35 protein-coding genes (1 of these 35 running past the window's edge) are annotated in these 57,671 nt (G+C 71.5%); 14 read left to right on the top strand and 21 right to left on the bottom strand.

Going from position 1 to position 57,671, the window contains the following annotated elements:
• The 4 genes from ABZ441_RS09235 to ABZ441_RS09220 form a co-directional block, all read left to right on the top strand.
• A protein-coding gene (locus ABZ441_RS09235; RefSeq protein WP_358970040.1) for a hypothetical protein crosses the window boundary here: on the top strand, positions 1-338 show its 3' portion. It extends 562 nt beyond the left edge of the window; 338 of the gene's 900 nt are visible here — the last part of the coding sequence; its start codon lies beyond the left edge, outside the window; it ends in the stop codon at positions 336-338.
• Positions 339-402: 64 nt separating this feature from the next.
• Complete coding sequence (locus tag ABZ441_RS09230; protein ID WP_358970210.1) at positions 403-897, top strand: NUDIX domain-containing protein; 495 nt, start codon at positions 403-405, stop codon at positions 895-897.
• A gap of 56 nt (positions 898-953) precedes the next feature.
• Positions 954-1,448 (top strand): FBP domain-containing protein, encoded by a 495-nt coding sequence (locus ABZ441_RS09225; protein WP_358970038.1) that lies wholly within the window; start codon positions 954-956, stop codon positions 1,446-1,448.
• A gap of 79 nt (positions 1,449-1,527) precedes the next feature.
• Positions 1,528-1,932, top strand: coding sequence for an SHOCT domain-containing protein (locus ABZ441_RS09220; RefSeq protein WP_358970036.1), 405 nt, complete (start codon positions 1,528-1,530; stop codon positions 1,930-1,932).
• 95 nt (positions 1,933-2,027) lie between these two features.
• Here the strand turns inward: ABZ441_RS09220 and ABZ441_RS09215 are convergent, their stop codons facing one another.
• The gene (locus ABZ441_RS09215; protein WP_358970034.1) at positions 2,028-2,696 is read right to left on the bottom strand and encodes a GntR family transcriptional regulator; all 669 of its coding nucleotides are present in this window, start codon (positions 2,694-2,696) and stop codon (positions 2,028-2,030) included.
• A 222-nt stretch (positions 2,697-2,918) separates the two neighbouring features.
• Here ABZ441_RS09215 and ABZ441_RS09210 point away from each other — a divergent pair, with 222 nt between their 5' ends.
• From ABZ441_RS09210 to ABZ441_RS09195, 4 genes are all read left to right on the top strand, one after another.
• Positions 2,919-3,944 (top strand): amidohydrolase family protein, encoded by a 1,026-nt coding sequence (locus ABZ441_RS09210; protein ID WP_358970033.1) that lies wholly within the window; start codon positions 2,919-2,921, stop codon positions 3,942-3,944.
• Between the two features lie 27 nt (positions 3,945-3,971).
• Positions 3,972-4,655: a 4-carboxy-4-hydroxy-2-oxoadipate aldolase/oxaloacetate decarboxylase gene (gene ligK, locus ABZ441_RS09205; RefSeq protein WP_358970207.1), complete on the top strand. Its 684-nt coding sequence runs from the start codon at positions 3,972-3,974 to the stop codon at positions 4,653-4,655.
• A 123-nt stretch (positions 4,656-4,778) separates the two neighbouring features.
• Positions 4,779-5,699, top strand: coding sequence for an amidohydrolase family protein (locus ABZ441_RS09200; RefSeq protein ID WP_358970031.1), 921 nt, complete (start codon positions 4,779-4,781; stop codon positions 5,697-5,699).
• A gap of 43 nt (positions 5,700-5,742) precedes the next feature.
• On the top strand, positions 5,743-7,101 hold the full coding sequence (locus tag ABZ441_RS09195) for an MFS transporter (protein WP_358970029.1): 1,359 nt from the start codon (positions 5,743-5,745) through the stop codon (positions 7,099-7,101).
• A gap of 43 nt (positions 7,102-7,144) precedes the next feature.
• Here ABZ441_RS09195 and ABZ441_RS09190 read toward each other — a convergent pair whose 3' ends face one another.
• Genes ABZ441_RS09190 through ABZ441_RS09175 form a run of 4 tightly spaced genes read right to left on the bottom strand, consistent with a single transcriptional unit; the run spans position 7,145 to position 11,165 of the window.
• Positions 7,145-7,771 (bottom strand): alpha-ketoglutarate-dependent dioxygenase AlkB, encoded by a 627-nt coding sequence (locus ABZ441_RS09190; protein WP_358970027.1) that lies wholly within the window; start codon positions 7,769-7,771, stop codon positions 7,145-7,147.
• A 36-nt stretch (positions 7,772-7,807) separates the two neighbouring features.
• Complete coding sequence (locus ABZ441_RS09185) at positions 7,808-8,593, bottom strand: phosphatase PAP2 family protein (RefSeq protein ID WP_358970025.1); 786 nt, start codon at positions 8,591-8,593, stop codon at positions 7,808-7,810.
• Entirely contained in the window at positions 8,594-9,547 is a 954-nt protein-coding gene (locus ABZ441_RS09180; protein WP_358970023.1) for a YihY/virulence factor BrkB family protein, read from the bottom strand.
• A gap of 1 nt (position 9,548) precedes the next feature.
• Positions 9,549-11,165 carry a diacylglycerol kinase family protein gene (locus tag ABZ441_RS09175; protein ID WP_358970022.1) on the bottom strand — a complete coding sequence of 539 codons (1,617 nt, stop codon included), beginning with the start codon at positions 11,163-11,165 and terminating at the stop codon, positions 9,549-9,551.
• A gap of 528 nt (positions 11,166-11,693) precedes the next feature.
• Here ABZ441_RS09175 and ABZ441_RS09170 point away from each other — a divergent pair.
• Positions 11,694-12,155, top strand: a complete 462-nt coding sequence (locus ABZ441_RS09170; protein WP_358970020.1) for a DUF5709 domain-containing protein — start codon at positions 11,694-11,696, stop codon at positions 12,153-12,155.
• Between the two features lie 299 nt (positions 12,156-12,454).
• Here the strand turns inward: ABZ441_RS09170 and ABZ441_RS09165 are convergent, their stop codons facing one another.
• Together ABZ441_RS09165 and ABZ441_RS09160 are read right to left on the bottom strand one after the other, a co-directional pair.
• Positions 12,455-13,015, bottom strand: a complete 561-nt coding sequence (locus ABZ441_RS09165; RefSeq protein WP_358970018.1) for a hypothetical protein — start codon at positions 13,013-13,015, stop codon at positions 12,455-12,457.
• Positions 13,016-13,674: 659 nt separating this feature from the next.
• On the bottom strand, positions 13,675-14,328 hold the full coding sequence (locus ABZ441_RS09160) for a 4'-phosphopantetheinyl transferase superfamily protein (protein ID WP_358970016.1): 654 nt from the start codon (positions 14,326-14,328) through the stop codon (positions 13,675-13,677).
• Positions 14,329-15,247: 919 nt separating this feature from the next.
• Between ABZ441_RS09160 and ABZ441_RS09155 the strand changes: the two genes are divergently transcribed.
• Entirely contained in the window at positions 15,248-16,027 is a 780-nt protein-coding gene (locus ABZ441_RS09155) for an alpha/beta fold hydrolase (RefSeq protein WP_358970014.1), read from the top strand.
• A 12-nt stretch (positions 16,028-16,039) separates the two neighbouring features.
• Here ABZ441_RS09155 and ABZ441_RS09150 read toward each other — a convergent pair whose 3' ends face one another.
• From ABZ441_RS09150 to ABZ441_RS09120, 7 genes are all read right to left on the bottom strand, one after another.
• Positions 16,040-17,095, bottom strand: coding sequence for a phosphopantetheine-binding protein (locus ABZ441_RS09150; protein ID WP_358970012.1), 1,056 nt, complete (start codon positions 17,093-17,095; stop codon positions 16,040-16,042).
• A complete protein-coding gene (locus ABZ441_RS09145) occupies positions 17,077-17,850 on the bottom strand; it encodes a hypothetical protein (RefSeq protein WP_358970010.1) in 774 nt (257 codons plus the stop codon). The genes ABZ441_RS09150 and ABZ441_RS09145 overlap by 19 nt, the downstream gene beginning before the upstream one ends.
• A gap of 4 nt (positions 17,851-17,854) precedes the next feature.
• Positions 17,855-19,627: a non-ribosomal peptide synthetase gene (locus ABZ441_RS09140; protein ID WP_358970008.1), complete on the bottom strand. Its 1,773-nt coding sequence runs from the start codon at positions 19,625-19,627 to the stop codon at positions 17,855-17,857.
• Between the two features lie 32 nt (positions 19,628-19,659).
• Positions 19,660-22,770, bottom strand: coding sequence for an amino acid adenylation domain-containing protein (locus ABZ441_RS09135; RefSeq protein WP_358970006.1), 3,111 nt, complete (start codon positions 22,768-22,770; stop codon positions 19,660-19,662).
• On the bottom strand, positions 22,760-24,004 hold the full coding sequence (locus tag ABZ441_RS09130; RefSeq protein WP_358970004.1) for a cytochrome P450: 1,245 nt from the start codon (positions 24,002-24,004) through the stop codon (positions 22,760-22,762). The genes ABZ441_RS09135 and ABZ441_RS09130 overlap by 11 nt, the downstream gene beginning before the upstream one ends.
• Complete coding sequence (locus ABZ441_RS09125) at positions 23,997-25,325, bottom strand: condensation domain-containing protein (protein ID WP_358970205.1); 1,329 nt, start codon at positions 25,323-25,325, stop codon at positions 23,997-23,999. Before ABZ441_RS09125 ends, ABZ441_RS09130 begins: the two co-directional genes overlap by 8 nt.
• 154 nt (positions 25,326-25,479) lie before the next feature.
• Positions 25,480-26,937 carry an amino acid adenylation domain-containing protein gene (locus ABZ441_RS09120; RefSeq protein WP_358970002.1) on the bottom strand — a complete coding sequence of 486 codons (1,458 nt, stop codon included), beginning with the start codon at positions 26,935-26,937 and terminating at the stop codon, positions 25,480-25,482.
• A 175-nt stretch (positions 26,938-27,112) separates the two neighbouring features.
• Between ABZ441_RS09120 and ABZ441_RS09115 the strand changes: the two genes are divergently transcribed.
• The 4 genes from ABZ441_RS09115 to ABZ441_RS09100 all read left to right on the top strand — a co-directional run bounded on the left by ABZ441_RS09115 (position 27,113) and on the right by ABZ441_RS09100 (position 41,875).
• Positions 27,113-27,376 carry a hypothetical protein gene (locus ABZ441_RS09115; protein WP_358969999.1) on the top strand — a complete coding sequence of 88 codons (264 nt, stop codon included), beginning with the start codon at positions 27,113-27,115 and terminating at the stop codon, positions 27,374-27,376.
• Between the two features lie 1,013 nt (positions 27,377-28,389).
• Positions 28,390-29,670, top strand: a complete 1,281-nt coding sequence (locus ABZ441_RS09110; RefSeq protein ID WP_358969997.1) for an aminotransferase class I/II-fold pyridoxal phosphate-dependent enzyme — start codon at positions 28,390-28,392, stop codon at positions 29,668-29,670.
• Between the two features lie 99 nt (positions 29,671-29,769).
• Positions 29,770-31,056, top strand: coding sequence for an MFS transporter (locus tag ABZ441_RS09105; protein ID WP_358969995.1), 1,287 nt, complete (start codon positions 29,770-29,772; stop codon positions 31,054-31,056).
• Positions 31,016-41,875: an amino acid adenylation domain-containing protein gene (locus ABZ441_RS09100; protein ID WP_358969988.1), complete on the top strand. Its 10,860-nt coding sequence runs from the start codon at positions 31,016-31,018 to the stop codon at positions 41,873-41,875. Before ABZ441_RS09105 ends, ABZ441_RS09100 begins: the two co-directional genes overlap by 41 nt.
• A gap of 33 nt (positions 41,876-41,908) precedes the next feature.
• Here the strand turns inward: ABZ441_RS09100 and ABZ441_RS09095 are convergent, their stop codons facing one another.
• The 7 genes from ABZ441_RS09095 to ABZ441_RS09065 form a co-directional block, all read right to left on the bottom strand.
• Positions 41,909-42,676 (bottom strand): alpha/beta fold hydrolase, encoded by a 768-nt coding sequence (locus ABZ441_RS09095; RefSeq protein WP_358969986.1) that lies wholly within the window; start codon positions 42,674-42,676, stop codon positions 41,909-41,911.
• Between the two features lie 85 nt (positions 42,677-42,761).
• Positions 42,762-43,061 (bottom strand): hypothetical protein, encoded by a 300-nt coding sequence (locus ABZ441_RS09090; RefSeq protein WP_358969984.1) that lies wholly within the window; start codon positions 43,059-43,061, stop codon positions 42,762-42,764.
• 2 nt (positions 43,062-43,063) lie between these two features.
• Entirely contained in the window at positions 43,064-44,665 is a 1,602-nt protein-coding gene (locus tag ABZ441_RS09085; protein WP_358969982.1) for a hypothetical protein, read from the bottom strand.
• A complete protein-coding gene (locus ABZ441_RS09080) occupies positions 44,662-46,209 on the bottom strand; it encodes a hypothetical protein (RefSeq protein WP_358969980.1) in 1,548 nt (515 codons plus the stop codon). Before ABZ441_RS09080 ends, ABZ441_RS09085 begins: the two co-directional genes overlap by 4 nt.
• The gene (locus ABZ441_RS09075; protein ID WP_358969979.1) at positions 46,206-47,993 is read right to left on the bottom strand and encodes a carbamoyltransferase C-terminal domain-containing protein; all 1,788 of its coding nucleotides are present in this window, start codon (positions 47,991-47,993) and stop codon (positions 46,206-46,208) included. The genes ABZ441_RS09080 and ABZ441_RS09075 overlap by 4 nt, the downstream gene beginning before the upstream one ends.
• A gap of 56 nt (positions 47,994-48,049) precedes the next feature.
• Entirely contained in the window at positions 48,050-56,977 is an 8,928-nt protein-coding gene (locus ABZ441_RS09070) for an SDR family NAD(P)-dependent oxidoreductase (RefSeq protein WP_358969977.1), read from the bottom strand.
• A gap of 46 nt (positions 56,978-57,023) precedes the next feature.
• On the bottom strand, positions 57,024-57,608 hold the full coding sequence (locus ABZ441_RS09065; RefSeq protein ID WP_358969975.1) for an acyl carrier protein: 585 nt from the start codon (positions 57,606-57,608) through the stop codon (positions 57,024-57,026).
• Positions 57,609-57,671: the final 63 nt, after the last annotated feature.

Genomic DNA, 57,671 nt, shown 5'->3' with positions numbered 1-57,671 from the left:
GCGAGCCCCAGGCGTCCTCGGGAGTCCTGGTGGGCACGGGCACCGGCTCCACCGGCTGGCTGCGCTCCCTCTGGCTCGAGCGGGGCAGCCCGCTGCGGCTGCCCGCCCCCTCCGACCCCCGGCTGGTCTGGTTCGTGCGCGAGGCCTGGCCCTCGCCGGCCACCGGCACCTCGATGGTCGTGGGTGAACTGGGCCGCGGGGACGGCCTCCGGCTCACCGTCGAGTCGGACCGGATGGTGGTCTTCGGCGACGGGATGGAGTCCGACGCACTGGAGCTGACGTGGGGTCAGTCCGTGCGTCTCGGCATCGCGGACACCACACTGAACCTGGTGGCGTGACCGCCGTGTGAGGATGACGCGGTGCGTGCGGACCCGTATCCGACCAGCCGGGAGCAGAGCAATGATGACCACCGATTCCGTGAACACCCCTCCCCGGAACACCCGCCCACCGCTCGCCCAGGCCGCCCTCGGGGTCGGAGTCGTCGTCCAGGACGCGGAGGGCAGGATCCTGCTCGGCAGGCACCGGGGCGGCACCTGGGAGCTGCCCGGAGGCAAGGTCGACCCGACGCACGAGTCGGTCGCGGCCGCCGCCGCCCGCGAACTGCGCGAGGAGACGGGACTCCGGGTACCCGTGGACGCCGTGACGGTCTTCGCGATGGTGCACGACGTGGTGGGCGGCATCAACCGGATCAGCATGGCCGCTCTGGTGCGTGTGGAGTCCGCGGACCCGCGGGTGACCGAACCGCATCTCATCAGCGCGTGGCGGTGGATCGCTCCCGAGGAGCTGCCGAGCCCCCTGTTCGACCCATCGGCACAGATCCTGGCCGTCTGGCGTCCGGATCTCACCATCGATCATCCGGCGGCCCACCACCTGCGAATCGCTCCGTCGCAGGGTTGAGCCTAGAGCTCATATTCATTTGCCTAGGCTTCATAGGCAGAGTTAGCGTCGATGCCATGAGAGCCGTCAGCGAGCAGGACATCCGAACGTCGTTCATCAACTGTTCCAAGGGTGAGGCGAAGCGCCTGCCACTGCCCCGCGACCTCGGGGAGCGCCGCTGGGAGGACCTGGACTTTCTGGGCTGGCGGGACCTCTCGGCCCCGGACCGGAGCTATATCGTCACCGAGCAGCGCGGCGAGCTCGTCGGCATCACGCTGCGCTTCCCGTCCCAGCAGCGCGGCTTCCTGCACCGCAGCATGTGCTCGGTCTGCCTGACCACGCACCCGGGCAGCGGGGTGTCCCTGATGACCGCCCGGAAGCGAGGACAGGCGGGCAGGGAAGGCAATTCGGTGGGCATCTACCTCTGTACCGACCTCGACTGCTCGCTGTACGTGCGCGGCCGGAAGACGGCCGCCCCCGGCGGGCGCTTCGAGGAGTCCCTGACCGTCGAGCAGCAGATCGAGCGGACCAGGGACAAGCTCTCCGCGTTCCTGGACACCCTCTCCGCCTGACACCCGGCCGGCCAGAAATGCGAAGAGGGGACAGCGGATGTACCAATAAAGGGACATTCCGCTCGATCGGAGCAGACCCATGGACGACTATCCGCTGCTGAACCTCTTCCTGACCATGATGTTTCTGTTCCTGTGGGTCCTGTGGTTCTTCCTGCTCTTCAAGGTGGTCACCGACATCTTCCGGGACCACTCCCTGAGCGGCTGGACCAAGGCGGCCTGGTTGATCTTCGTGATCGTGCTGCCCTATGCGGGCGTGCTCGTCTACCTGATCGCCCGGGGCCGGGGCATGGGGCGCCGCGAGGTCAAGGAGGCGGAGAACCGCGAGGCGGCCTTCCGGCAGTACGTGAGGCAGGCGGCCGACGACGGCGGCACCGGGGCCGGCGGCGGCCACGTGGCCGACCTCGCCAAACTCTCGGAGCTGAGGGAGAAGGGCCACCTCAGCCAGGAGGAGTACGAGAAGGCCAAGGAGAAACTGCTGGCCTGACACCGCCACCACCTCCCGCCCGGGTCGTCGACCCTGGCGGGAGTTCCGCTTCCGGATCCCCCGCGCCCCGGCCACCCGCACGGGGCCACGGCCCGTCAGCCCAGGCGGACCTGCGTGGGCGTCTCCCGCAGCGCTTCGACGACGCTCTCGACGTGCGCCCGCGCAGCCGCCTCCGCGGCGTCGGCATCGCCCGACACCACCGCGTCGATGATCGCCAGGTGCTGCGGCAACGACCGCGCCGGACGACCTGGGCGCAGCGCGAGACGGAACTGGTAGCGCACCATCTGGCCGTTCATCCGTTCGAGCAGCGCCTGAGCCACCTTCTGGTCACTGACCTCACCGATGGACTCGTGCAGCCTGCGGTTCAGCACCGAATAGGCGTCCGGGTCACCCTCCGCCACAGCACGGCTCATCGCCGAGCCGATGTCCTTCAGCTCCCGCCGCACCTCGTCCGAGGCGTTCTCCGCCGCCCGCCTGGCACACAGGCCCTCCAGCAGTGCGCGGCACTCGGTGATCTGGACCGCCTCCTCGACGGAGATCACCCGCACCCGTGCCCCGCGCCGGGGAATCAGCTCCACGAGGCCTTCGGCGGCCAGATCCTGCAGCGCCTCCCGCACCGAACTCCGCGTCGCCCGGAAGACCTCGGACAACTCCTGCTCGACGAGGCGCTGCCCCGGCACCATGTCGCCTGCCGCGAGCGCCTCCCGGATACCACTGGAGACCGCGCTTCGGCCTGCCCGGCCGCTGGCCTGATCAGACGTCACCCCTCCGCCTTCCGTTCGTCTTCAAAACCACTTCCTCATCACCACGTGGACGCACACGGTGACCTCAGCGATGATGCCTGAAACTTTCTCGTCAGGCATATTGTCAACAATTTCATCGACGGTTACGGTGTCGTGACAGCCGGCCGGGCGAGCCGGGCCCGGGAGCGGCCCGACGGCCGGATACTCCCAGGCAGCACACGCAGGCACTCCGAAGAGGAACAGATGATCATCGACTGCCACGGCCACTACACGACGGCCCCGCCCGCGCTGGAGGCGTGGCGGCACCAGCAGATCGCCGGTCTCGAGGACCCCTCGCTCTCACCGCGGACGGCAGATCTGAAGATCAGCGACGACGAGCTGTGTGAGAGCATCGAGTCGAACCAGCTGAGGCTGATGGACGAGCGCGGCGTCGACATGACGGTCTTCTCGCCGAGGGCGTCCTTCATGGCCCACCACATAGGGGATTTCAGCACCTCCGCCGAATGGGCGGCCCTCTGCAACGAGCTGTGCTTCCGTGTCAGCCGGCTCTATCCGGAGCGCTTCGTGCCGGCCGCGATGCTTCCGCAGTCCCCGGGCGTCGACCCCGCCACCTGCATACCGGAACTCATCCGGTGCGTCGAGGAGTACGGTGCCGTCGCGCTGAACCTCAACCCCGACCCCTCAGGGGGGTACTGGACCGCCCCGCCCCTGACCGACCGCTCGTGGTACCCGCTGTACGAGAAGATGGCCGAGTACGACGTCCCGGCGATGGTCCACGTCAGCACAAGCGTCAACCCCGCGTTCCACACCACGGGGGCGCACTACCTGAACGCCGACACCACCGCGTTCATGCAGCTCGTGCAGGGAGACCTGTTCACGGACTTCCCCACGCTCCGGCTGGTCATTCCACATGGCGGCGGAGCCGTTCCCTACCACTGGGGCAGGTTCCGCGGCCTGGCGATGGCGCTCGGGAAGCCGCCCCTGGAGGAGCACGTCCTGGGCAACGTCTTCTTCGACACGTGCGTCTACCACCAGCCCGGCTCGGATCTCCTCTTCGACGTCGTGCCCACCCGCAACATCCTCTTCGCCTCGGAGATGATCGGCGCCGTCCGTGACGTCGATCCCCGGACCGGCCACCACTTCGACGACACGCGCCGCTACACCGAGGCCGCCGGGCTCTCCCCGGACGGGCTGGCAGACATCCAGGAGCACAACGCGCGCTCCGTGTACCCGCGTCTGGACGCCCTGCTGAAGCGCCAGGGCCGCTGAACCCGCGGAAAGGAAGTGAGCACAGCCATGTACGAACTCGGAGTGGTCCACCGCACGGTCGAACGCCCCGGTGCCGCGGACCTCGAGGCGCTGAAGCCCTTCGGCGTCAGCACCGTCCACGAGGCCATGGGCCGCACCGGCCTGATGCGCCCCTACATCCGCCCCGTCTATCCGGGCGCGGCCTTCAGCGGTACCGCGGTCACCGTGCTCCTCCAGCCGGGCGACAACTGGATGCTGCACGTGGCCGTGGAACAACTGCGGCCCGGCGACGTCCTCGTGGCGGCCTGCACCACCGAGTGCGAGGACGGATTCTTCGGCGAGCTCCTCGCCACATCGGTACGCGCCCGGGGCGGTGTGGGACTGGTCATCGACGGCGGATGCCGCGACGTCCGCGAGCTGCGGGACATGGACTTCCCCGTCTTCAGCCGTGCCGTCAACTCCAAGGGGACCGTCAAGGCGACACTCGGCTCGGTGAACGTGCCGGTCGTGTGCGCAAACGCGCTGGTCCACCCCGGCGACGTCGTGGTGGCGGACGCGGACGGTGTCGCCGTCGTTCCCTCCGGCCGGGTCGCCGAGGTGGCGGCCGCCTCCCGACGCCGGGAGGACAACGAGGAGAGCAAGCGGCGCCGCCTGGCTGCGGGTGAGCTCGGCCTCGACATGTACGGCATGCGCGAGTCGCTCGAGGCCGCCGGGCTGCGCTACGTCGACTGACCACGGAGCGGGAACGGCGTGCGGATGCGGACGAGCCCGCCCGGCCGGCCCCGCGCACCCCGCTGCGTGCTCAGGGACCGGCGCCCCTCGCACCCTCCCCCTTCCGAACCACCAGGAGATCTCATGAGCGTTCACTCCCCCAGGACAGTCGGCTGGCTGGACTGGCACCCGGATCCGTCCGTCCCCGCGTTCCGGCTTCCGGCGGGCACCGTCGACGCCCACTGCCACGTGTTCGGACCGCAGGGCGAGTTCCCCTTCGCCCCGGAGCGCACATACACGCCGTGCGACGCCGGGAAGAGCGAGCTCGCCGCCCTGCACGGCCGTCTCGGGGTCGCCCGCGCCGTCGTCGTCCAGGCCACCTGCCACGGCGCGGACAACACGGCGATGCTCGACGCGGTGCGCGCGGCCGGTGACCGGGCGCGGGGCGTCGCGACCGTCCGTCCGGACATCTCCGACGCCGAACTGCGCGCGCTGGACGCGGCGGGGGTGCGCGGGGTGCGCTTCAACTTCCTTCGCCGCCTGGTCAGCACCTCGCCGAAGGAGGACCTGGCCAGGATCGCCGAGAAGGTCGCGCCGCTGGGCTGGCACATCGTGCTCTACTTCGAGAGCACCGATCTCCCCGAGCTGGAGGGCTTCTTCGGCTCCCTGCCCACCCCACTCGTGGTGGACCACATGGGCCGGCCCGATGTGACCCTGCCGGTGGGCGGCCCGCAGTTCACGCGCTTCCTCCGCTTCGTCGCCTCCAACGACGTATGGGTGAAGGTGTCCTGCCCCGAGCGCCTCAGCGTGAGCGGTCCCGCCGCCCTCGACGGTGAGAGGCACGCCTACCGCGATGTCGTGCCCTTCGGCCGCCGCGTGGTCGAGGAGTTCGGGGACCGGGTGCTCTGGGGCACGGACTGGCCGCACCCCAACCTCACCGACCACATGCCCGACGACGGGCTCCTGGTCGACTACGTACCGCAGGTCGCGGTCACCCCCGGGCAGCAGCACCGGCTCCTCGTCGACAATCCGATGAGCCTCTACTGGCCCGGCGAAGGCGTCTGATTCCCTTCCCACCCGCACCCGCACTCCGACAGGGACCGTCCCCATGCAGCACGCCAATGCGGCGAACCGGCTGGACCGGCTGCCGATCTCCCGCTTCCACAAGACGACCCTGCTGGCCGTCGCCTTCGCCTACTTCTTCGAGTTCGCGGACATCAACAGCTTCGCGACGACCGCCCCCAAGCTCATCGACCTCTGGGGCGTGACGGTCAACCAGGTCGCTTACGTGACCTCGCTGTCGTTCGTCGGCATGTTCATCGGGTCCATCGTCGCGGGAGCCGTCGCCGACCGGTGGGGCCGCCGGAAGACCCTGCTCCGCACCACCGTGTTCTTCGGCTTCTTCTCCTTCGTCTCGGTGTTCTCGTGGGACGTCTTCTCGCTGGGTGTCTTCCGGGTGCTCACCTCGGCGGGCCTGTCGGCGATGACCGTCGTGGCGGTCATCTACGTCAACGAGATGTATCCGGCGGCCGTCCGCGGCAAGTACCAGGCGTACGCCATGGTCATCGGCATCTGCGGTACGCCGGCCACCAACCTGATCGCCAGTCTCGTCGTTCCGCTCACCGACTGGTCCTGGCGGCTGGTGTACCTGTGGGGTGCGCTCGGCATCCTCCTCGTGCTGTTCTCCAAGCAGCTCAAGGAGTCCCCCCGCTGGCACGAGAACAGGGGCGACCACGCCGCGGCCGACGCGGTCCTGCGGGAGATCGAGGCATCGGTGATCGCCGAGAAGGGGCCGCTGGCCGTACCGGCGGAGCCCGTGGAGGAGCCCCCGGCGGTGAAGACCCCGGTGCGTCTGCTGCTGCGGAAGAGATATCTCGCACCGACGCTGCTGCTCACCGTCCTGTGGGTCACCCAGACCATCGGCTTCTTCGGATACTCGAGCTTCGCGCCCACCCTGCTCGCCAAGGAGGGCTTCAGCGTCGAGAAGTCCGTCTTCTACATCGCTCTCACCACGGTCGGCGCGCCCCTCGGCTCCTTCCTGGCCTCCCTGGTCACCGACCGGTTCGAGCGCAAGTGGTGTCTGGTCGCCTTCGGCACGGTCATCGCGCTGTGCGGTCTGCTGTACGGGCTGACCTTCGACCCGATCCTGATCGTGATCTTCGGCTTCCTGGTGAACCTGTTCGAGCGCGGCTACACCGCCCTCGCGTATGCCTACTCCCCCGAACTCTTCGACACCCGGAGCCGTTCCCTGGGGACGGGGATCACCTACGGGATCGGCCGGCTGTCGAACGCCGCCGGGCCGCTGATCATCGCGGCGCTCTACAACCGCACCGGATACCAGAGCGTCTTCTACTTCATCGCCGGCGTCTGGATGGTGGGCGCCGTCGCCCTGGCCGTCTTCGGCCCCCGGACCCGGCCGCCCCGTGCGTCCGTGCCGAAGCCGGCCTCCGCGACCCCCGCTTCGTGAGCCGGCGGCCCCTGCGCACCACGACCGGGGAGCACCCGCCTGCTCAGCGCACTCCGCGCGGGCGGTACTGCACGCTGATACGCGGGCCCTGGGCGTGCGCGGTCTTGGGAATGGCGTGCTGCCAGGTGCGCTGGCACGATCCGCCCATGACGATCAGGTCGCCGTGGCCGAGCGGCCGGCGTACGGTGTCGCCGCCTCGGCACGGCCGCAGGAGCAGATCACGCGGGGCGCCGAGGGAGAGGATCGCCACCATGGTGTCCTCGCGCGAGCTTCGTCCGGTCAGGTCGCCGTGCCACGCGACGCTGTCACGCCCGTCCCGGTAGTAGCAGAGACCGGCCGTGGTGAAGGGCTCGCCCAACTCGTCGCCGTAGTGGCAGGACAGCGCGTCGCGGGCCTCGTCCAGGACGGTGCCCGGCAGCGCGTCCCCGGCACGGTAGAAGGCGAGAAGGCGGGGCACGTCGACCGTCCGGTCGTACATCTGCCGCCGCTCGGCCCGCCACGGCACCTGCTCCACGAGCTCGGCGAAGAGCTCGTCGGCGCCGCTCAGCCAGCCCGGCAACAGGTCGATCCACGCACCGTCGCCGAGGACCGTCCTGCGCAGCCCGGTGAGACGGTTCAGGTGCGGACGGTCGGCCTGGTCGAACAGCGAACCCTGGAGATGAACGGACATGGAAACGAGTCTACCCAAGCATTAGAACAAACGTTCCTATCGACAGGTGGGCCCCGTCGTCTCGGGGTCTTCGCCGCTCAGTTCGGGCTCCAGGCCCTCGGCCACCTCGGTCCGTCCCAGGCCCGCGTCCGCGCGCCACGCCTTGAAGGACCAGCCGGTCAGAGCCACCACCGCCAGCCCGAGCGCCCAGCCGCCGACCACGTCGCTGAACCAGTGGACGCCGAGCGCGACGCGGGTGAATCCGACGCCCAGCACCGACACGGCGGCGACGGCCCAGCACAGGGGACGGAGGCCCCGGCGCACGAAGGGGAGCAGGACGAGCAGCAGGATCGCGAACGAGGTCGTGGCCGCCATCGCGTGGCCGGAGGGGAAGGAGAAGCCGGGGGCGTGCGCCACCGGGTCGGGGAGGGCAGGCCTCGCCCGCTCGACGACGATCTTCACCAGCAGCCCCGTCAGCCCTCCGGCCACCGCCGTGACGGCCGACCACGCGGCCAGCCGCCAGGCACGGCGGTACACCAGCCACAGGGTGAGCACCGCGACCGCGGCACGCAGGGTCACGGGGTCCCACACCACGTCGGAGAAGAACCGCAGGGTGCCGGTCCAGGCGGGATGGTCGAGGGCGGCACGGTTCAGCCACCGGGCCGCGCCCGCGTCGAGGCGCCGCAGCGGTTGCCAACCGCTCTCCACGAGGACGAGCAGCAGGCCGAAGAGGACGGCGGCGACCGCGGCTACGGCTGCCGAACCGAACAGCCGGATCCCGAATCTGCGGTCGATGTCGCGGCGGCTACCTCGTCGGGCCGGGTCAACGGGTCGGGCGGTCATTCAGGCTCCCGGGTCGGGTTGTACGGGATCGGACACCTTGGCCCGCACCGCTTCCAGCTGCGCGGCGAAGGAGAGTCCGAGGAAGAGGGCGATGGAGGTGAGGTAGGCCCAGAGCAGCAGGGACATGAAGGCTGTGAGCGGCCCGTACACGGTGTCGAACGAACCGCTGATCTGCAGATAGAGGCTGAGGAGCCACGTCAGCGTGGTCCAGAGCACCAGATAGACGGCGGCGCCGAAGGCCAGCCAGGTGTAGCCGGGCTGGCGGCGCCTCGGCGAGCAGCGGAAGATCGCGCTCGCCGAGAGGATCACGAGGACGACGCCCGCGGGCCAGCGCAGCATGTCCCAGGCGGACCGCGCGCCGGCACCGAGGTCGTACACGTCGACCACGGCGGCCACGAGGTCGCCTCCGGCCACCATCGCGACGAAGCCGGCACCGAGCGGGACTCCGGCGGTCAGCGACATCACCAGACCCCGCAGGTACTTCAGGTGGAAGACCCGGTCACGCTCGACCCCGTAGATGCGGTTGGCGCCGCGCTCGATCTGGCACATGGCCGTGGTGGTGTTGGTCAGGGAGAAGACCAGCCCGAACCAGAGGGCGAGCTGGGCACCGTCGTCGGCACTGCGCCGGCTGCGGTCCAGTGCGTCGTCGACCACCGCGGCGCTGGGCCCTGCCGTGATCCGGTGGATGGTCAGTTCGGCGACCCGGCCCAGGTTCTCCGTGTGCAGGGCCGTGGACAGCCCGACGAAGGCGATGACCAGCGGCACCACGGCCAGCACGGTCTGCAGTGCGAGCGCACGGGAGTGGCTGAAGCCGTCGGCGTACCGGAAGCGGACGAAGGAGTCACGCAGCAGGGGCCAGCGGCCGTAGTGCCGGAGAGTGACCAGCGCTTCGTCGCCGGAGAGCTCGCTGCCGACCATGTCGCGGGTCTGCGGGACCTTGGTGGCGGTACCCATCTCAGTCTCCTCGTACGGGCAGGAGCACCGTCAGCGCACCGGGCCTGACCTCGGCGGTGAGACGCCGGCCGGGCGCCACGGTGTCGCCGTCCAGCTCGCGCTGCTGCGGTGCGTCGAACAGGACGTCCGCCCGGCGGAAGGTGAAGTACTCCACGGCAGGGGGCCCGTCCGTACGGCCGGCCCCGCCCTCCGGCCGGCGGCGCACGAGGGTGACGACGGCGCTCAGCCAGCCCGCGGGTCCGCGCGGGTCGAGGATCATGAGGTCGAGCAGGCCGTCGTCCGGCCGGGCCGCCGGGACCAGCGCGGTTCCGCCCTGCACCTTGCCGGTGTTGGCGACCAGTACCATCCGGGCGGTGCGTCGCAGGGGCGGCGCCCCGTCGACGCCGACCGTCAGACGCATCCGGGGCGCCCGCAGCTCCCTCAGGCCCGCCACCACGTACGCGGGCCAGCCGAGGAGGGCTTTGGCGCGGTCTCCGGTGCTCTCCAGCATCGCGGCGTCGAGCCCTGCGCCGGACATCACGGTGAAGTGCGCGGGCGCCATGCCGTCGCCCTCGACGCGCCCGAGGTCGATGCGGTGCGGAGCCCCGCGCAGCGCGCCTGCCAGTGCCTCCGCCGGTCTCACCGGCAGACCGAGGTTGCGGGCGAGCAGGTTGCCCGTGCCGCAGGGGACCACAGCGAGCGGTATGCCCGTGCCGGCGAGCGCCTCCGCGGCCGCGCGAACCGTCCCGTCACCGCCGCACACCACGACGAGCTGCGCGCCCTCCCGCACCGCCCGCGCCGTCTGTCCCTCGCCCGGGTCGTCGGCCGTGGTCGGTACGAACTCCGCCGCGCGGTGGCCGTGGTCCTCGAGGACCCGCCGCAGACCGGCGCGGGCCGCCTCGTCGGTGACGGTGGGGTTGAAGACGACGACGGTGCGGCCGGGCTCTGTACCGGCCGGTTCCTCCCGGGCCTCCGTACCGGCGGGCGCGGCGGCCGGCACATGTGGTCCCGTCAGGAGTGCGCGCCCGACGATCAGCAGGGACAGCCCCCCGTTCAGCAGACCTCCCGCGACGTCCGTCGGATGGTGCATCCCGCGGTACGCCCTGGCGACACCCACCAGCAGGGGCAGGAGCAGCAGCAGGGCCGCCACGACTCTGCGCCACGGCCCCTTGGTCCGGTGCAGGACCAGAACGGCGAGGCCTGCGTAGAGGGCTGTCGCCGCGCCGGTGTGTCCGGAGGTGTAGCTGGAGGTCGGGGGCGAGGCGTCGAGGCGTTCGACATCGGGCCGGTTCCGGTCCACCGCTTCGGTGATGACCAGGAAGACCAGGGACTGGAGGGAGACGGCGACGGCGAGGAAGAGCGCGTCGCGCCACCGGGGCAGCCTCGGGACCAGCAGCAGGATGACGCAGGCGAGGAGGGTGCCGACGACGACCGTGACGGTGTTGCCCGCCTCGGACACGACGCGGGACACCGTGTCGAGAGTGCCCGTGCGGGCCCGCTCCAGCGCGTCGGTGATCTCGTCCTCGGATGCCAGGGGCCAAAACCGGACCGCCGGCCCGGTGATCAGGAGCCCGAGTCCCACCATCAGGGCGGCCTGGCAGGTCGCCGCCGAGACGATGATTCCCACGGCCCGGCCCATGCCCCCGGCGGTCTCCGGTGTGCCGGGCGGGCACTCGGGGGCGGGACGGGACGGCGGGGGCCCTTCGGCAGGAGGCGGCACGGCGGCGACGTGCGTGCCAGGAAGGACTGTACGTCTTTCCGGTATGTCGGTCGGCATGGCTTTCCCGTCGTTTCGATGCCCCTGGAGCTGCGAGTGAGGCCGGGTCTCACCCCCGGCGTTTCGCCGTCTTCCCTCTCCACGGCGCTCCAGACCTGCAGTCCGGCACCGGCCCGCTTTTTCCCCGTGACCGCCCTCCGCTGCCGGTCGGCGGTCCGCCCCGGTCGCAGCGGCCGGGGATCGGCCATAAGCTGCCGGGGCTGACCGGAATGGGCCTGACCAGGGCTTCCCCTCAGCCCGGCAGTGGCACCGCGTGTGCCCACAGGGGCGAGCGTCCGTCGGGAATCCGTATCACTGGGACGCGTGTACGTGGGCAGAAGAGCGGCGACGCCGCGTGGCCCGCGCAGGGCGGCGGCCGATACGGCACACCTCAAGGGAAGGAGCGGCCCGATGACGGAAGCAGGACGCGGTGACGACGTCTACCAGCCGGACGGGTCCGACGCGGACAACCGGCCCACGGACGACCTCGACCCGGAGAACGTGATCGACGAGCCCGACCTCGACGACATGCTGGACACGGGGTACTCCCCTCCGGAGAAGCCTCTCGGCGTGTCGAAGTACGGCACCACCGCCGAGGAGCAGCGGGAGGGTGAGTCGCTCGATCGGCGCCTCGCGCAGGAGGTGCCCGAGGAGGACCCGGTTCTGGAGGACCGGGCCGACGACGAGCCCGAGGACAACGGCCCCGAGGAGGACGACGCCGGGGACGAGCGCGCCGGACGCGTCGCCGCCGCCGACGAGGAACCGGGGGCCGTACGCAACAACAGGGTGCTCGGGCGCGACGTCGGCATCGACGGCGGCGCGGCGTCCGCCGAGGAGGCGGCGGTGCACATCCAGGACGACGAAGGGGTATGAGCAGCCGTCGGGGCGGGTCGACCCAGGCAGGTGACCGGTCTCCCCGCCGTCCCCAGGGGCCGGTGCCCGGGAATGCCGGAACGGTTTCACGCGACGACTCACCTGTGCGCACGGCGGAACGGGGTGCGCCGCCCCCGGTGACGCGCGGTTCAGGGGCACCCGCAAGGGCGGGAACGCGGCCCGGTCAACGGGCGCCCCGCAGGGGCAGGAACGCGGCCCGGTTCTCGGACTCCCAGGCGTCTGACCTCACGTCATGCGCCTACCGGCACCGGCCCTGTTCCCGCCTCGACGGTACGTCGTCACCCCACCGACTGGAGCACGTCGGCCTCGTAGTAGTAGACGCGGCGGCCGTTCGCGCGCCGCCGCCAGCTGTTCACCGAGGCCAGGCGGTAGACGTTGCTGGTGGACAGCCCCCACAGCTTGGAGACCTCCACGACGGTGAGCCACCGCTCGCCGCCCGAGGCGTTCTGCCGGCTCACCCGCCGGTCCAGTTCACGCCAGCGGTGCGCGGGCCAGGTGTGCTCGGGAGCGATGTCGCAGCGCAGCTCACTCGGCAGGAGTTGCTCATGGGGCTGGATCACGGCGACCAGGGAGCCACCGCACTGCGGCTCGACGCACGAGCCGACCCTGAACTTGCGGGTGCGGGTCGGATAGGCGGCCCGTCTCGCCGTGGCTGTCGCCTCGGTGATCTCGGCGACGGCGTCACCGGCTGCCGCGTGTGCGCAGAGCCACCGGGCATGGCCGTGGAGAAAGGCCGCCATCGTGTCCACCGACCGGTCGGGGGCGGCGCAGGCCCGCTCGGCGGCGACCAGGTCGGACCAGGCCAGCAGACATACCCGGAGAGAATCACGGGCATCCACGGCTCGGGAATTGAGCGAAATCCCGCGACCCAGCTGATGAGATACCTTTTCGCCCTTCTGAGGTGAAACCGTCAGCATTTCCTCGCACTGGCGGTAGAGCCGCGGAAGGGCTCTCAGATCCTGCCTGAACTGATCGAAACACTTTCCGCACACGCGCAGCCGGTCCTGGCCGGCCTGCCGCATCCGGGCGACGTCCTCATCGCAATTTCGACATCGCTCGCCCCGCTGCACATCATTCGACACATCGATTCCCGTCGTCACCATTGGAAATTTCCTGTACCGCTTTCCGCCATCACATACCGCAGGTTCGCTCAAGAAGAAGGAGCTAAGACGCGGCCGCACCCGTTGACCGCCCACACCGCACAGTGGCAACCGGACCCCGGAACACAGAAATTAGAATTCGTTGCCCGAAAAGGGAGCCCACCCACCTCCCACCCCCCAAGTCAGCCCATCATCACCGAATAGAGCTTCTCGATACCTGATTATTACACAGGCATGAACAATATCAACGGATACATCGGTGACCTCAATCACCAGCGAATACATCGAATCGGATCGAAGGAACAAAGGTCACGGAGCGGCGTCCGGACGGAGGCGTGAACAGGACGACCATGCCGACATCTCGCCGTCCGTGAAGGCCGTACGCCGACGCGCCGCCGTCAGTGCCGCTGTGCCGTGACCGCGACGGCGGTGACCATGAGCCCCTCCTCCACGAGCCATCGGCCCGCGAACCCTTCGGAGGGGACGGCGGGATCGTCCGCGAGCAGGTGGGCCGAGAAGGTCCCGTCGTGGCCGATCGTGATGTCCGCCTGCTCGAAACCCAGCCAACGGCGGGTGAGCGGGAACCACGCCTTGTAGACGGCTTCCTTCATGCTGAACAGGAGTCGGTCCCAGCAGATCTCGGGAGCGAGCCGCTGCATGTCCGCGATCCGCCGCTGCTCGGCAGGGAGCGCCGCAATGTTCAGCACCCCTTCCGGCAGGGGCAGATGAGGCTCGGCGTCGATGCCTAACGCCAGCACGCCGGGCACTTGGCCGACAGCGGCTCCCCGGTATCCGTCACAGTGCGTCATGCTGCCGACGACACCCTCCGGCCACACGGGGCTGCCGCGCTCACCGGGGAGGATGGCGGACGGTCCGACACCCAGGTCCGCGAGCGCTCTGCGGGCACACCAGCGGACGGCGGCGAACTCTCGCCTCCGGCCTTCCACGGCACAGCTCACCGCCTCCAGCTCCCCGCGCAGGAACGGAGCGTGGGGCGGGTCGCCGTACGTCTCGGCGACGGCCACCGAAGATGGCAACAGCTTTTCGATCATCAGCGCTCCCCCGTGCGGTGCGTCTTGCGACCCACCCGTCCCGAGGCCGCTTCTCGCGCGGGGTTTCCGGAGCGGGAGCGACCTCGTTGCCGACGGCGCGGATTCGGCCGAACCATCAGCGAACACCGGCCCTTTGCGATCACGCCCGGCTCGAGCCACGCTACGTCAGCCACAGGGCACCGGCAAGCGATTCGGAGGAAACCCGGAACGCCCCTGGGCCGCTCATTCCGCACACAACTCCGCACGCCGACTTACCCGACATCGAGGGCGAGTTGGACAGCTCGTCCGGCTCACGGAGGAACACTTCTGGGGTATGCGGCAGTTCGGGGCAGGCGATATCTCCCCTCGTCACGGCGGGATGTACGGCCGTGCATACCGGACCAATATGGACCGTGAACGGCGCAGGAGAGCAGTCATGGCTACTGTTGGACAATTCGACGTGAATGCCTTCCCGCTTCGGAGGCCTCGCCCTCTCGGCACCGGCGGCAAGGGGGACCCGCGACGCGGCAGTCGCGCGAAGAGGGAACACCGGGCGGGGTCCGCCCGGGCGCCGCGGTGAGACGCCCCCCCCGTACCGCGCCGGTCGCGCCGCACGTTCTCCGGACAATCCGCCAGGAAGGTGTCGGCTCCATCCACGTACATCTCCCCGCACAGCACTCGATCACCCGGGACTGCGCCCGAGAACACCGGGAGGGCGGGACATCGATACGGCTCGACGACCCGTCACCCGGGGTCGCAGCCCGTGCGGACCCGCACTGACACCGGCTCAGGTCGGTGCCGGCCAGAATGCATTCACCGTGACGAGCGCGACAGTCGGTGAAGCGTCATGGAATCCACTGTGAAAGCTCGCCCCGCAGGCGGCACTGTGGCACGCTGTTCGGGCCGACGAGTTGGACCGGAAACGAAGACGAGGACGCACATGCAAGGAATTCCGCCCACGCAGCCCTGGGTCCAACGACTGTCGAAGACCGACCCACCGGGCGGCATAAGGCTGTTCTGTTTTCCCTACGCCGGTGGCGGTGCTTCCACATTCCGCGGATGGGCTGATCTACTGCCGGACGAGATCGATGTCCACGCCATTCAGCCGCCGGGCCGTGAGGATCGGTTGTTCGAGGATCCGGTAGACACGCTGGAAGCGACCCTGGACGCCGTCGTCCCGGCGTTGCTGGAATACTCGAAGGAGCCCTTCGCCCTGTTCGGACACAGTCTCGGGGCGATCGTCTGCTGGGAGACGGCTCGGGTCCTGCGCGAGGAGCACGACGTCGAACCGGCCCATATGTTCCTTTCCGGAATCCGCGCGCTGCCGGCCGTTCACGACGGCCGACGAGACCTGCACACGCTTCCCGAAGCGGAACTCATCGAGGAACTAAGGCGAATGAACGGAACACCGGAGGAGATTCTCCGGAGTTCCGAATTCATGCGAATCCTGCTTCCTGCGGTGCGCGCGGACTATGCGATGCTCTCGCGTTACTCCTTTCTTCCGCAGAAGCCTCCGGGCGCACCGGTCACCGTATTCGGCGGCACGAGCGACCCGGCCGTCGGAATGGACCATCTCCAGCAGTGGTCGGAGTTGGTCGAGGGTGATCTCGACGCGGTCGTCCTGCCCGGGGACCACTTCTTCCTGCATGAGTCCAGGAAGCCGCTTCTCGAGGAGATGGCGAATCGTCTCGTCGGGTCCGGTCAGACATCCGGCCGGTAGTCCTCGCACGGGTCAGATCCGATCCTTTCGGCCGTCGTCGATGTGTCTCATGGCGTTCTCGACGGCCTTGAGGGTCGGCTCGTGCACGATCATCTCGAAATGGTCGACGGGCACGTGGTGCTGCTGGTAATCGGCGAGTCCGAGGTCCGGCCAGTCGGTGACCGGGTGCGTGGTGCGCTCGACGTCCGACGGATCGTCCCTGTCGTCCGTCGAGAACAGGCGCACAGCGAAGTCGCCCGGCTCGGGCACGTACCCGGACACCGCGGACCCGACCGAGCCGAAGACCCGCAAGCCGGCCTCGAATTCGGCGAAGTCGGTCTCGATGGGGTCCGTTCCCATCGAGCTCACCGCCCGGAACACCGCTGCCGCGTCCGGCTCCTCGCCCTCGGTGATGGTTATGCCCGCCTCCCCCGCGACGGACACGAGCTTCTCCCGGGCGGCGTCGCTCACGGACAGCGGCGGGCAGTACAGCGAGGTGTTCAGCAGGATGACGGACCGCACGTCCCATCCCCGCAGACGGAGCCCGGCCGCCAGTTCGTAGGCGAGGATGCCTCCCACGCAGTATCCGGCCAGGTGCAGGCTTCGCGGCGCGTCCGCCTTCTCCAGGACGCCGATGAAGTCGTCGACGATCTCCGCCCGGGTGCGGCAGGGTTCGCCCTCCGCGGGGTCGAGGCCCCGGGCCTGGAGGCCGAGCACGGGACGGTCGACCGGGTCGCCGCCGAACCGGTGGAGGCCGATGACCCCACCGCTGGCCGCCGGCACCAGGAGCAGCGGCGCGCCGGTGCCCTGGGGGTTGAGGGTCAGCAGTCGGCCGCCGGATCCCGGGGTGTCGTTCCTGATCCGGGCGCTGAGACCCCCGAACGTCGACGCCTCGAACAGCGTCTGCAGGGGGATCCGGGTGCCGAGGGCGCCCCGCAGCGCGGAGACCAGCTTCGCAGCCAGCAGGGAGGACCCGCCCGAGCCGAAGAAGTCCGCGTCCAGGGACGCGGGCGGCCGGCCCAGCACCCGCGACCACTGGGCGGCGACGACGGCCTCGGTGGCGTCTCGTTCTACGAAGTGCGACTGCACGGCTCTTCCTCCCCCTGAGCCTCTCCGGCCGCGGGAGCCGAGAGGATTTCCTCCACCAGAGGTGTGACCGCCGGTGTCCCGAACAGCTCCTGCACGTTCAGCTCAGTCCGGTGCACCGAGTGCGCGTCGGTCTCCGCCCATTCGGAGTCCCTGCTGAGGACGACGCGGCCCAGTTTCGGAAGGGTGGTGCGCTCGGCCGCGGCGGACAGTGTGAAGCCGAGCCAGGCCCGCTGACCCTCCGTCAGTTCGTCTGCGATCTCGTCGTCCAGGTCGGGTGCGGCCCGCGTGACCAGGGAGCGGAGGAAGGAACTGGCCAGCCGCAGGGCGTCGGACGCCGGGAGACCGGTGATGTCCGGCACTTCCGACGGCTCCAGTGTGTCGTCCATGCCCAGGGCGAGGTCCAGCAGCAGTTCCCGGGGCGTTCCGGGGTCGGGGACCACCGGGTCGAAGACGACGAGCGGCGTCCCCGGCGCGGGCAGTTCGCCGACGAGCATGCTCGCGAGTTCGGCGGCGGTGCAGTAGGCGAACACGGCCCGCGGGGGCCCGGCCGTCGCGATCTCGGCTGCCCAGTGGCGCGCCTGTGCCGCCAGGTCGGGTACCTTCTCGGCGAGTCCGGGGTACCGCAGCGGATCGATCCTGACGCGGTGCGCGTGCAGCTCCGGCGGGAGGACGGGGTCGAAGCTGCGCTGCGGTATCTCGTTGCCGAACTCGATGACGACGATCGGGCCGGCGTGGGTGGTCGTGTTGCCTGACATGCGTTCAGTCTCCCTTCCTGGAGGCCGCGTCGACCTCGGCGGCGAGGTCCTCGAGGACCGGGTGGTCGAACACGGCCCGCAGCCCGACCTTCACGCCGAACCGGTCACGTACCTTGCCGATCATTCGTGCCGCGAGCAGCGAATGCCCGCCGACGTCGAAGAAGTTGTCGCGGGCGCTCGGCACGATGCCGGTCAGATCGGTCCAGATCTCCGCGATGCCCTCCTCGACGGAGCCGGGCCGGAAGGCCTCGTCGGACTGCGGGGCCGGCTCGGCGCGCACGTCCCGCAGGGCGTTGCGGTCGATCTTGCCGTTCGGGGTCAGCGGCATGGCGTCCAACCGCTGGACGCGGGAGGGGACCATGTACCGGGGCAGCCTTGCCGCCAGTTCCTCCTGCAGCGCCTCCGCGGGGGCCTCACCGGTGTAGAAGGCGACCAGTGAGCCGCCCGAGCCGTCGTCGCAGAGCACGACGGCCGACTGACTGACGTCCGCCACCAGCAGCATGGCGTGCTCGATCTCGGCCGGTTCGACCCGGTTGCCGCGAACGCTGAGCTGGGTGTCGCGTCGTTCCACAAACTCGAGGTCGCCGGAGTCGGTCCAGCGGCAGACGTCTCCGGAGGCGTACCACCGGCCGGACGTCCCGCCGGTGTTCTCGTCGTGGCTTTCGGGGCCGCCGTCGGCCGCGGGGGCCGTACGTGCGAACTTCTCCGCGGTGAGGGTGGGGTCGTTGCGGTATCCGGACGCCAGGACCGCTCCCGAGATGAGGAGTTCACCGGTCGCGCCGGGCCCGTCCACGTCGAGGCCCCGTGGATCGACCAGCCGGACGCGCGCGCCGGTGATGGGTTTCCCGATGACCGGAGGCCGGCCTGGGTCGCCGGTTCCGCGCAGGTCGCGGCTGGCGGTCGTGACGACGGTGGCCTCGGTCGGGCCGTAGTGGTTGTGGACCGCGGCTGGGAACGACCCGCCGGGCCGTACCCGCAGCCGGTCGCCTCCGGTGAGCAGGACCCGCAGGGACTGCGGAGGCGTGTCCGAACCGATCAGCTCCTCGGCCAGCGGGGTGCTCAGGAAGCACTGCTCGATCGCGTTCTCCTGGAGGAAGTCCGCGATGGCCGCGACGTCGCCGCCCAGCGGCTCGGCCGGGAGGACGAGGGTCGCGCCGTTGGCGAGCGCCGCCCAGGTCTCCCAGACCGAGGCGTCGAACCCCAGGCCGGCGAAGGCGGCCACGCGCGTGCCGGACCCGGTCCCGTACGTCTCACGGTGCCAGTCCAGCAGGTTCGACAGGCTGGCGTGCGCGACCTCCACGCCCTTCGGCGTCCCGGTGGAACCTGACGTGTAGATGCAGTAGGCGAGTGTCGGCCGAACCCGCTTCGGTTCCGCGGGGCCGGGGAGAGCACCCGGCGACACGGGCACCGTTCGTGGTATCCGGTGCCGCAGGTCGGGCTGTGCCAGTGCGGCGAGCGGCCGTGCGTCGTCGAGGACCGACTCGATGCGCCCGTCCGGCAGGGCGGGGTCGAGCGGGAGGTAGGCGGCCCCGGCGCGCCAGGCCGCCAGCTGGGCGACCACGCCGGGTACGCCCCGCTCGAAGAGGACGGCGAACAGGCAGTCCGGCTCGAACCCCTCCGTCTCCTGGAGACGCGCCGCCACGGTGCCGGCCTCGTCCCACAGACGGCGGTAGGTCAGCACGTCCTTGCCGCACTCGACCGCCGTCGAGTCCGGGTTCTCTTCGGCGAAGCGCCGCAGCAGGCGCACGACCGTCCGTTCCTCTGGAATGTCCTGCATGTGGAGGTGGGATCCCTTCGGGTGGTGGCTGTTCAAGGGCGCGGAGAGGCGGGCAGCTCGCCGGAGACCAGCAGCTCCTCGTAGACGCGGGCCAGGCGGTGCTCGGTGCCGGAGACGACACGGTCCGCCTGGAAGGAGATGTCCACGCGCAGCCCGCCGCCCGTCGTCGGCCAGACCTCGCAGACGATCTCGTGCATGGCTGTCGGCGGCTCCATCGGCAGGCGCTCCACCTCACACCCGGTGAGCGCCAGCTCGACGGGCGCGGAGCTCTGCATGGCGAACATGGTCTGGTAGAGCGGGTTGCGGCCGGTCCGGGGCGGCCGGACCGCCCGGACCACCTCGGCGAAGGCAACGTCCTGGCGGGCGAAGGCCTCGTCGACCACGGGACGTGCCACCTTCGCCAGGTCTGCGAGCGCCGGCGCGCCCTCCCTTCCGGCAAGGCGCAGGCACACGACGTCCACCAGGCAGGACACGGCTGCCATCGAGTCGGGTCCGGAACGGCGCACCAGGGGTACGCCGATGCCGAAGTCGTCCTGCCCGGTCACCTCGGCGAGTGCGGCCGCGTACCCGGCCACGAGAGGCAGGAACAGGGTCGATCCCAGCTGTGCGGCCTCGGCGCGGAGGCGGTCGGTGACCTCCGCGTCCAGGGTGAACCCCAGGTTCGTGACCGGCCCCTCCTCCTCCGGCCCGGCTGCGGGCACGCTGAGCTCCGGCAGGCCCTCGAGATGGTCCGTCCAGTACGCCAGTTGAGCGGCGGCCTCTTCGGGAGCCCCGAACCGCGCGGCCTCGTCGGCGACTTGGCGCAGGGTCGGCGCGGGGCGCTCGAAGCGCGGTCCGGCTCCGCGGCTGCGGGCATCGTAGGCGTGCGTCAGCTCTGCGACGAGGAGATCCTGCGACCACCCGTCGAAGGCGATGTGGTGGACGGTGACGCCCAGCAGCGCCTTGGCGTCGTCCACCGGAACGTGCACGCACCGCCAGACCTGCCCGTCCTCGACGGACAGGGGCCGGTTCAGCGCCTCTTCCAGCCGCGCGGCCACCGGTCCGTCGTCGGCGGTGAGGGTCTCGACGCGGACGGGGTGTACGGCGTCAGGTGCGACGGCCACCGGCTCGGGGTCGAGGCGGTACGCGGTCCTGAGGGCCTCGTGGCGCTGCTGGAGGTCGTTGAGGGCTTGCTCCAGGACGGCGGTGTCCAGCGGACCGGTGACCTCCCACAGCAGGTGGCAGAGGGCCGCGGAATCGCTCGGGTCCAGCTCGTGCAGCAGGCCGAAGTGGGCCTGGATGCCGTCGAGTCGTACCCGGTCGTCGCGACCCGTCGTACGGGCCGGTTCGGGGGCGGAGCCGGTCTCCAGGAGGTGTACCAGGCCATTGGCCGTCGAGTTGCGCAGGAAGCCGGAGACGGGCACGGGGACGCCCGTACGGTCGGAGAGCCGCGCGCAGAGGCGGATGGCGTCGAGGGACGTGCCTCCCAGCATCGCGAACGGCACGTCGGGCGCCGCCTCTGTTCCCAGGAGTGTGCGGAGTTCCTCCCGGACGACCGCCGTCCACCGGCCTTCGGGCGGTGCGGTCGCGCCGGGCGCGGACGTCTCGGCCCATGCGTCGTCGCGTGCCGTGCGGGACATCGACAGCAGTCGCGCGGTGTCCGTCTTCCCGGTGGCCGACAACGGGATCGCGTCGACCCGCCGTAGGTCGTCGGGGACGCTGTGGGGTGGCAGCCCTGCCACGAGGTGGTCGCGTACGGCCGCCGGAGCGGCGGTCCCCCCGGCGGCTCCCGGCTCCGCGACGTAGAAGAGCACCATGGCGGTGTAGGAGCCGTCCTGGCCCGCCACCGGCACCGCGACCGCCTGCTTGACCTGGGGCAGGGAGAGGCAGACGTTCTCGATCTCCAGCGGCTCGATCCGGCGTCCTCGGATCTTCACCTGCCGGTCGGCCCGGCCGATGTAGTGGAGCAGTCCGTCGGGGTCGGCGAACCCCAGGTCCCCGGTGCGGTAGATGCGAACGGTCTCTCCGTCGACGGCGGTGTCGGCGAAGCGTTCGGCGGTGTCCTCGGGCATGCCCAGGTACTCGAGGGCGAGTCCGTCCCCGCCGATGCAGATCTCTCCGGTCTCCCCCGGCGGACACGTGCGGCCGTCCCGCAGCACGTGGACGGTCGTGTGCGGCACGGGCCTCCCGACGGGGATGCCGTGCGGGCGTTCCGTGTCATGCCGCGCCACGTCGTGCGTGGTGGTGAAGACGCACGACTCGACGGGTCCGTAGCCGTTGGTGAGCCGAACCGTCGGGTGAGCGTCCAGGAAGCGGCGGACGTGGTGGGGCGACAGCCTCTCCCCACCTGTCAGCACGTGCCTCAGCCCGAGGAAGCAGGAGGGGTCCTCGTCCACGAACGCGTTGAAGAGGGATGTGGTCAGCCATGCCGTGTCCACGCTCCGGTCGCGTACGAGCGCGGCGAGCCCGGAGGGAAGCAGGTACTCGTCCTCCACGAGCGCGACCGTGCCGCCGCAGGCCAGCGGCCCCCACAGCTCGAGGCTGGCGACGTCCCACGGCAAAGCTACCGACGCGAGCATGACATGCCCGGGACCGAAGTCGGCGAAGCCTCCGGGCTGGAAGAGCCGGGCGGTGGCACGGTGCGGGGTGACCACGCCCTTGGGGACGCCGGTGCTGCCCGAGGTGAAGAAGACGGTGGCCGCGCTTCCGCCGTCGCAGGTGGCGACGGGGGCCCGGCGCCGGCGTCGGGCCGCTTCGCCGACGGGGTTGTCCGCCGCGGACCAGACGGGCACATCGAGGTGGCGGGGCTCCTCCACCACCGCGAGCGGAGGTTCGAGCCGCCGGAGGATGGAGGTCAGCCGTTCCTCGGGCCAGCTCGGGTCGAGGGCGGCGTAGGCGGCCCCGCACTTGAGGACGGCGAGCACGACGGCCACGTACTGGGGTGAGCGGCGCATCAGTACGGGCACCCGGTGCCCCTCGGCTACGCCCAGGGCGCGCAGCTCCGCGGCGTAGTCGTCGCTGGCCGCGTCCAGTTCCTCGTACGTGAGACGGGTGCGGCCCTGTACGACGGCGAGGGCTCCGGGGTGCGCGCGGGCCCGGCGGACGACGGCCTCGTGGATGAGCCGGCCGTGGACGTAGGAGCCGGTTGCGGCGTCACGCGTCATTGCGGGTTCCCCCTCTGACCTTGAGGTGTTCCAGAACGGTGAGGCCGTAGTGCGAGCGGGTCACGGGTGCGGCGGCCTCCTCGACGACGTCCCAGCGGGCGCCGAGCCTTCGCAGGACGACCTCGGTCTCCAGCCGTGCCAGTCCGGCTCCCAGGCAGTAGTGCGCGCCGAATCCGAACGTGAGGTGCCGTCTGATCTCCCGGCCGGGCCGGAGGTGGTCGGGGTCGCCGAACACGGCCGGGCTGCGGTTGGCGGCACCGAGCATGATCAGCACGAGGTCGCCGGCCTCGATGCGGTGCCCCGCGACGTCGACCGGGGCGGTCGCGAAGCGTGCGAGCTGCTGGACGGAGGTGTCGAAGCGCAGCAGTTCCTCCACGGCGGCTGTCGGCCCCGCCTCCAGGACCTCCGCCCAGGCCCCCGCGTGCAGAGCGGCCCGTACGGCCTTGCCTATGAAGGTGGAGGTCGTCTCGAAGCCGGCGTAGATGAGCAGACTCGCGGTGGCCCACACGTCCTGGAGCTCGATCTCGCCTCTCCCGTGCGCCTCCGCCAGCAGCCACAGACCCGACCCCTCGGGCACCTCGCCCCGAAGCGCGTCGTCGACGGCCGCGGTCACCTCGTGCAGTGCCTGGTACCCGCGGGTGACCACCTCGGGGAGGTAGTCCGCGACGAGCAGCGCCGCGATGTCGGGCGCCCACACCGCGAGGCGGGGTGCCACGTCATCGGGCAGCCCGAGGATGTGGCAGATGACCCGGCTCGACAGAGGGACCGCGAGGTCCTCCATGACGTCGAGCACGTCACGCTCGGGCGCGAGGAGTTCGTCCACGAGCTTCTCCACGACGGGGCGTGCCGCTGCCAGGCGCTCTGCCGAGAAGAGCGGGGCGACGATCTTCCGGGCGTCGGCGTGCGCGGGGTCGTCGTTGAACATGAACCACCTGCGCACCAGTTCGGAGGTACGGCTCCCGTCGCCGCTCCCGTCCTCCGCGGAGGTGTGCAGTTTGCTCCTGCCCTGCTCGGGCCAGGCCGCCGAGAGGGACGGGTGGCGCAGGAGTTCGGTCACCTCGCGGAATCCGGTGACGAGCCATACTCCGAGGTCCTCGTCCCAGCGGACGGACTCGTCGTCCCGCAGGTGGAGGTAGTCCGTGCAGGGGTCCGCCTGCGCTCGGCCGGACACGTGGTAGGGGCAACGGCCCGTGCGGGGGGCGGCGTCCTGCGCCGTCCGCTGTGGGTCACTCATCGGCGGTACCTCCGTCCTCCCCGCACGGCGGGGGGCTGACCTTCCGCAGCGGCACCAGGTCGACGGCGCCCACGGTGCCCGGCGCGCCGTCGGCGAGGCTCATCAACGCGGTCTCGACGGAGGCGAGGTAGCGGCCGGTCGCCTCGCCGCCGAGGTAGTCCTCGCTCGCGGTCAGCGACAGGTGCAGACCTGAACCCAGTGCGACTCTGAGGTTGAAGCGCGGCCCGCCCTGCCAGGCATCGGCGAACCACTCGACACCCTCGTGTGCCGGTGACCCCTCGTCCGGGGGCACGGCGATCTCCCCGAGGTAGTTGAAGTAGCAGTCGAACTGCAGGGGGTCGGGGTTGACGCTGCCGGCCTCCACGAGCCGGGTGCGGAGTTCGTCGACGCTGTACGAGCCGTGGAGCAGGCGCTCCAGGCTGCCCATGTAGAGCGTGCGCAGGAACGCCTCGGGGGCGGTGTCCCGTTCGGCGGACACAGTGACCGGGGCGAGCTGGTTCATACTGCTGACCAGAGTCTGCCAGCGCTTGTCCACGCGGTTGCCGGCGAGCAGCCCGAACGTGGCCCGGTCGCGGCCGTTCAGGTCGAAGAGTGCGAGTGAGGCCGCACCGAGGATCACGGACTGGACGGACACGGAGAGGCGCTCGGAGACCGCGCGAGCGGCGTTCTGCGCACGCTCGGAGTACAGCACGGCCCGGTACCGCCGGCTCGTGTCGCCGCCCCGCCGGTCCTCGTCGACGAATCCCCGCCACTCGTCGAGCCAGAAGTCGATGGTCCTGCGGCGTTGCTGTTCGTCCCGGTGCTGTTCCAGGGCGAGATCGACGGGCTGTGGCGGGTCGGGGGCGAGGGTGCCCCCGGACACGAGGGTGTGGAACTCACCCTCGAGCAGGGTGCAGGCTGCGCTGTCGGCGGCCAGGTGGTGCACGACGCACACCAGGTGGGTGGCGACACCTCGGTGGACTCCGACGGCCGCGCGCCACGAGTGATCCACGTCGAAGTGGATCTCCTGCTGTGCCCACTCCTCGGCGACGGTCATGGCCGCTTCCCGGGTGGGGTCGGTCAGCTCGGTCGTGTCGAGTTCCAGGCCCAGGAAGGGCTGGACCGTCTGGGTGGGCTCAGCGGCCCGGCGGTCGTAGACGGTCCGCAGCGCCTCGTGCCGCTCGACCAGCCTCGCCCACGCCTCGGTCACCTGGTCCACGCCCGTACCGAGGGGGACGTCGAGGACGAGAGGGAGATTGCCGTCGCTCTGCTCGTCGGGCCCCGACAGGTCGAGGTCCCTCAGCACCGACAGCTGGCCGAAGGTCAGCGGCGCGGTCTTCACCTGACTCAACTCGTTTCCTCCATAGGCTTGTTGGTGTCCCCGGATGCGGGACGGCATCATGCGCGCCCGTCCCGTCCGGGCCGCCCGGTGCGCGTGCGGCAGCGCCGGTGGACCCGCGCGTGACAGTGCGTCCACGGTGTTCCGGCCGCATGCCCTACTCGTTCGCCAGACGTACCCGGTCGACTTTTCCGGCGGTGGTGCGCGGAAGTGTCTCGCGGACGACGATCCGGCTCGGGCAGTGGCTGGCGGGGAGCCGTTCGCGCAGCCAGTCCTGGATCTCCTTGACGGAGGCGCCGTCCCCTCCGGCGGCGACATGAGCGGTGATCGACGAGCGCTCCGGCCGGTCGGCGTCGCGCAGGACGGCGACCGCGGCAGCGACTGCCGGGTGCTCTTCCAGGACGGCCTCGATCTCACCGAGTTCGATGCGGTGGCCGCGCAGTTTGATCTGGTCGTCCGCACGTCCGAGGTACTCCAGGGAGCCGTCCGCCCGGTGTCTGGCACGGTCGCCCGTTCGGTAGAGCCGTCCGCCGCCGTCGGGGGTATCCCCGACGGGGAACCGCTCGGCGGTCAGGTCATCCCTGTCCAGGTAGCCCAGCGCGATTCCCGCGCCGTACAGCACGATCTCGCCGTCCGTACCGGGCTCGGTGACGGCCTCCCCCAGATGCGTCGCGCCGTCGTCGTCCACGGCTGCGAGGTAGAGTCCCGTGCCCTTCAGCGGGTGCCCCAGGGAGATGGCGTCCGGTGATTCGACGTGCGCTGCCGTGGCCCAGATCGTGGCCTCAGTGGGGCCGTACAGGTTCCAGAGCTCCGCTCCCAGGGGCATGAGCCGACGTGCCAGTTCGGGGGTGAGAGCCTCTCCGCCGCACCAGAGCCTGGCATCTTCGAGGCCGGTCCACTCCGCGGAGAGGAGCATGCGCCAGAAGCTGGGCGTGGCCTGGATGACCTGGGGTGCGTGTTCGTCGAGGAAGTCCTGGAAGCAGTACGGGTCGAAGCGCACGTCGCCCGGCACGACGAGCAGGGAGGCGCCGACCGTCAGCGGCAGCAGCATCTCCGCCATCGAGATGTCGAAGGACAGCGCGGTCGCCGCGACCATCGTCTCGCCCGCCGCGAGCCCGGGCGTCGACGCGAGTCCCGCAAGCCGGTCGACCAGAGCCGTGTGCGGGACCATGACGCCCTTGGGACGCCCGGTCGACCCCGAGGTGTACATCACGTAGGCGACATCGGCCATGTCAGGCCCGCGGGGGACGAAGGGTCCCCCGGCGGCCGGGACGGGCTCGACGGTGAACGCGCCCTCGGCGGTCTCGCGCAGGACGAGGGACGGCCGGGCGTCCGCGAGGATCCGCCGGCGGTGCGCGGGTGGGCTCTCGCGGTTCAGCGGCAGCACCGCGCACCCGCTGCCGGCGGCGGCGAGGATGCCGATCACCCCGCCGGCCGGGCCGGCGGCGTCGAGGGCGACCAGCGAGCCGGCCGGGGTGTGCGCGAGGATCTCCTCGCCGAGGGCGGCCGCCGTCTCCGACAGTTCGCGGTAGGTGAGGGTACGGCCGGCGCGCACGGCCACCGCGCCCGGGGTCCGCGCGGCCTGGGCGTCGAAGGTGTCCCGAATCGTTTCCACGCGCCGCCTACTTCGCACCGGTACGGGTACGGCCGGGGAGTCGGCCGTGAACCAGGTCCCGCTTCTCGCCCGGCCCCGACGGACGAGAGGGGAGACCTCTCCGGGGCCCGGGAGCACCGCGGTCGGACCCTACGCGGAGGGTGTCCGCTCGGGCGGTTGCGAGCCGCTCACCGGCATGGCGGTACTCCGCGTGCGCTCGGCGGGGGCCCTGCCGCCCGTGGTCCGCATCGGCGGTGTGCCGCCGGAAAGAAGTCCCCATTCCGCTTCCCACTTCATTCCCCTTTCCGACGATTCGCAAGATCCCGAGTATTTCGACGGGATCGCCCACGGAACCGGCCTGAATCAGGTCTGCCGAATCAACTGGGATGTCGTGCGGGTCCGCGGGAGCGGTCGCCACGCACAGAAGAGCGAGGGAGTTCGGCCGAAGATCCACGAATGAATCGCCGAGTGGCGACGAAGCAGGGCCCGAACTCCCGGCCGCTTCTTCCAGTACGCTGTCGACCGGTCCCACAACGGCGTCGGACATTCCGCTCCTTGATGTACGTCCCCCAGCCCCGGCGCGGTTCTCACCTGACAGCCCGGGCTCGTTCACGGTTGCGTCGCCCCACGGCAACAGGGACACCGCGGTCCGGTTCTCACGCGCGGCGGGGCCGTCCCCCGCCATCACGGCATAACGGCCGACAGCCGAGGTCAGAACCTCGCTCCTCCGCGCTGCTTCCGGGCTCGACACGTGCGAGCGCCCGCCCTCACACGGCGGCACCGCACGTCGTCCTGACGCCACAGCAGACTGCGCCCCGCATCCCCGTCTCCCCTCTCGCGCCGGGCCGGCAGCATACGACGGCAGCGATTCGCCCTCGGCAACAGCCAGGGGTGTGCTGCCCGCCTCGTGTACGGCCGAGCGACGCATCGGATAATGCACCACATCTACCACGAGGGGCCCCGAAGGACGACCTCACTGTATGGGGTGCGACCGAATCAGGGAAGAGTTGATCATCTTTCTCTGTACGCACCGGTCTTGAGCACCCATCAGAGGTCCGGACCACCTTCGTGAATTCGACGTACGGAGTAATTCGACTGTTGGGGCATCGCATTGGCTATCGGACAGTTCCCCGCGATCTGGGCATCGCCCGCACCGCACACCCACACCGCGAGCATGTCCGCCGGAGCGGCCTTGTCGATCATGGGCGTTGACAGAATCGCCCGGCGCTAAGAACATGAACGACACGCTGTGCTTCCTGTGCGCACCTTCGGCCGTGGCCCCCAACCTGCCGGGACCGTTCGGTGACTTCGCGTCCACTCGCCGCCTCCATCGGTGCGGCAGCAGCACCGCACCGCCCTCGGACGGTGCGCACCTCGCCACCTCTCCCCTCCCCGGCCCGCACCCCCGGGCACGCGTGCTTCCGCGTGCCCCGCGCGCGCTGGCACTCATCACTCGAGTTCCAGGAGAACCGCATGGAGTTGTCACTGAGTGGCACCAAGATGGCCGGCGTCTCCGGCCTCCGCAGCATCATGGAGGATGTGGCCGCCAGCACGGCGGACGCGTCGGCCGGCGAGTGGCTCAACCTCAGCGTGGGCAACCCGGCCACGATTGCGGACGCCGGCGAGATGTGGCGGGCCGCCCTGACGGACGCACTGGCCGAGGACTTCGAGCCGGCCGGCTGCCACTACGGCCCTTCGCGTGGCAGCCAGGTCCTGATCGGGGCCGTCGTGGAGTACTTCAACCGGACGTACGGCTGGCAGCTCGGCCCGCAGAACGTCGTGATCGGGCCCGGCAGCCAGATGCTGTGCTTCGCCGCGGCCGCCCTCTTCGCGGGGCCGGGCGTGCGGGGCCACCGAAAGATAGTCCTGCCCATGGTTCCCGACTACACCGGCTACCAGGGTCTGTGCATGCACGACGGGGGCATCGTGGGAGTACCGCCCCTGATCGAGCGGCAGGGCGAACACGGCTTCCGGTACGGACTGGACATCGACGGTCTGAGGCGGCAGTCGGACATCGGCATGATGCTGGTCTCCAGCCCCGGCAACCCGACCGGGCGCGCCCTGGACCGGACCGAGCTGGACGCGCTGACCGCACTGGCCACGGAAAGGGATGTTCCGCTTCTCCTGGACCAGGCGTACGGCTCCCCGTTCCCCAGGATCGCCGAGGTGCACACCGAGCCTGTTCTGCACGACCATCTGATCAACTGCTTCTCCGCGTCGAAGGCCGGCCTTCCCGGAGAACGCGTGGGGTTCGCGATCGGCCCCCCGAAGTACATGGACGCACTGGCGTCGTTCATGTCCAACTCCGTCCTGCACGCCCCGCAACTGCCCCAGGCCGCTCTCGCCCGCGTGTTGGGGAACGGCCGGCTGGACCGCGTCACCCGCGAGGCGATCACTCCGCACTACCGGGAGAAGAGACGCTTCGCTGCGGATCTGCTGGCGGAGGCGATGCCGCCGGACATGGACTGGCGGCTGCACTCGGGCGCAGGAGGGATGTTCTGCTGGCTGTGGGTGGACCACCCGTGGTTCGACGATCTCGACCTCTACCGCAGGCTGAAGGAGAGACGCGTGTTCGTCGTGCCGGGGCGGCACTTCTTCGTGGACCCGCTCTCCTCCCCCGGCCTGGACGGCCACGCGACCCGCTGCTTCCGCATCAGTCTCAGCACCGGGGAGAAGGTGCTCTCCGAGGGCATCCGTCATGTGGCCGACGTACTGAGGGAGATGCGTGCTTCAGCGGTATCGGCAGACTCGTGACCGTCCCGTCTCCGCCGGTCTCCGCGAGGACGAGCGGCCGCCCGACGCGGGCGCCGGACGCGGTCCGGTGAGCGGGGCCACGCGCGGAGAGGGGTCGTAGTGGGGGGTGTGGACCAGCGGTTCCGTGCTCTCGTCTGCGCGTACGCGGTTTCCGGCTACGGCAACTTCCTGAACCTGATCGCGATGAGCCTGTTCTCGTACCAGGTCACCGGCACGGCCTTCGGGGTAGGCGTGGTGATGGCGCTGCGCCTGCTCTCCGGCTTCGTCGCGGGACTCACCGCCGCGACTCTGGCGGCCAGGACGACCCGGCTGAGGACGATGGTGTGCGCGGACGTCGCCCAGTGCCTCGTCCTGTCCGTTCTGGCCCTGTGCGCGGCACGCACGCCGATGTGGCTGCTGTGCGGCACGGTCGTCGTCATGGGCGCGGGCAACACGTACTTCACCGTCGCCCTCCGCAGCGCGGTTCCCGCGATGGTCGGCCAGGAGTCCCGTACCCGGGCGACCGGACTGCTGGTCACGGCACGGTCGATGGCCACGGTCCTGGGCTTCGCCTCCGCCGCCCCCGTCATCGCGTTGGGCGGCTACGGCACCGCTTTCGCCGTCAACGCCGCGAGCTTCGCGGTGTCGGCGGGGGCGCTGCTCGTCCTGCGCCCGCGTACGGACGGCGACGACGAGGCCGTACCGGAGGAGGACGGCCGGGGGAAGGACGCTGTCCGCCCCAGGGGGCCGCGCGTGTGGCACGGCATGGCCGGCCTTCCCGCGCTCCTGCTCGGCATGATCCTGCTCAGAGGCTTCGACGCCCTCGCGTCCTCCTCGCACAATGTCGCCCTGCCCGTGGTCGCGAACGCCTCCGCACCGTCCGACCCTGCCCTCTTCATGACCCGGTTCTGGGTGGCGTGGGCGGTGGGCACCATCGCCGCCCAAATGGTGATCCGGCGCATGCGGGGGGCCTCGTCGTGGGGTGAACGGGCCTTTGCCCTGTGCACGTTGGCCATGTCGGTCTCCTTCGTGGCCGCGTTCACCGGCCTGCCCGCCGCGGCTCTCATGGCGGCCGCGGCGTGCGCCGGGTTCGCGGACGGCTGGGCCGAGACGGTCTACACCGCACGCCTCCAGGCGGCCCCCGACCGGCAGCGCACCCGGCTGTTCGGGCTGTCCGCCACGGCGGAGACGGCCGGGTTCGCGCTGGGCACCGTACTCGCCGCGGCAGCTCTCGAAGCGCTGCCCGCCCTGACGGTCGTCGGCGTGTTCCACGGGACGGCCGTGTGCGGAGCACTGGTTCTGCTGTTCTTCGTCACCGGGCGCGCCCGGTCGCTCTCGTCCACGAGTGGAAAAGAAGGGGATACGCATGGAACACGTGCAGGGGCAGACTCTCTGCCGGGGGCCTGAACCGGAGTACACGGAGAGCGACCCGCGCGATGCCGTGCAGGCACTCCTGCGTGCCGCGGAGTGCGACGACGGGGCAGCCGTCGTCGCCGTCGCCCCGGACGGTTCCACGACCACCCTGCCGTACCGCGAACTGCTGTCGCAGGCCACCCGGATGCTGGCCGGACTACGGGAGCGTGGGCTGCGCCCCGGTGACCCGGTGGTGCTGTGCGGGCTGCCGCTGAGTGAGTTCTTCCCCGCCTTCTGGGCCTGTCTGCTGGGCGGTGCTCTGCCCGCAGCCCTCGCGGACCGCGCCGTGCCGGGCTCGCCCGCCTACGAACGCCTGCTGCACGCCTGCGCGGTGCTGGACCGGCCGTTGGTGCTCAGTGACGCCGTCGGGGCGCAGGCCCTGGCCACGGCGGCCCCCGAGTTGCGGGTCGCGGTCGCCCGGGACTGCCTCGGCGCCCGGCCCGCGGACACCCACGTGGAGCCGTCCGGGTCCGATGTCGCGCTGCTGATGCTGTCCTCCGGCAGCACGGGTGTGCCCAAGGCGGCGCGGCTCACCCACGCCGGTCTGGCCGACTTCGCCGCGAGCTCCCGGCGGATCATGGACGTGCGGCCGGACGACACCATGGTGAACTGGCTGCCGGTCGATCACAGCGGCGCGTTCCTCCTGTACCACCTGCTGGCGGTATTCGTGGGCTGTACCAACGTCCACGCGCCGACCGAGCGTGTGCTGGCCGAGCCGCTGCGCTGGCTCGACCTCATCGAGGAGCACGGGGCGCAGCACAGCTGGGCCCCGACCTTCGCCTACGGGCTGACAGCCGACGCGCTGGCCGAGCAGCCGCATCGCGTACGCGATCTGGGCGGCCTCAAGTCGCTGCTGTGCGGCGGCGAGCAGATCGTGCTGCCGGTGCTGCGCCGCTTCCTCGACGCCACCGCCGCGTCGGGCGTGCGGGAGGGGCACATCGTGCCGGTGTGGGGGATGGCCGAGACGGTCACGGCCGTCACGCACGGACGGCTGGACCGGCCCGGCACCGTGCACCGCCTGCTGAAGAGCAGTCTGGGCGGCGATCTGGTACGGGCCGACGCCCGGACCCCGGAGGACGACTGCGTCACCTTCGTCGCGGCCGGCTCGCCGGTGCACGGGGTCACCCTGCGCATCGTGGACGACCGCGGCGAGCCGGCGCCCGCGGGCAGGATCGGCCGGCTGCAGGTGCACACACCCACGCGCCTCACCCCCGGTTACGTGAACAACCCGGAGGCGGACGCCGAGGCGTTCCCGGCCGGCCGGGACTGGCTGGACACAGGCGACCTGGCCTTCCTCGACGCCGGGCAGGTCGTGATCACCGGGCGGCGCAAGGACCTGATCATTCTCAACGGGCACAACGTCTACTGCCACGAGGTCGAGGAGGCGGCGACCGCCGTCGTCGGCGTCAGACAGGGGGAAGTGGCCGCCTGCGGCGTTCCGGACCCGGACAGCGGCACGGAGCGGCTGGCCGTGTTCTTCGTCAGCCGCTCCGCCGACGAGGACGCGCGGATCGTGAGGGAGGTGAAGGCGGCGCTGTTCTCCCGGCTCCGTCTGACCGCCTCCCACGTCCTGCCCGTACCGCACGACGACTTCCCTAGGACCCCCGCCGGGAAGGTGCGCCGCGCCGAACTACGGCAGCGGCTCGTCGCCAGTGGTCCCCGTACCCACGCGGCCCCGCCGGACGACGCCGGCTCCGACTCCGGCAATGTGGCACAGGTGGTGAGGGAGGAGATCGCCGCCCTGCTGGGGCACGCGGTGGACGTGCACGAACGGTTCTACGAGCTGGGGCTGAACTCACTGCTCCTGACCCGCCTGCGGTCCCGCCTGGAGCAGCGACTCGCGACGCCGGTCGCCCAGGCCGCGTTCTTCGAACATCCGACGGCCACGGCTCTGGCCTCGCATCTGGCGGCCGCCCCCGGAGAACAGCCGCAGCCCGTGGGCGCAGCCTCGAAGGACACGGCCGACCGGCGCATCGCGGTCATCGGTCTGTCGCTGCGCTTCCCCGGCGCGGACTCGGTGGAGCGGTACTGGGCCAATCTGCGCGACGGCGTGGACAGCGTCCGGGTCTTCGGCGAGGAGGAGCTCGCGTCGGCCGGCCTCTCCCCGGAGCAGCGGCGCGCGCCCGGCCTGGTGCCGGTCGCGGGGGTCATCGACGGTGTCGACGCGTTCGACGGGGACTTCTTCGGGATGAGCCCCAAGGAGGCAGCGCTCACGCACCCCGCGCACCGGCTGTTCCTGGAGTGCTGCCACGAGGCGCTCGAGGACGGCGGCTACGTGGTGACCGGACAGGGGACCAGGGTGGGGGTGTTCGCCGGAACCGGCATGAACCTCTACGACCATCAGCAGCCGCCTGCGACGGGTGTTCCGGACGACCCGGCTGACGGCATGCAGGCCGCCATCGGACTGCAGCCCGACTTCCTCGCCTCCCGTGTCGCCTACCGGCTCGGCCTCACCGGGCCCGCCATCGGCGTGCAGACCGCGTGCTCCACCTCGCTGGTCGCCACGCACCTCGCCGTACAGGCCCTGCTCACCGGTGACGCGGACCTGGCGCTCGCGGGCGCCGCGGCCGTGCACCTCCCCCAGGAGACGGGATACCGCAGCCACCCCGGCTCCATACTGTCGCCCACCGGACGCTGCCGCGCCTTCGACGCGGAGGCCGACGGCACTGTGGGCGGCAACGGTGTGGCGGCCGTGCTGCTCAAGCGTCTCGACCGGGCACTGGCCGACGGCGACACCGTGCACGCGGTGATCCTGGGCTCCGCCGTCAACAACGACGGGGCCGCCAAGGTCGGATTCAGCGCGCCGGGTGTGGCGGGCCAGGTGGAGGTCGTGCGTGAGGCCCTGCGCAGGGCGGCCGTCCCCGCCGACTCGATCTCGTACGTGGAGGCGCACGGAACGGGCACCCCGCTCGGCGATCCGGTGGAACTGGAGGCGCTCGGCAGGGTACTCGGGGAGGGTACGCGGCGTACGGGGTTCTGCACCGTCGGGTCGGTGAAGCCGAGCATCGGGCACCTCGACAGCTGCGCCGGGATGGCCGGTCTGCTCAAGACGGTCCTCATGCTGAGGCACCGCACGCTGGTCCCCACCCTCCATCTGACGCGACCCAACCCCGAACTGCGCCTGGCGGGCGGCCCGCTGGTCCTCGGCACCGAGCTGCGGCCCTGGCCGGCGCAGGACGGCGTGCCGCGCCGGGCCGGGGTCAGCGCGCTGGGGGTCGGCGGCACCAATGCCCATGTGGTGCTGGAGGAGGCTCCCGTACGACCCGCGGCCCGTGCGTCCGGACTTCCCGTCCTCGTGCCGGTGTCGGCCCGCGACCCCCAGGCCCTGGAGGAATACACCGGCCTGCTCCGGGACCGGCTGCGGCAGCAGCCGGGTCCGGCGGCGGCGGACGTGGCGGCCACCCTGGCGCTCGGCAGGCCGCACCGGGCAGTAAGGGACGCGGCGGTCGGCAGCACCGCCGCGGAGCTCGCGGACGCCTTGGACGAGCCCCGGCCCGCACCGTCCGGTCCGCTCGGACCGCTCGCCTTCGCCTACTCCGGGCAGGGCAGCGGACGCCGGGGCATGGCCGCGGGCCTCCACGCCGCACATCCCGTCGCCCGGCGGACGCTGGAACGGTGCGAGGAGGTCTACGCCGACGAGTTCGGCGGCACCCTGCTCCCCCTGCTGGTCGACGAGTCCGCCGACGACGGCGTCTGGCCCACCGAGACGGCCCAGGCCGCCCTGTTCGCCCACCAGGCCGCGCTCACCGACGTGTGGCGTGCCGCCGGTGTGCGCCCCGCGCTGCTGCTCAGCCACAGCGTCGGCGAGTACGCGGCCCTCTACGCGGGCGGCGCCGTCACTCTCGACGACGGACTGCGGCTCACGGCGTGGCGCGGCAGGCTGATGCACACCGCCTGCCCGCCGGGCGGCATGCTCGCCGTCCGGGCCCGGCCGGAGGACACGGAACGGATCGCGCGGGCCGCCGGGGCCGAACTCGCGGCGTTCAACGGACCTCGATCCCAGGTGATCTCCGGTGCGCCGGACGCTCTCGCGGAGGCGGCGCGGCTGCTGGACGGGGAGGGCCTGCGGTGGCGGACGTTGCCGGTCGACAAGGCGTTCCACTCCGCCGCGGTCGAGCCGGCGTTGCGGGACTTCCGGTCGCGGGCCGAGCGGGTGACGTACGGCCCGCTGCGTACGCCGCTGGTGACCGCCGCCGACGGCCGGGTGCGCCCGGTGGGCTGGATGCTCGACACCGACTACCTGGGCCGCCAGGCGCGGCACCCGGTCCGCTTCGATCTGGCCATGGCCGCGGCAACGGGTCAGGGGTGTCAGGACTTCCTGGAGATCGGTGCCGGGGACACCCTCACCGGCCTCGGCCGGCACTGCGTACCGGAGAGCCGCTGGCTCGGAGGGCAGGGCTCGGCCCCCGGGGGTACCGACCAGATGCACGGGTTCCTCATGTCACTGGCCGCGCTGTACCGCAGGGGGGCGGACCTGGAGTGGAGCGCGGTCAACGGCGGCGGGAACAGGGTGCCCCTGCCGGGGCATCCCCTGCGCAGACGCCCCGTGGCGCCGCGGACCGGCTCGCCGGCTCAGGCTTCGTACCGCCCGGCGGAAACGTCGGCCACCCCTGTGAAGGAGCGCACCGTGCCGGACGAACTGCTCGCCGAGGTGAGGCGGCTGACCTCCGAGAAGCTGGGCCGTCCGGCTGCCGATGTCGCGCCCGACTCCTCGTTCTTCGAGCTGGGAGCGGACTCCCTCTCCCTGATGGGCATGACGGCGGAGCTCGAGCAGCGGTACGGCGTGCGCGTCCCGGTACGGGAGCTGTTCGCCTCGGCGGACACCCCGCGCGCGCTGGCCGAACGCCTGGCGGAGCTGGGGAAGGGGACGGCCGGCGGCTCGGTGGGGGTACCTGGGGAGCCGCGCCGGGAACCACGCAGGGAGGCGGACCCGGCACCCCTGGCGGCGCGGACACCGGCGCCCGAGGCCGTACCGGCGCCTGTTGCAGCGCCGGCAGCGGCACCGGCTGCCGAAGCCTCCGGGCTGCACGAACTGCTGGGGCAGCAGCTGAAACTGGCCGAGCATCTCGTCGACCAGGTCACCGGAGTGATATCCCGCCAACTGGACGTACTCGCGACCGCGCAGCCCGCCGCTCCCCCGATGCCGGCGCCGGCCCCGATGCCGACTCCTGTCCGGATCCCGGCCCCCGTGCCGACTCCGGTCCGGCCCCCGGCCTCCGTGCCGACCGCAGCCCGGACGCCACCTCCGACGCCGGTCGGGGCCCACACCCAGGCCCACAGCCCGCCCCTTCCGTCGTCACCCTCCCCCGAGCCGGTCGGCGAGCAGGGGCAGCCCGTACCCGCCCCCACCGCCGGGTGCGATTTCAGCCTGTACTTCTTCGGCGACTATCCCGAGGACGCCGACCGTGACAAGTACGCGCTGATCATGGCGGCTTCGAAGTACGCGGACGAGAACGGCTTCCACGCCCTGTGGCTCCCGGAGCGCCATTTCAACTCCTTCGGCGCGCTCTTCCCCAACCCCTCCGTGCTGGCCGCCGCGCTCGCGGCCCACACCAGCCGCATCCGGCTGCACGCGGGCTCGGTCGTCCTCCCGCTGCACCATCCGGTGCGGGTCGCCGAGGAGTGGTCTGTCGTCGACAACATCTCCGGCGGCCGGGCGGGTCTGTGCGTCGCCGGCGGCTGGCACGCCACCGACTTCTCGCTCGCCCCGCAGCACTTCGGCCGGCACCGCGAGCTGATGTACGAGCAGTTGGAGACCGTGCGGCAGCTCTGGTCGGGGCAGCCCGTGCCGACGACCGCCGGTGACGGCGAGCCCGTCGAGATCAGCCTCCACCCCCGCCCCCTGCAGCCGGAGATCCCCCTGTACGTAGCGGTGGTGAGCAACCCGGACAGCTACCGCCGGGCGGCTGTCGAGGGGCTGGGCGTGGTCACCAACCTGATGACGCAGACCGTGGAGCAACTGGCGGAGAACATCGCGTTGTACCGGCGTACCCGTGCCGAGCACGGGCTGGATCCGGCTGCGGGCCGGGTGGTGGTGCTCGTGCACACGTACCTCGGTGAGGACGGGGACCGCGCACGGGCGGAGGCGTACCGGCCGTTCGTGTCGTACCTGCGTTCGTCCTTGTCCCTCTTCGGCCAGGTCACCAACAGCCTGGGCTTCACGGCGGACCTCGACAACACTCCCGAGGAGGACGTCGAGTTCCTCCTGGAACGGGCGTACGAGCGCTACTGCGCCACCCGCGCCATGATCGGCGACGAGCACACGGCTGCCGAGACCGTACGCCGCCTGGTGGACGCCGGCACGGACGAGATCGCCTGTTTCGTGGACTTCGGTGTGGCGACGGAGCGGGTCCTCGATGCTCTGCCGCTGCTCGACCGGGTCCGCCGCCGCGAGCAGCCCAGCGCCCCGGAGCAGACGGTGCCCGGTCCGAAGCGGGTGCCGTTGTCGCCGGCGCAGCGCCGCATCTGGTTCCTGGAGCAGCTGCATCCGGGGACCAGCATGTACCACGAGCCCAAAGCGATCCGCCTGGACGGTCCGCTGAACGTACCCGCACTGCAGCGGGCCCTCCAGCAGGTCGCCGACCGGCATCCGGCGCTGCGGACCACGTTCCCCGACTCCGGTGGCGTGCCGTACCAGGAGATACGTGACCGGGTGCGGATCGAATGTCCGGTCGACGACCACACAGGTGCGTCGGAGGACGAGGCGCTGCGCGCCACGCTCGGGACGGAGGGGCGCCGGGTCCTCGGCCTGCGCGAGGGGCCGCTGGTGACGGCGAGGCTGCTGCGCCTGTCCGAGGAGCGGCATCTGCTCTTTCTGCTGGCCCACCACATCGTCTTCGACTCGGCCTCCACGGCGGTGCTCGTCCGCGACCTGGCCGCCTGCTACCGCGCCGTCGAACACGGAGCCCCCGAGCCGCCGCCCCTGCCGGAGGTGGCCCCGGCCCGGCCGGAGGACCACGCCGCGTCCCTCGGCTTCTGGCGGCGTGAGCTCGCCGGGGCCCCGGAGCTCGACCTGCCCACGGACCGGCCCCGGCCCCGGGTCAGGTCGGGGGCGGGCGCGAGCCTGACCCACGAGCTGGACGCCGAACTCACCGGCGCGCTGAAGGCGTTCGCGGCCGGCCACCGGGCGACTCCGTTCATGGCACTCACCGGTGCCGTCGCGGCGGTGCTCGGCAGGCTGAGCGGGCAGCACGACGTGGTCCTCGGCACCGCGGTCGCCGCCCGGCCCGCCGGCGCGGAGCACCACATCGGCGTGTTCCTCGACACCGTCCCCCTGCGTCTGGATCTCGCCGGCGACCCGGACTTCCCGACGCTGCTGCACCGGGTGCGCGCCAGCAGCACGGACGCGTACGAGCACACCGGCGTGCCCTTCGACGAACTGGTCGGGGAGCTCAACCCACGCCGGGACCCGGGACGCAACCCGCTCTTCCAGGTGATGGTGGAGTACGAGAACGAGGGCGAGGTGACGTTCGACCCGCCCCGGCTGGCGGCGGCGCTGCTCGACGTACCGAGCGAGCGCGCCCCCTTCGACCTGAGCGTCTACTTCACGCACCACCGTGACGGGGTGCGGTTCATGGTCGAGTACGACACCGCACTGTTCGACGAGGCCACGGTGCGTCGTTTCACGCACCACGTGGAGCAGGTGCTGCGCCGCGCTCTCGGCGCTCCCGGCGCGCCTCTGCGCGAGCTGACCGCGGTGACCGCGGCCGACCGGGCGTCCCTGGCGAGGCTGGGACGTCTTCAGGAGCAGTCACCCGCCGTCGAGGACACCCTGCACGGGCTGTTCGAGCAGCAGGTGCAAAGGACGCCCGAAGCCGTCGCCCTGGTGCACGGTGAGGAGAGCGTCCGGTACCGGGAACTGGACATCCGCGCGAACACGCTCGCCCACGACCTGCGCGCCCGCGGAGCCGTGCGCGGGGAGCGTGTGGCTCTGCTGCTGCCGCGCGGACCGGAGTTGGTCGCCGCCGTGCTGGGGGTGTTCAGGAGCGGCGCCGCGTATCTGCCGCTCGACCCGTCCATGCCCTCGCCACGGCTCGCCGCGCTCCTCGACGACGGCGCGCCCGTCCTGCTGCTGACCTCCGCCTCCGTCCTCGCGCGCCATCCCGGGCTCCGGCCAGGGCTGCCGGTGAGGCTCCTCGACGAGGTCGACGGCGCCTCCGAGGCAGGCCCGCCGTCCGACGGAGCGAGGCCCGGGGACCCCGCGTACTGCATCTACACCTCGGGCTCGACCGGCCGTCCCAAGGGCGTCGTCGTGCCGCACCGCGGTCCGGCCAACCTCGTACGGGGCCACCTGGACGCGCACGTCGGGCTTCGCACCCTCCAGTGGACGTCGCCCTCCTTCGACGTCAGCGTGCAGGAGATCTTCACGACGCTGTGCTCCGGGGCGACGCTGGTGCTGATCGACGACGAGGTGCGGCACGACCCCGTGGCGGTCGCGGAGGTGGTGCGCCGTCACGAGGTGCAGCGGATGTTCATGCCCTCCACGCCGCTCAGGTATCTGATGGAGACGCGGCCCGAACTGCCTTCGCTGCGTGAGCTGTTCTCCGCCGGTGAGGCGCTGCAGCTCACCGACGCCTTCCGCCGCTTCCTCGCCGCGCACACCCAGTGCGCGCTCTACAACCAGTACGGGCCGACGGAGACCTCCGTCATCGTCACCTCGCACCGGGTCGACCCCGGCGGCGAGGAGTGGCCGCCGATCGGCACGCCGGTGCCGGGAGCGCGGATCGTCCTGCTGGACGGTGCGGGGCACGAGGTGCTTCCCGGTGCCGTCGGCGAGATCCACGTGGGAGGCGCACCGGTCGCACACGGCTACCACGCCCGCCCGGCCGAGACGGCCGGCGCCTTCCTCCCCGACGGCGCGGGTTCCGTGTCGTACCGGACGGGAGACCTCGGACGCTGGCGCACGGACGGCTCGCTGCAGTACTGCGGCCGCACGGACGATCAGGTCAAGATCCGGGGCCATCGGGTGGAACCGGCCGAGGTGCAGGGGGCGGTGAGCGCCCAGCCCGGGGTCCGGGACGCGGCCGTCGTGGCCCGCCGCGACCAGCACGGCGACAGGGAGCTCGTCGCCTACGTGGTCCCCGCCGCGCCGGCGGCGGACCTGCGCGGGCTGCGCGACGCGCTGTCCGCGGAGCTCCCCGACCATCTGGTGCCGCGCCGCTGGGTCTGCCTGGACCGGCTCCCGGTGAACACCTCGGGGAAGCTGGACCGGGGCCGGCTGCCCGAACCCGAGCCGGACGAGACGGCCCGGGGCACGGACGCGCAGCCCTCGACCCGACTGGAGAAGTCGCTGCACGAACTGTGGTGCGACGAGCTCGGCGCGGTCAGGGTTCCGGTCACCGAGTCGTTCTTCGAGCTCGGCGGTCACTCACTCAGCGCGATCAGGCTCCTCAACCGCACGGCGGACCAGCTGGGCATCGAGCTGTCCATGGCCGAGTTCTTCCTCGAGCCCACGATCCGTGGCGTAGCGGGCCGCGGCGAGCCCGCTCACGCCGGACGGGTGGTGGACACCGCGCCGATGCCCTCCACGCTGCGCAGGCTGTGGCAGCGGCACCACGAGCACTCCGACCCCGGGGTCTACAACGTCGCGCACCGCATCGACCTGAGCGGCGAGCTCGACCCGCGGAACCTGGCGGGTGCCCTGGAGGATTTGGTGGGGCGCCATCACGCGCTGCGGAGCAGAGCCGTGCACCGCGACGGACGGTACCTGGTCGAGGTGCTGTCCCAGGTGCCCGTGGACCTGCCGGTGGACGACCTGACCGCGTACGCCGACGACGCCGACGCGGTCGAGCGGTGGTGCCGGGACGAGGCCACGCGCCCGCTGGCGATGGACACTGCGCCGCTCTTCCGCTTCCGGCTCGCCCGGCTCGGGCGGGATCGCTGGGTGCTGGTCACCGTGTTCCACCACGCCGTCTGCGACGGCTGGTCCATGGGCGTCATCTGGCAGGAACTGCAGGAGCTCCACGACGCCCGGCACCAGGGCGTCGACAGTCGACTTCCGCTGCCCGAAATACAGTTCACCGACTATGCCCGCACGGAGGACGAGCTGGGCGCGGAGCGCAGGGCGGAACTCGAACGGTTCTGGCGTACCGAACTCGACGGCGTACCCCTGCGGCTGCCGTTGCCGTACGACCGGCCGCGCCCGGCGAAGCTCTCCGGCAGGGGCGCGCTGCACACATGGGCCGTCGACGGGGACGTACCCAGGCGGCTCGCGGAGACGGCGACCCGCCTGGGTACGACGCCCTACACCGTCCTGGCCGCGGCGTTCGCGAGCTGGGCGTCCGGACTGTGCGGCGGGCTCGCGGACGTGGTGCTGGCCGCCTCCAGCGCGAACCGCACCCGCCGCGACCGGTCCGGCGTGGTCGGGCTCCTGGGGGACGCGGTCCTGCTGCGTGCCCGGCTGGGCGAGGCCGCCACGTTCGCCGATCTCGTGAAGCAGCTCGGCTCGACGCTCTTCACCGCGCTCGACCACCAGGAACTGCCCCTGACCGACGTGGTGGAGCTGGTCGCGCCGGAGACGGGCGCCTCGCTGTTCCCGACCGTGCTCTTCACCGTGGTCACCACACCGCCGTCCACCCTGGACATGCGGTCGCTCTCGGCCTCGGTACGCGACCTCCCGACATCGGGTGTGGCCCGCAACGAGCTGTACGTGGTCCTGGTGCCCGGCGCCGACACGATCGCCGTCACCTTCGAGTACTCGACGGATCTCTTCGACGAGTCCACCATCAGGTCCTGGGCCCTGGCCTTCGGCGAGCACCTCCACCACGTCACACAGGCCCCGCACCGCCCGCTGCCCGCCCCACGCGTCCCCTGACGCGCCGGGCCGTACGCGCCGGGCCGTGGATGCCTACCGGGGTGCTCCTCCGGTGGCGAAATGGTCCTCCAGGACAGCCATGACCTCGCGGGCGCGGCTGCTGAGGTAGAAGTGGCCCCCGGAGAAGACCATGAGTTCGAACGGGCCCGTGGTGTGCTTCTCCCACGCGCGGGCCTCGTCGTGCGTGGTCCAGGGGTCCTTGTCCCCGGTCAGGGCGGTGACCGGGCAGGTCACCGAGGCGCCGGGGTCGGCAAGGTAGGTCTCGACGGCCCGGTAGTCGCTGCGAATGGCGGGCAGCACCATGCGCAGCAGTTCCTCGTCGCCGAGGACCCGCGCGTCGGTGCCGCTCATCGCCCGCATCTCGGCCACGATGCCGTCGTCGTCGCGCTGGTGCACGGTCTCGTCACGGTAGCTGGACGGGGCACGGCGGCCCGAGGCGAATACGTGGTCCGGGCCCCGGCCGGCCTGTTCGAGGCGACGGGCCACCTCGAAGGCCACGCATGCTCCCATGCTGTGACCGAAGAGCGTGAGCGGGCTCCGGTCCGCGTACGGGAGCAGCGCCTCGGCCGCCCGGTCCGCCATGACGCCGATGTCCACGATGCCCGGCTCGTGGCGGCGGTCCTGCCTGCCGGGATACTGCACGGCACGTACGTCCACGTCGGGGGCCAGCGCCGCCGAGACGGGGAAGTAGAAGCTGGCCGAACCGCCCGCGTGCGGGAAGCAGATCAGTCGGCGGGATGCCTGGGGAGCCGGGTGGAAGGCCCGGATCCACGGGTCCTGCGTCGATGCGGGGGAGGTCATGGGTGTGTGATCCGTCCGTCGGAGGTGCGGAGGTGAGAAGGCCGGTGACGGGGCCCGAGGGGCCCCGTCCGCACAGCTGTGGGGGTCACGCGTGGTGACGCCGGTGACCTCCGATGCCCTCGTCGTCCACGCCGTGCCACTGCCCGGGGTCGCCCACCGCGGCGTCCGGAACCCTGATCACCTCGGCACCACTTCCCACGGTCGACTGCGGCAGAACGGCGTCCTGCGGGAGGCTCAGGTCCCCCAGGTCCAGCTCCAGCCGGTCGATGTCGTTCATCAGTCTGCGCACCGCCACCGAGTCACCGGCCGATACCTGCAGCGACTCGACGTACCGGCGGAGCCCGTGGACCAGCACGTCCACTCCGGCAACCTGTTCCGTGGTCATCGTCAGTTCCTCCGCATCTCGGGTTCTTTCCAGGTGATGCCGTGCTGTGTGCCGCTGGAGACGTGGGAGCCGTCCACGGCCAGGGTTGCCCCGCAGGGCGGTGGTGTGTGCCCGGCGCCGAGGACCAGCCAGCAGGTGCGGTCACGGGTGAAGGCCGACAGCAGCTCAGCCAGTTCCGGATCGTCGGTGAGCAGGTCCTCGCAGGCGGTCGCGTCCACCACGGCCACGGCAGGGTCGGCCGAGACCGCGCGCAGCAGGGCGAGCCGCCAGAGGTCGGGGCCGGACAGCGGCGGGCCGACGTCTTCGGAGGCGGCGGACACCGTTGCGCGCAGTCGGTCCAGCGCGTCCACCACGCCCGGCAGATCCGGCAGCGCGGATCCCTCGGGGGAGCTGAGGAAGCGGGCAGCCTCCTCCCTGGTGAGTCCGGGATCCGCCGGGGAGACCCGGTGGAGGCGCCGGGCGGTCTCGGAAGCGGCGATCAGGCCGACGTCCACCCCGCCGATTCGCACCTGCCCCGAGGTCGGACGTACGTCTCCCGCCAGGAGGTCGCCCAGTGTCAGGCGGTTGCCGTCGGGAGTGCCGGTGATCACCGTGGTGGTGCCTGCGGGGAGCCGGAACGAGACTCCGGCGAGCACCGTCGTCCGCCCGACGAGCAGCCCGACATCGTCGAACTCGATGTCGCCGTGCTCCGGCCAGCCGTCCTGGGGAGGTTCGGCGTCACCGGCGTCGAGCAGTCTGCCGATCGTGGTCAGCACCCCACGGGACTTCATGACGGTGCTGCTCAGCAGTGCCGCCTCCATGACCGGGCGGAAGGTCAGCACCGCCAGCACGACGAGGGCGACGGCCGTCCCGGGCGACAGATCGTCCGTGGTCGTCAGCACCACGCAGGCCGCGACTGCGGGGCAGAGGGCGATCTCGACGACGCGCCACAGCAGCACCTCCCCCACCGCGGGCGGGAGTGCCGACGGAGCACGGTTCCCCGCCTCGGGTGCGTGCTCCGCTGCGGTGTGCTGTGTGAAGACCCGTCGGAGCCACTCGGCGCTGTCGGTCTCCTCGGCCCGTGTGAGCAGCCGGACCACGCCGAAGGAGGCCGCCAGCATCAGGACCAGGCCGACCGCCAGCCCCGCCGCGAAGCGGATCTCGACGAACGCCGCGATCAGGATCACCGTCAGCGGGGTGGCGACGGCGGCCACCAGCGGGCGCAGGACGTGCGCGGGTAGGCCCATCAGCACGACCACCGCGGTGCCGTCCAGTGAGGCGATCCGGTCGGCGTGGGCCGTGCCGAGGGACCTGGCAGGCAGCACCGACGCCCGCTCCGCGACGGCCCGGTGCAAGGTGGTGACCAGGTCGGCGCCCAGCCGGTTGCCCATCGGTACGCTCCGGTGGTGCAGGACCGCTTGTACGGCGGCGATGGCCACCAGGGTGGCGATCCACCCCCAGGGCACCGGACCGCCACGGGCGAAGACTCCGTCGGTGATGGGCACCACGAGGGCGAAGGCGATGCCCTGGGTGATCGCGCCCAGGACCAGGAACAGCATCAGGGCCACCACCTGCTGCCGGCCGGAGCCGGACAGGGACAGGTAGCGGTTCAGTACGGGTCTCATCGGCTGGGCTCCCCGGATGGTGCGGAGGGCCGGGCAGGGAGCCCGGCGGTCGTCAGGGCGAGATCCCCCGCGGTGGTCCCGGGCGGCCCGGCGGACACGACGACCACGGCCGCCCGCTCGCGCAGGTCCTCCACCGCCGCCCGGAGCACGTCCGGGTCGCCGGGGAAGGCCCGTTCGTCGAGCAGGACGGTGTCGCGGTTCCCGGCGAGCACCCTCGCCAGCGCTATCCGCTGAAGTTCCGGACGCGACAGCGAGACCTCGGCCCCCACGACCGAGGCGTACCCACGGGGGAACGCCGAGATCACGTCGTGGACCCCGGCGATCCTGGCCGCGCGCTCCGCCTCGTCCACGCGGCCGTCCGGGCAGTCGGCGGTGATGTACGCGAGGACCGGTCCGATCACGACTGCGGGTTCCACCCCCACCGCCGCGAACCGCTCGGGGGGCACGGTGGCGGCGATCCGGTCGATCAGCCGGTCCGCGGCTCCGGCTTCGGGTTCGACGACCGTCAGCACCCCCCGGTCGGGCAGCTCCAACGGAGTCTCCTCGTCATCGGGCGCCGCCGGGGCACCGGTGGCGAAGGCGGTCAGCTGCGTCGTCGCCTTCTTGCCTTCGCCGGCTTCCTCCGCCGCGTAGGTGATGGCCAGCAGCGGTGCCGCCAGTCCGGCCCCCACCAGAAGGAACGGGACGAGGTCGGCCGGGGCGAGCCAGCCGGCCCGGACCATGGGCACGCCTCCGACGAGGACGAAGACGAGGACGGTCAGGGGCGAGAAGGCGATCTCGGCGAGTGCCCTTCCGCCCAGCAGGGTGCCGATGCGTGTGATGAAGAAGCCGCTGAACTCGTCGGTGACATCGGCCAGTCGGAGGGCCGATTCCCTTGTCTCGGCAGCTGTGCGGCCCCGCGAGCCGGCACGGTTGATCCTCGCGTCCAGGCCGATCCGCGGCCCCACGACGTTGATGGCGCCGATGCTCGATTCGTAGTCGTCCTTCATCTCGCGGAAGAAGCGGGCGGAGATGATCCCGAAGGTGACGAATCCCAGCAGGATGGGGGTCAGCGTGACCAGCGCCATCCGCCAGTCGACCCAGAACAGGTATCCGATCGACAGCACGGACAGCAGGACTGCCGACAGGAGTTCCGAGCCGGCTCGGCCGACCATCAGCCCGGCCGCGACGAGGTCGCGGCCCAAGGCGGTGCCATGCGCCTGCCAGTCCTTGTGCAGCGGTCCGGCGACGGGGTCCCCGCGCAGCCGGGAGGCAACCCCGGCGCGGTGGAACTCCTGGCTGCGGACGGCCGCCTCCCGGCTCAGTAACCGGCCCACTGTCTGCACGGTGAGCCCGGTCACCGCCGCGCCGGCGGCGGTGACCACCAGCCACAGGAGGCGGCTCTCGGTCGCGTCCCCGGTGAGCAGCGCCCGGCAGACCTCGACGACGGCGATCACCGAGCCGATGGTCGCCATGGCACCCGCCGCCTCCAGCAGGAGTGCCGCGCGGGTGCGCCACACGACGCCGTTCCCGGGTACGGTGACCGCCGCTCTTGGCTCGCTCATCGCTTGGAGACCAGGAAGTCACCGATGACCAGGTGGTCGATGTCGGTACCGAGGAAGCACTCGACCGCGTCCTTCGGCGAGCAGACGATCGGTTCGCCCGCGACGTTGAACGAGGTGTTCACCAGGCAGGGCACTCCCGTACGGGCGGTGAACTCGCGCAGCAGCCCGGCCAGCAGCGGGTTGCTGTCCTCGGTCACCGTCTGGATCCGCGAGGTGGCGTCCACATGCGTGGCTGCCGCGATCCTGTCCTGGAATTCGGGCCGCACCGGGAAGACGAAGGTCATGTAGGGCGAGCGCTCCTTCTTGCCCAGCTCGAACACCCGCGCCGCGTCCTCCTCCAGCACGATCGGGGCGAACGGGCGGAACTCCTCCCGGTGCTTGACCCGGGTGTTGATGATGTCCTTCATGTCCGCGTGGGCGGGGTTGGCCAGGATGCTCCGGTTACCCAGTGCCCGGGGGCCGTACTCGGTGCGGCCCTGGAACCAGGCGATGACGGTCCGGCCCTGCAGCAGCTCGGCGGTCGTCTTCACGATCTCGTCGGTCGGCATCTCCTGCCAGGTGACCGACGATTCGTACCGGTCCAGCGTCGTGCGGATCTCCTCGGTGCCGTAATCCGGACCGAGGTAGGGCGACCCGGCGGGGGCGAGCTTCTCGGATTCGGCCACGGCGGCGTGGGCCGCCGCGCCGATGGAGACACCCGGGTCGCTGGCGCCGAAGCTGACCTCGACCCGCTCGAAGGGCAGGTTCTCGAACAGCTTGGTGTTGTTGACGCAGTTCAGCGCCAGCCCGCCCTCGAAGATCAGGTCGCGGAGGTCGGTGGCGTCGGCGAGCGCGCGGAGTTGGTGCTCGGTCACCACCTCGACCATGTGCTGGGCGGCGCGGGCGACCTTGAAGCGGAAGTCGAAGTCGCCGCGGTTACCGTCGTTGCCGTCGAACATTTCGTCGAACAGACCGTGATAGGCCCTGGGGCCACGCGGATCGTGCGCCAGGACCAGCGAGTACCTGCCTGCCTCCTCGAGGGTGACGATCCGGTCCAGGAACGGGTTCTGCTCCACCGGTGCACCGAAGCCGGCCAGACCCATGACCTTGTACTCGTCGTTGTTGGGGGTGAATCCGAGGTAGCGGGTGACCTCGGCGAACAACTGGGCGATCGAGTTGGCGGAGTCGATGGTGTACTGGTCGAAGACCTCGACCTTCCCTCCACGCACCTGGCCCATGATCGCGCTGTCCTTCTCGGACTGGCCGTCGCTGATGAAGAAGGCAGCGTCCTCGAACCCGGCGAACAACCGGCCGCAGGCCAGATGCGCCCGGTGGTGCGGAACGGTGATCAGCTTCTCGTCCGGCAGGGCGTATCCGGTGCTGCGCGTGAAGTCCTCGATCAGCGCGGTGCGGCTGAACGCTCCGGTGTAGATCTCACCGAAGGAGCCCAGCGTCTGGAACTTGTACTCGGGGGGTATCGGAGCGTTGGCGATGGCCTTGATGGCCGTGTCGGCGAACTCCTCGGAGAAGTTCCAGCCGAAGGCGAAGCGGTCCACGTCCTCGTAGGTGATCCCGGCCTTTTCCAGGCACCAGTTCATGGCGTTGACGGGGAAGGCCGTCGTCTTCTTCTGCCGGTTCATCCGCTCCTCCTCCACGGCGGCCACCAGCTCGCCGTCGATGAACAGGGCGGCAGCCGCGTCGTGGCCGAGGAAGCTGTGCCGGTCGACGCTGTCAGCGGTGTAGCCGTAGTGCTTGCCGAAGAGCTCGGCGATGCGGGAGAAACCGTTGTATCCAAGAATGATCATTACTGTCCTTCACAGGCTGGCGTGCCGGATTGCGGGCGTGGTGCGAACGGAAGGGGTCAGATCCCCTGGTCGGTGAGCCATCGCTCGATGGCCTCGGTCGTCACGTCAATGTTGTCCTCCATGATCGTGAAGTGGTCGCCGGGCGTGGTGGCGAGCGTGTGCCGGAAGGGCCACGACGGCCGCCAGTCGCCCTCGGCGTTGCCGGCGCCGTCGGGTCCTTCGGCCTGGTGGGGAAGGGGGTCGGCCGCGCGCAGGAACAGGGTCGGGCTCTCGACCGGGGCGATCTCGCACTCGGCCATCAGCGTGTGGTAGCGCCCCATGGCTGTCAGCCGCACACCGCTCAACGCATCGGAACCGAGGAGGTGTTCGCGGTCGAACAGGCCGTCCATCATCGCGTTGGTGGTCTTCTCCGAGAAGCGGTCACCCGCCTGGAACGTGTCGATCAGTACGACCCCGGCCGGGGCGAGTCCCACCTGCTCGGCCCGCATCGCCATGGCATGGGCGATGAGTCCGCCCGCCGAGTGGCCGAGGAGGACGAAACGGTCCGTTCCGACGCACGCGCGCAACGCCGCTGTCCGCTGCTCGATGAAGCTCTCGAAGGAGTCGGGCACCAACTGCCCCTCCGTGTAGCCGGGGTTGGTCAGCACGACGACCTCGCGCCCGCTCTGCACCCGTTGCGACAGCTTGGCGTACTGCACCGGCCCGGCGGTGGCGGTGATGGCCGGCAGGCAGACCAGGGTTGCCCGGCTGCCGTCCCCCCGGGCCAACCGGACCGGGGGCTGGACGTGCTCGGCAGCGTTCGCGGTGGTGAACGACGGCCGGATGCGTGCCGCGGCCTGGACGAGGTCCATGCCCACGGATCCCGCCTGGCCCATGGCGTACGACTCCCGGTAGAGCGCCTCGATGCTGTCGAAGGGGGATCTCGGAGCCGTGGGCGCCTGGACGGCCTCCGCGGGTGCGTCCCCGACGAGATCCGCCAGCCGACCCGCGAGCCGGGCCGTTGTCGGATGGTCGAACATCGCCGACGCTCCTAGCTCCACCTTCAGCAGGTCCTCGAGCCGGTCGCGCAGGGTGAGGCCCGCCAGGGAATCGACCCCGAGGTGCAGGAATTCGATGTCCGGGGCGATGTCCCCGGCATCCTCGTGGCTCAGGACGGCGGCGACCTCGGTCCGGATGACGTCTTCGAGCAGCCGGCGGCGTTTGTCCGGGTCGCCGGCCTCCCGCACCCGGGCGAGGACGTCCTCGGCCGGCTCGGCCCTCGGCTGTTCACGCCGGGCGGGCTCCGCTGCCCGTCCGTCATCCGAGGCCTCGGGGGCATCCAGCCAGTAGCGCTTGTGCTGGAAGGCATACGTCGGCAAGTCGACCGCGCGCCCTGGCGAGGGCGCCAGCAGCGTCCAGTCCACTCCCACCCCGCCCGACCAGAGCACCGCGGCCGACCGCACGAGCGACGTTCGCTCGTCCCGGCCGCGCAGCAGCGATCCGACCACGACCACCTCGCGGCCCGCGGCGGCTGCCCTCTCCTCGACGGCGGCCGTGGTCACGGGGTGCGGGCTCACCTCGACGAAGGTGTCCACGCCTTCCTCGAACAGCAGGTCCAACACCCCGGCGAGCGGGGGCGGTCCGTCCGGGCCCGCCGGGTCCGCATCCGACGCGGCGGCCGCGTACACGGGGACGGAACCGTTCCGCGGAGGGGCCGGCGCCCCGACGGGCGACGTCACGAGTGCCGCCCCGTCGGCCAGTGACAAGGCACCGGCCACGCAGGCCGCGGCGGTCTCGCCCTCGGCCAGGCCGACCACGGCGCCGGGGGTCACCCCGACCGAGCGCCACAGCGCGGCCAGCGCGACCATGACGGCCCAGCTCACCGGCCGGGCCGTGCCCGGGTCCTCCAGCGCGGCGGGCCGGTCGCGGAGGACGTCGAGGAGATCCCAGCCGGTGTGCGGAGCAAGTGCTTCCGCGCACTGCGCCAGGGACTCGGCGAAGACCGGGGAGGACTCCAGCAGTCCCGTCGCCATGCCCGCCCACGCCGGCTGCCCGCCCGGGAAGACGAACGCGACCTTCGCACCGGACCGTGCCACCCCGTGCACCACTTCCGTCGTGCCATCGGAATCCGTACCCGAGAGGACGGCGAGCCCTTCGGCGAATCCGGCGCGGTCGGCGGCGAGCACCACCGCCCGGTGGCCGAACACCGTACGGGAACCCGCCAGTGCGCCCGCGACGTCGTTCACCGGCGCCCCTGCTCCCACCGGACCGAGGGTGAACTCCCGCAGTCGCTCCGCCTGGTCGCGCAGGGCTGTGGCGGACTTCGCCGACAGCACCCATGGCCGGGCGCCTCCGGCGATGACCGGCTCCGCTACCGGACCGGCGGGCCGGGTTTCCTCCGGGGCCTGTTCCAGGATGACGTGGGCGTTGGTGCCGCTGATACCGAAGGACGACACGGCCGAGCGGCGAGGCCTGTCCGTCTGCGGCCACGGCAGTGCCTCGGCCGCCAACTCGACGGCGCCCGCCGACCAGTCGACGTGCGGGCTCGGCTCGTCCACGTGCAGCGTGGCGGGCACCGTGCCGTGCCGCATCGCCATGACCATCTTGATGATGCCGGCCACGCCCGCGGCCGCCTGGGTGTGCCCGAGGTTCGACTTGACGGACCCCAGCAGGACCGGCCGGTCGCGGGGGCGGTCCTGCCCATAGGTCGCGATCAGGGCCTGGGCCTCGATCGGATCGCCCAACGTCGTGCCGGTGCCGTGTGCCTCCACCACGTCCACGTCGGACGGAGCCAGTCCGGCGCTGGCCAGCGCCTGCCGGATGACCCGTTGCTGGGAGGGGCCGTTCGGCGCGGTCATCCCGTTGGACGCACCGTCCTGGTTGACCGCCGAACCCCGCACCACGGCCAGGACGCGGTGACCGTTGCGGCGTGCGTCGGACAGCCGCTCCACCAGGAGCACACCGACGCCCTCGCTCCAGGCCGTGCCGTCCGCCGAGCCGGCGAACGCCTTGCACCGGCCGTCGGCCGCCAGTCCGCGCTGCATGGTGAACTCGGTGAACGCCGCGGGGGTCGAGACGACGGCGACTCCTCCCGCGAGCGCCAGGTCGCAGGATCCGCGCTGCAGCGCCGACACGGCCATGTCCAGCGCCACCAGCGACGAGGAGCACGCCGTGTCGACGGTCACCGCCGGCCCTTCGAAGCCGAACGTGTAGGCCACCCGGCCCGATGCCACGCTGCCCGCGTTCCCGTTGCTCAGATATCCCGCGACCTCGTCGGGGACCGACTGCAGCCGGGCGACGTAGTCGTGGTGCATCAGCCCCGAGAAGACACCTGTCCTGCTGCCCCGCAGGCTCGTCGTCTCGAGGCCGGCCCGCTCCAGCACCTCCCAGGAGAGCTCCAGCAGCAGCCGGTGCTGCGGGTCCATCGCCAGTGCCTCACGGGGCCCCACACCGAAGAAGCCCGCGTCGAAGTCGGCCGCACCGTAGAGGAAGCCGCTCTCCCGCACATAGGTCGTGCCCGGGGTCGTGCCGTCGGCGTCGTAGAGGGCCTCCAGGTCCCAGCCGCGGTCGGTGGGAAATCCGGCGATGCCCTCACGGTTGTCGACCACCAGGTCCCACAGGTCCTCAGGGGACCCCACGTCGCCGGGATACCGACAGCTCATACCGATGATCGCGATCGGCTCGTCGGCCGTCACGGCCGGCCGCTCCGCCCGCTCACCCGTCTCCTCCCGGCCGACCAGGACCGAGCCGAGGAACTCGGCCAGTGCCTCGGGGCTGGGGTAGTCGAAGACGAGGGTCGTGGGCAGCCGGACACCGGTGATCGCCGCCAGTTGGTTGCGCAGTTCCACGGCTGTCAGGGAGTCGAAGCCGAGCGTGGCGAAGGACTGCTCGGGCCCGATGCCGGCAGCAGTGGCGTGGCCCAGCACCGCGGCTACGTGTTCGCGCACCAACTCGACCAGTGTGTGTGAGCGTTCGGCGGCCGTCAGCCCTGTCAGCCGGTCGTGCCAGCCCTGCTCGGCCGGCGTACCGGAGCCGGCGGACGCCTTGCGCCGGGGAGCGGTGACCAGCCCGCGCAGCAGGGGCGGCGGGTCGTTCCGGCCCCGCAGGTCGAGGCGTACCGGGAGGACGACCGGTTCGGACAACCGGGTCGCGGCGTCGAACAACGCCAGCCCCTCCTCCTCCGAGAACGCCCGCAGACCGCTGCGGGTGATCCGGCCGAGGTCGGTGTCGCTCAGGGTGCCGGTCATCGCGCTGCGTTCGGCCCAGAGTCCCCAGGCCAGCGAGTGGGCGGGCAGGCCCTCGGCGTGACGGTGCCGGGCCAGTGCGTCGAGGAAGCTGTTGGCGGCGGCGTAGTTGGCCTGCCCCGGGGAGCCGAAGATCCCGGCGGCGGAGGAGAACAACACGAACAGGTCGAGGTCCATGTCCCGGGTCAGTTCGTGAAGGTGCCACGCGGCGGCGGCCTTCGGCCGGAAGACAGTCGCCACACGCTCCGGCGTCTGCGCCGTGATCACCCCGTCGTCCAGGACCCCGGCCGCGTGCACCACGCCACGAAGCCCCGGGATCCCCGCCAGCAGTTCCGCGACCGCGTCCCTGTCGCCGACGTCGCAGGCCGCCAGCCGCACCGTGGCACCGAGTTCCCGCAGCCGCTCGGCCTGCTCGGCGGCGTCGGGGGCGTCGGGGCCACGACGGCCGGCCAGCACCAGGTCTCTGACTCCGTGCGCGGTGACCAGGTGCCGGGCGACGGCGGCGCCCATGACGCCGGTGCCTCCGGTGACGAGCACCGTGCCGTTGCCCGGCCGGGGAGCGGGCGCATCCCCGGCGGGTACGGCGCCACGGACCAGCCGGGGTACGAACACCGTGCCGCCGCGGACCGCGATCTCCGCCTCCCCCGCCTCGATCGCCGCTCGCAGCGGGGCCACCGGCACCTCGTCGGTATCGGTGTCGAGCAGCACGAACCGGTCCGGGTGCTCCGAGCACGCGGAGCGCACCAGTCCGTGCACCGACGCCTGCGCCGGGTCGATGCCGTCACCGGCGGTCACCCGGGTCCCGCCCCGGGTCGTCACGACCAGCCGCGCACCCGCGAGACCGTCGTGCGTCAGCCACTCCCGTACGCGTTCCAGCACGGTGGTCACCGCTGCCAGGGCCTGGTCCGGCACGTGTCCGCCGGAGCCGGACCGGCTCGCGCCGTCCAGCAGCACGAGATCCGGCTCCTCGGCCGCGAGGCCGGCGGCGCTCACGCCGTCGGCCCAGGGCAGCGGTGGCTTCCCGCCGGGCGTGGCTGCCTGCTCCCACCGCTCCCACCGCGGGATGAACAGTGACTCCGCCACCACCGGCCGCGCGGCCCCGACCCGGGTCGTCGACGCCGGGCGCAGCACCAGTTCGTCGATCCCCATGACGGGGGCACCGGACTCGTCGGCGGCCCGGACGCGGACCGCCGCCGTGCCGGCGGCCGACAGCCAGACCCTGACCGACCTCGCACCGCTCGCCCACAGCCGTACTCCGGACCACGTGAACGGCAGTCGCGCCGCGTCGCCCGCTTCGTCGGGCAGCACGCCGAGCCCGACCGTGTGCAGCGCCGCGTCCAGCAGGGCCGGGTGGATACCGAATGCGTCGGCCGTCGCGCCGTCGGGCAGGGCCACCTCGGCGAAGACGTCGTCACCGCGCCGCCAGACAGCACGCAGCCCCTGGAACGTCGGGCCGTAGGCGTAGGACTGACGGGCAAGCGCCGGGTAGAAGTCCTCGATGTCGATGCCGGTGGCACCGCGCGGCGGCCAGACCGTCCCGGTCACCGCACCGAAGTCGGTGACGTTCGGTCCGTTGGGCAGTGCCTCGATCACCGCGCGTGCGTGGCGGGTCCACTCCACCGATCCGGGCCCTGTGGCGTCGGCGGCGGGTTCGGGGCGCGAGTGGATGGTCAACGATCGGCAACCGGTGGAGTCTGCCTGCTCGACGATCACCTGGATCTGGGTGGCGCCCGATGCCTCGAGTACCAGCGGGGTCTCCAGCGTCAGGTCGGCCAACTGCCCGAGTCCCACGTCCTGTCCGGCGCGCAGGGCCAGCTCCACGAAGGCGGTACCCGGTAACAGCACCGCGCCCAGCACGGCGTGGTCGGCCAGCCAGGGGTGCGTCGCGAGGGAGAGCCGCCCGGTGAGGACGACGGTGTCGCCCTGCGCCACGCTGACCGCCGCGCCCAGCAGTGGGTGTTCGATGCCGGTGAGGCCGGCCGCCGAAGCGTCACCGGCGAGGCCGCGCGGCGACATCCGGGGCCAGAAGCGCTGCCGTTCGAAGGCGTAGGTGGGCAGGTCGGGCCGGCCTGCCGGGGCGGGCAGCGCAGAGGCCCAGTCCACGTCGATCCCCCGGGTCCACAGTGTCCCCACGGCGCGCAGCAGACTCGCGACCTGGGGCCGTTCCCGGTGGGCGACCGAGGCCACGACCGGCTCCCCCTCGCGCAGACTGTCCTCGATCTGCCTGGTCAGCACCGTGTGCGGACCGAGTTCGAGGAAGGCGTCGACGCGCCCCTCCAGGCAACGGACGGCGTCCTGGAACCGGACCGCCTCGCGCGCGTGGCGTACCCAGTACCGCGGGGAGGTCAGCTCCTCGGTGGACACCGCGGCGCCGGTGACCGTGGACACCATGGGGATCGTCGGCGGCGCCCAGGCCAGCCCCTCGAGGACGGTGTGGAACTCGGCGAGCATCGGCTCCATGAGCGGTGAGTGGAACGCGTGGCTGACCCGTAGTTCGCGGGTACGGCGCCCGGCCCGTTCGGCGGCCTCGGCGATGCTCCCCACGGCATCGGCCGCACCCGAGACGACGACGGCCGTCGGCCCGTTCACCGCCGCGATCGACACCTGGCGCCCGGGGGTGCTCCGCAGCCACTCCTCGACCTCGGTCTCCCCGGCTTCGACCGCCAGCATGGTTCCGCCGTCGGGGAGTTGCTGCATGAGCCTGCCGCGGGCGACCGTCAGCGTCACGGCGTCGGCCAGCGACAGCACCCCGGCCACGTGGGCCGCGGCGATCTCTCCGATCGAGTGGCCCATCACGACGTCCGGGCGCACCCCCCAGGCTTCCAGCGTGCGGAACAGCGCGACCTCGATCGCGAACATGGCGACCTGGGTGTACTCGGTCCGGTCGATCAGGTTCGCGTGGGCGGAGTGCTCCGGGGCGAGGACGACCTCCGCCAGCGGGACCTCGAGCCCGCTGTCGGCCTCCGCGCACACCGCGTCGAACGCCGCTGCGAAGACCGGGAGTTCGTCGTGCCACTGTCGGCCCATGCCCGCCCACTGGGCTCCCTGCCCGGCGAACACGAAGGCCACCTTGGCTCCGGGGCGCACCGCGGCCGACACCATGTGCCGCCCGGTGGCTGCCCGGTCCTGGCCGGCCAGGGTGCCCAGCAGCTGCTCGAACCCGGCGAAGTCCTCGCCGAGGACCACCGCGCGGTGGTCGAACGCCGCCCGGGAGGCCAGTTCCACGGCGACCGCGCCGGCGTCCTGGGCCGTGGCAGCGTTCTCGCCGGCCGCACCCGCGTAGTCGCGCAGCCGTGCTGCCTGGCCGCGCAGCGCGTCGGCCGTCTTGGCGGAGAGCACCCAGGGAAGGACACCGCCGGTCACCGCCTCTTCGGCGGGTGCCGCTTCCTCCGGGGCCTGTTCCAGGATGACGTGGGCGTTGGTGCCGCTGATCCCGAAGGACGAAACCGCCGCGCGGCGCGGCCTGTCCGTCTCCGGCCAGGGCAGCGCCTCGGTCGCCAGCTCGACGGCGCCCGACGACCAGTCGATGTGCGGACTGGGCTCGTCCACGTGCAGCGTCGGCGGCACCACCTGATGCCGAAGCGCCAGGACCATCTTGATGATCCCTGCGACGCCCGCCGCCGCCTGGGTGTGCCCGATGTTGGACTTCACCGACCCCAGCAGCACCGGACGCCCTGCCGGCCGCCCTTGCCCGTACGTCGCGAGAAGCGCCTGCGCCTCGATCGGATCGCCCAGCGACGTCCCCGTACCGTGCGCCTCCACCACGTCCACGTCACTCGACGCGACCCCCGCGTTGGCCAGCGCGTCCCTGATCACGCGTTGCTGGGAGGGGCCGTTCGGCGCGGTGAGCCCGTTGGACGCTCCGTCCTGGTTCACGGCGGAGCCCCTCACCACGGCGAGGACGCGGTGACCGTTGCGGCGCGCGTCCGACAGCCGCTCCACCAGCAGCACACCGACGCCCTCGCCCCAGGCCGTGCCGTCGGCAGAGGCGGCGAACGCCTTGCACCGGCCGTCGGCCGCCAGCCCGCGCTGTTTGCCGAACTCCGCGAACACGCCTGGGGTCGACATCACGGTCACCCCGCTCACCACCGCGAGCGGGCAGTCACCGGCCCTCAGCGCCTGAGCGGCGAGGTGCAGCGCGACCAGAGACGACGAGCACGCGGTGTCGACCGTGACCGCGGGCCCTTCGAAGCCGTAGGTGAAGGCGACACGGCCCGAGACCACGCTCGACGCGGTGCCGGTCAGCACGTATCCGTGCGACTCGTGCCGGGAGTGGTTGAGCAGGGCCCCGTAGTCGGCCCCGTTCACACCGACGAACACACCGGTGCGGCTGCCCTGAAGGGTCGTCGGGTCGATACCGGCGCGTTCGAACGCCTCCCAGGAGGCTTCCAGCAGCACGCGTTGCTGCGGGTCCATCTCCATGGCCTCGCGGGGCGAGATACCGAAGAAGCCCGCGTCGAAATCGGCGGCCGAGTCGATGAAACCGCCCTGCCTGCGGGGCTCCGTCCCGTCCGGATCCGGCTCGGTGTCCAGCAGCCATCCGCGGTCGTCCGGATACCGGCCCATGGCATCACCACCGTCCCGCACGAAGTCCCAGAACGCTTCGGGGGTGCCCGCATGGCCGGGGAACCGGCAGCTCATCCCCACGATGGCCATCGGCTCGCGATGTGCGTCCTCCAGGTCCCGGACACGCTGCCTGGTCCGTTTCAGGTCTGCCGTCACCCGCTTCAGGTATTCGACGACCTGCACCTTGTCAGCCATGCTCAGAACCTTTCTTGGAGTGGCACACGCGTGGTCGCGGCGGCCATCAGCTGAGCCCGAGTTCGTCGTCGATGTAGCGAAGGACTTCGTCGTCCGTCGCCGAGTCGAGGTCGTCGTCACCGTCGGACCCACTGCCGACGACCGCCTTCGACCGGTCCCGCCAGCGCACCAGCAGGGTCTCCAGCCGGGCCGTGACCCTGCTGGCCTCGGCGCCGTCCCACTCCTCGGCGAGCATCGCCTCGAGCCGGTCGAGCGTCTCCGTGCTCCGCTCGGCCGGGTCCGTCGCCGGCAGGAGCAGTCCGAGGAGGTGTCCGCTCAGCAGGACGGGGGTGGGGTAGTCGAAGACGAGCGAGGTGGGCAGCCTGCTGCCGACGACGGCGGCGAGCCGGTTGCGCAGTTCGACGGCTGTGAGTGAGTCGAATCCGAGCGTGGCGAAGGACTGTGTCGGGGCGATCCCCGCCGGCGTGGCGTACCGCAGGACGGCAGCGACGTTTTCGCGGACCACGTCGAGCAGGACGTCCGCACGCTCGGCCCCGGGAAGCGCCAGCAGCCTGTCGCGCAGGGATCCCGCGTCGACCGTGGCTGTTCGGCGTGGGGGATTGCGTACCAGCCCCCGCAACAACGCGGGCACAGCCCCACCCTCCCGCAGACTCACGAGATCCAACCCCACAGGAACACTATGAGCCTCACCGGA

It is taken from the genome of Streptomyces sp. NPDC005752 (assembly GCF_040630715.1).
Lineage (GTDB): Bacteria > Actinomycetota > Actinomycetes > Streptomycetales > Streptomycetaceae > Streptomyces.
The sequence above is the reverse complement of the archived record's forward strand: the minus strand, read 5'-3'. Positions and strand labels throughout refer to the sequence as shown.

Bases quoted from the DNA above. Each gene is read 5' to 3' on its own strand.
- ABZ441_RS09220 (WP_358970036.1), top strand. From the start codon at position 1,528: ATGGACGACTATCCGCTGCTGAACCTCTTCCTGACCATGATGTTTCTG.
- ABZ441_RS09225 (WP_358970038.1), top strand. From the start codon at position 954: ATGAGAGCCGTCAGCGAGCAGGACATCCGAACGTCGTTCATCAACTGT.
- ABZ441_RS09200 (WP_358970031.1), top strand. From the start codon at position 4,779: ATGAGCGTTCACTCCCCCAGGACAGTCGGCTGGCTGGACTGGCACCCG.
- ABZ441_RS09160 (WP_358970016.1), bottom strand. From the start codon at position 14,328: ATGATCGAAAAGCTGTTGCCATCTTCGGTGGCCGTCGCCGAGACGTAC.
- ABZ441_RS09155 (WP_358970014.1), top strand. From the start codon at position 15,248: ATGCAAGGAATTCCGCCCACGCAGCCCTGGGTCCAACGACTGTCGAAG.
- ABZ441_RS09070 (WP_358969977.1), bottom strand. From the start codon at position 56,977: ATGGCTGACAAGGTGCAGGTCGTCGAATACCTGAAGCGGGTGACGGCA.
- ABZ441_RS09110 (WP_358969997.1), top strand. From the start codon at position 28,390: ATGGAGTTGTCACTGAGTGGCACCAAGATGGCCGGCGTCTCCGGCCTC.
- ABZ441_RS09230 (WP_358970210.1), top strand. From the start codon at position 403: ATGACCACCGATTCCGTGAACACCCCTCCCCGGAACACCCGCCCACCG.
- ABZ441_RS09075 (WP_358969979.1), bottom strand. From the start codon at position 47,993: ATGATCATTCTTGGATACAACGGTTTCTCCCGCATCGCCGAGCTCTTC.
- ABZ441_RS09085 (WP_358969982.1), bottom strand. From the start codon at position 44,665: ATGAGACCCGTACTGAACCGCTACCTGTCCCTGTCCGGCTCCGGCCGG.
- ABZ441_RS09210 (WP_358970033.1), top strand. From the start codon at position 2,919: ATGATCATCGACTGCCACGGCCACTACACGACGGCCCCGCCCGCGCTG.
- ABZ441_RS09180 (WP_358970023.1), bottom strand. From the start codon at position 9,547: ATGGGTACCGCCACCAAGGTCCCGCAGACCCGCGACATGGTCGGCAGC.
- ABZ441_RS09080 (WP_358969980.1), bottom strand. From the start codon at position 46,209: ATGAGCGAGCCAAGAGCGGCGGTCACCGTACCCGGGAACGGCGTCGTG.
- ABZ441_RS09145 (WP_358970010.1), bottom strand. From the start codon at position 17,850: ATGTCAGGCAACACGACCACCCACGCCGGCCCGATCGTCGTCATCGAG.
- ABZ441_RS09095 (WP_358969986.1), bottom strand. From the start codon at position 42,676: ATGACCTCCCCCGCATCGACGCAGGACCCGTGGATCCGGGCCTTCCAC.
- ABZ441_RS09100 (WP_358969988.1), top strand. From the start codon at position 31,016: ATGGAACACGTGCAGGGGCAGACTCTCTGCCGGGGGCCTGAACCGGAG.
- ABZ441_RS09170 (WP_358970020.1), top strand. From the start codon at position 11,694: ATGACGGAAGCAGGACGCGGTGACGACGTCTACCAGCCGGACGGGTCC.
- ABZ441_RS09140 (WP_358970008.1), bottom strand. From the start codon at position 19,627: ATGCAGGACATTCCAGAGGAACGGACGGTCGTGCGCCTGCTGCGGCGC.
- ABZ441_RS09195 (WP_358970029.1), top strand. From the start codon at position 5,743: ATGCAGCACGCCAATGCGGCGAACCGGCTGGACCGGCTGCCGATCTCC.
- ABZ441_RS09175 (WP_358970022.1), bottom strand. From the start codon at position 11,165: ATGGGCCGGGCCGTGGGAATCATCGTCTCGGCGGCGACCTGCCAGGCC.
- ABZ441_RS09090 (WP_358969984.1), bottom strand. From the start codon at position 43,061: ATGACCACGGAACAGGTTGCCGGAGTGGACGTGCTGGTCCACGGGCTC.
- ABZ441_RS09185 (WP_358970025.1), bottom strand. From the start codon at position 8,593: ATGACCGCCCGACCCGTTGACCCGGCCCGACGAGGTAGCCGCCGCGAC.
- ABZ441_RS09130 (WP_358970004.1), bottom strand. From the start codon at position 24,004: ATGAGTGACCCACAGCGGACGGCGCAGGACGCCGCCCCCCGCACGGGC.
- ABZ441_RS09190 (WP_358970027.1), bottom strand. From the start codon at position 7,771: ATGTCCGTTCATCTCCAGGGTTCGCTGTTCGACCAGGCCGACCGTCCG.
- ligK (WP_358970207.1), top strand. From the start codon at position 3,972: ATGTACGAACTCGGAGTGGTCCACCGCACGGTCGAACGCCCCGGTGCC.
- ABZ441_RS09115 (WP_358969999.1), top strand. From the start codon at position 27,113: ATGGCGGTACTCCGCGTGCGCTCGGCGGGGGCCCTGCCGCCCGTGGTC.
- ABZ441_RS09135 (WP_358970006.1), bottom strand. From the start codon at position 22,770: ATGACGCGTGACGCCGCAACCGGCTCCTACGTCCACGGCCGGCTCATC.